The following is a 57,671-nucleotide window of genomic DNA, read 5'->3' as shown; positions in this document are numbered from 1 at the left end:
GCACCGCGCGGGATCCCGGCATAGTGCGGACACTGCGAGGTGCAGAGCTCCGTGAACGGTTGGAACACCGGCCAGTACGTCGACAACGGCGGGCCGCAGAACGAGTTCGTCATCCCCAAGGGATTCCTCACGGCACGTGGCGAGAACACCATCGCGCCGGCGATCACCCCGGAGCAGCCCGGCGTCGGACCGGACTCGGCGGAACTCGTGGCCCGGGGCTCAGTCCTTGGCGGCGTCCCGAGCCGGCAGAACGACTCACCCGGATACGAGGCCGTCTTCGGCACGGCCGACTCACGCAGGCGGTGAACTGCCCCTCTTGGGCCCGCCCCGCCTCGACCCGCGGAATGCCGGAGCGTACGCGCACGCACTGATCGTGCCGCACCCACCGATGTCGAGATGAAGGAGAACGCCATGCTCAGAAGAAGGCCGGCTGGCGCGGCCGGACGACAACAGGGAATCATCGGATTGATCTGCGCCATGCTCGGGACAGCGGCCGTCCTCCTCCCTCTGTCGCCCGCTGCCGCACAGGAACCACAGGCGGCCTCGGCCGATGCGGTCGCCCCGCAGGTGCTGCCCGCACTGCGGGACTGGGAGGCGGCGCCCGGCGAGTTCCGGCTCGGCGCAGGCGCGCGGATCGTGCTCGACGATGCCGACGCCCGGACGCGGACGGACGCCCGCAGGTTCGCCGGCGAACTGCGCGAGGTCACCGGAAGCGCACCCGCGGTGGTGAGCGCACGGGGCGACGGAAGACCGGGCGACATCGTGCTGCGTCAGGACACGTCCCGGAAGCAGGGACTGGGGGCCGAGGGATACCGCCTGGAGTCCGGTGACCGGCTCACCGTCACCGGTGCCACCTCCACCGGCGTCTTCTACGGCACCCGCACGATCCTGCAACTGCTCCGCGAAGGCCGCACCGCGCCCGCCGGCACCACCACCGACGTCCCCGAGTACCGCGAACGCGGGGTCGGCGTCTGCGCCTGCTACACCCACGTCTCCATGGAGTGGTTCGAGCGGCTGATGCGCGACATGGCGCACCAGAAGCTGAACCAGCTGTGGATCGAGGCGAAGGTCAAGAGCGACGTCGACCCGAAGTCGGCGTTCTGGGGCTACTACACCAAGGCGGAGGTGCGGCGGCTGACGAAGCTGGCGAAGCGTTACCACATCGAGCTGGTCCCGGAGATCAACTCTCCCGGCCACATGGACCCGTACCTCGAGAACCACCCCGAGCTGCAGCTGAAGGACAAGAACGGCAAGGCGTCCCCGCCGCGGCTCGACATCACCCGGCCGGAGGCGTTCGCGTACTACACGTCGCTCGTCGACGAGGCCCTGGAGGTCTGGGACACCCCGACCTGGCACATGGGCGCGGACGAGTACATGATCGGTTCCGCCTATCCGGACTTCCCGCAGCTCCAGGCGTACGCCACCGAGAAGTTCGGTGCCGAGGCCACCCCGGACGACGTGTTCGTCGACTTCATCAACCAGGTGAACGCGCACGTCCGCGAGGACGGCCGCACCCTCCGCGTCTGGAACGACGGGCTGGCCGGACACAACACGGTCGTCCCGCTCGACCGGGACATAGCCGTGGAGCACTGGCTGGGCGGCGGGAGCCTGCAGAAGCCGTCCTCCCTCCTGGCCGAGGGCCGTCCGGTGATGAACTCCGCCTACTCGCTCTACCTGGTGCGCGGCGGCTACACCATGAAGACGCAGCAGCTGTACGAGTCGGGCTGGACGCCGCTGCGCTTCGAGGGCGAGACGCTCGCCTCCCGGCCCGAGAACCTCACCGGCGCGAAGATCAGTCTGTGGCCGGACAGCGCCGCCGCCGAGACGGAGAACGAGGTCGAGGCCAAGACGTTCATGCCGCTGCGGTTCATCGCGCAGGCCACCTGGGGCGGACCGCGACCGAGCGCCACGTACGCGGGGTTCCAGGAGCTGGCGCAGAACATCGGACACGCCCCGGGATGGGCGAACACCGACCGCACGCCGCTCTCCGACGGCACGTACGCACTGGTCGCCCGAGGCGACAAGCGGCTCGCCCCCACGGCCCGGGAGGCCGGCGCCACCGTCGCCCTGACCTCGGCCGGGGACGCCACGTGGAGGGTGGCGTCCACCTCGGACGGCTACTACACGCTCCGGTCGGCCCAGACAGGCCTGTGCCTGGACGCCAACCGCGGCAAGCGGTACCTGGGCGCGCCGCTGGAGAGCGGAGCGCAGCTCTCACAGGAGACGTGCGTGGACGACAAGCGCACTCAGCGCTGGCAGGTGACGGCGGAGAAGGGAGCGGTGACGCTGGTGAACGCCATCTCCCAGCTGGGCCTGACGACGCGGGCCACGGACGGCACGGCGCGGCAGACGGCGCCGGACGTGACGGCGCCGACCCGGCTCCGGGCGGTCCCGCAGGGCTGATCCGGCCCACCGCTGCCGGGGCCCACAGTGCGTGCTGTGGGCCCCGGCAGACCGCAGCGGGCCCGCGCCACTCAGTGAGCGCCTGGTGCTGATGAACGTCCGCGCAGCGCTGCGCCGGCCGAGCCGACGCGCCGATGTTGACGCCCATGCCAGGGAGTACCGGCCGACGTCGATCAGGATGCCGCCGCCGGGTCGCCGCCCGGCACGGCGCGCGGCGCCCGACGTTGCGATGCCGATGCTCATGGACTACCCGGCGGGCGGGTCGTCGGCCTACATGGACGAGTACGACCTGGACGCGGTGTTGCGGGCGTCTCTGGACCGGTTGACGTTGCTCAACCAGATCGCGGGGGCCATGTCGAGCAGGCTGGACGCGGTCGAAAGGCTCGGGCGGGTGTGTCGCGTGCTGGTTCCGGCGCTGGCCGACTGGTGTGTCGCCGAACTGATGGAAGACGACGGTCACCTGGAGCGGGTCTGCGTCAGCCACCGCGACATGGAGCTGCTTCCGGCAGGTCTGACGGGGACCCTGCCGCCTTTGCCGGAAACCGAGTCCGCCCCGTTGGCACGGGTGATGAGGGGAACTGGTCGACTGCTGCTGTCAGCCGACCTGCTGAACACCGGGCGGGAGGCTTCCCCCGGCCCCGTGTACGCCATCAACCGAGAGCTGTTCGCCGTCTGGGAGGCCAGAGCGTGATCGCGGCCTCCGCTGCGCGCCCGACGCAGTGTGCTGGGTGGCCTGACTCTGGTCCGGGACTCGGGCCGGCGGTCGTTCGATGACGCGGACTTGGCGCTGGTGGAAGACCTGACCCACCGGATGGCACTGGCGGTGGACCACACGCGCCTGCACGCCGACGCCCACGCCATCGCCGAGCGGCTGCAACGCTCCCTCTTGCCCGAGCTGTCGGACGCGGGCGGACTGCGTGTCACCGCCCGCTACGCTCCGGCCACCGCCACCGCGGAGGTCGGTGGGGACTGGTACGACAGTTTCCTGCTGCCACAGGGCGACACCACGCTCATCACGATTCTGCGCCGTCTGCACATCGCCATGGAGGCCCTGTACCCCGACCGGACCGCCACGTGTGTGTACGGGCTGCTCAAAGGACCCCACGGTGGCCCCTACGACCTGGAATGGGCGCGGGCCGGGCACCCTCCGCCGCTGCTGGTCACCGCCGACGGTGACGCGAGCTACCTGCACGACGCCCAGGGCATGCTGCTCGGCGTCGACCCTCATGCCGAGCGCGCCGGCGCAGGCAGGCCCCTGCCGGCGGGCAGCACCCCGCTGCTCTACACCGACGGACTGATCGAACGCCGGGGTGAATCGCTGGGTCACGGCATGATCCGGTGGCGCCGGCACGCGGCTGCCCTGGTCACGAAAGGTCTTGATGGGATGTGCGACGAGATGATCAACCGACTCGCGGTGGAATCCGACGACGACGTTGCCCTGCTGGCGCTGCGCCTGCCGAGGTCCTGCGTCTGACCCGGGCCCATCCCTGAGCGGCCTGCGCCCCGATCGTTCGGCTCAGTGGTGATCGCCGGCGGCAGCCTGTCCCCCCTGCGGGGCGGTACTCCGCTTCGAGACCGACCGGACGACGAGCAGCGCGATGTCGTCCTCGGCCGGAACCGGGGCGAAGCGCCGGAAAATTCGGTCGCACAGCCGCCCCAGTGGCGCCCTTCGACCTGTGAGCAGCGCGGTCAGCTCGGCCAGCCGATCGTCCAGATCGAGGCCACGGACCTCGACGAGGCCGTCGGTGAACAGGGCGAGGGTGCTGCCGGGCGGGAACGGCACGTCAGTGGCCTCGTAGGGTATGCCTCCGATCCCGAGCGGGGGTCCGGCGGGCAGATCGAGCAGACGTGCGATGCCGTCGGGTGGGATCAAGACCGGTGGGGGGTGCCCGGCGCGTACCAGCCGGCAGGTACCGGCGGCCGGGTCGAGGACGCCGTACAGGCACGTGGCGATGACAGGGTCGTCCAGCTCCTGGAGGGTGCGGTCGAGATGGTGCAGAAGCTGGTCGGGCGGTAGGTGCAGATACGCCAGCGCGCGTACGGTCGTGCGCATCTGCCCCATCACCGCGGCGGCGGATATGCCGTGCCCCATCACGTCGCCGATGACGATGCTCGCCCTGCCCGCACCGAGATCGACCAGGTCGTACCAGTCTCCGCCCACCTCATTGACGTCCGAGGCGGGCTTGTAGCGGTGCGCGATCTCTATGCCCTCCGGGGGCTCAGGCCGCCGCAACATGCTCCGCTGCAGAGTGAGGGCGGTGTCGTGCTCACGGTGGTAGAGGCGGGCGTTGTCGATGCACAGGGCCGCATGGGAGGCCAGGTCGGTGACGACGTCGAGGTCACCGCTGTCGAACGGAGGGCTGTCGCCCTCGCGCAGCAGGGTGAGAGTACCGAAGACCAGGCCCCGGGCCACGAGAGGCACCATCAGCATGGAGTGCACGCCGTGTCGCAGGAGCCGCTCGGGGGTGGGCGTGTGCCGGGCCGCGGGAGCGATCGTGTCCGCGTCGATGAAGGGCAGCAGGAAGGGCCGCCGGTCGGTGAGCGCCTTCGCGTAGGGGGCGGCCGGGGGGAACCGGAGCAGGTGGCCCACCGGCGCCAGCAGGTCGGCGACCGCGGAGCCGTGGGCGGGGCTCTTGCCCAGCCGCACCATCTCGGACCCGCCGGCGAGCCCGTCGGCCGGCTCGCCCCCCTTGGTCACGTCGATCAGCACATCGACGGTAGCCGTCGAGGCGAGCCGGGGAACCACGATGGTGGTCAGTTCCTGACCCGTCCGTGCCACGTCGAGGGTCGTTCCGACCCGGATGGAGCTCTCGTTGAGCACCTCCAGCCGCTGTCGGCCCACCGCGGTGTCCGGAGCGCCGTTCTGGTGAGCGGTGACATCGATGATCGAGGCGCTGACCCCCAACGCGGTACCGGCGGGGTCGTCGATACGGAAGTAGGAGCAGAACCAGACCCGCTCCCGCTCCGAAGCCGGTGTGCGGCCGATCCGCCGAAAGTTGATCACTGGATGCCCGGTGACCAGCACTCGGCGCATCGCCGCCTCCATCTGGTCGCTGTTGACCCCGGGCAGCACCTCGCCCAGCCGCCGGCCCAGGTGTTCCTCCCGCGGAACACCGTTCATCGCCTCCAGAGCCGGATTCACCTGCTGGAAGCGCAGGTCGGCGTCGAACACCGCGAGCCCCACCGGGGAACCGGCGAAGAGTCCGTCCAGCAGCGCGTGCGCCCCTCGGACCTTCTGTGCCGCTCGCGCGTCCGCGGCGAGAAACAGCAGCCCCCGGCCGCCCTCGGCCTCGCCGAACATCGGGCACGCCCAGACCTCCAGCTCGACGAGCGAGCCGTTCTTGTGCCGGACCGGCACGGAGCCTGTCACACTGCGCCCCTCGGCTACCGCGCTGCGCAGGTCACGCCCGGCTTCCTGGTGCTCCGGCGCCACCAGCCCGATTCCGTCACGCCCCAGCACCTCGTCGGACGAGTACCCCAGCAGTGACTCGGCCGCCATGCCCCACTGCGTGATCCGTCCACCGTCGTCGGCAACGATCAGGGCGACGGACAGCGAGCCCCACCACGAGGCGGCGGAGAGGTCTGCCGCCACCCGCTGAGCACGCGTCTCCCGACCAGGCATCACTGTCATCCCATCCGGACGAGACAGCTTTGGTCTCAGTATCAACCTGCTAGTCGGATCCCGACAGCCCGCGCGGGGGAGATGTGTCGGCCTGTATGTCATTACATTCGCCGAAGGCAGGCCGGGCACCTCCCCCGTCCGACGCGCGAGTCGGCGTGTCATCGGACTGACCGCGACCCGGATGAAAGTGTCTCCGGATCTCGGCGCGGTGCTGGCACGACTGGAGGAGCGGGAACGCGAGATCACTGCGCAGGCCGAGACCACGCGGGAACAGATCACGCGGCTGACCGCACAACTCGACGAACTCGGCCGGGCCGCCGAAGGAGTCCGGATCACCCGCAAGACACTGCTGGGGCTGCCCGACCCGCAACCGCCCTCGCCGCCGGCACCGAGACTGCCGGACCATTCGGCCTACCAGCAGATCATGGCGGTGTTCACCGCGGCCGACCATCCGCTGCGTGCGCGGCAGGTGTGCGAGGCGATGGACGTGGCGGTCGCGCCCAACAACATCAACAACGTCCGCCTCAAGCTCAAGCGGCTGACCGGCCGCGGGATCCTGGCCGAGACCGAGCCAGGCTTGTTCACCCAGCCTCGGCCGTAGTCGACCGACGTCGCCACGACCTGCCCGCTTGCCCCGCACGAAACGAAGAATCGGGCATCAGGTCTCATACCGCCCTCTGACATGAACGTCTTTGACAAGGACTCCCGATAGGAGCTGAACATGCTCTTCATGAACAGTGCCTGGAATACCGTCCAGCCGAACAGGAACCCGAGACCGTACTCGCACAGGACGTCGGCCCACATCGGCAGGCCGATCCCCGAGGTGATCACCGCGGCGGCCAGGATGCCGATTCCGTCGCCGGCCACGCAGTGCATCGTGGAACCTACCACCTGCCGCCACTTCGCCGCGACGTAGAGCTCGTGGGTGCCCGGCAGTGGTTCCCGGCAACTGAGTACGTACAGCAACGCCCCGAACAGCCCGCTGAACGCGATGATGATTACGAAGCCCCACTTCATCACCGTGGCCTCCGGCGTCGTGCGGATGTCGATGGCCACGAACAGCACACCGAGCACGACTTGGATGAACCATAAGAGCATGACGCCTTCAAGCATCTTCGCCTCCCGACAGGCCGGTGCTCTCGATGCAGCGCCTCCCGACAGCACCTGACCCTGGCTGTCATCCAGCACCGACCTTGCCGCAGCAGAGCATGGGTCGGCGCAAAAGAGTGGACACCTGAAACACCCTCATTGAACGGCCTGGGTCGTGAGCGACGACTTCAAGCGTGAGGAAGCGCACGACTGACCGATGTCCACCTGCGGCGCCTCGGCGGGTTCGCTGTGCCGCACCGGGCAAGGGCCAGGTGGCCGCCAGTACCACTCGGTCCGCTTCCGCCAGGTGCCCAACTCTCCGCACCCGCGGCAAGACCATCGGCGGCGCCGGCGTCGCCGACCCCGACATGCTTGCCGTGGCCCTCCACTTGCGCGAGCACCACGAGCAGACGGCCGGAGTCTGCTCGCCGGCCACGCGCCGGATTCAGCCAATACTCCCAAGACCGACGCCGTGAGCACCGTGTATCTGGAGGGCCGGCCCATCGCTGTCCTGGCTCGCGAACACAGTGTCAGCCGCGGCGCCATCCGTACCGCCGTCGCCGACCTCATGCCCGAGCACACCGCCGCTGGCCGCTAAGACGCCCCGTCCCCGGAACTGCCGGTCACCCTCGACATGCCGGTTTATGTCGCCGAATTCCTGCGCACCACCGACGTAGAGCCCGCCGAGCGGGCCGCGCTCGACCAGGGCGTGATCGTATGGCGCGGCCAAGGCCATACCCTGCACGTCAGCGCCATCCCCTCCGTGCACCGTGGGCTCTTCGCCACTGCCAGTCCCTCGACGTCGCCCAAGGCGCTCCGATCGTCCCGGCGCAAGGCCTCACGCGAGTAACGAGAACCGCGTCAACGCCCTCGTGGCCGACACCCGGCACTGAAAGGCCGGGGGGCGGCCGGGCAGCGATCGCCGATCTTACTCATCGGGCGCCGCCGAGGCACTCTCCCGTCCGCCGGGCGCTGCGACACTCCGGACTACTCGACGAACAGCCTCCGCGCCGCCGCTTCCGCGTCAAACGCCTCAAGCCGGGACTGGGCGTCGGGCAGATGGTCACACATGGCCTCCAGGAGCACCCGGCCGAGCAGCATCGGGCCGCAGGCGGTGTCGAAGGCCAGCCCGGTACCCACGGCGGTCGGCAGCAGCACATCGCTGTGTACGGCTACCGGTGCGAAGGCGGAGTCGGCGACCGTAACGACGGTCAGCCCGCGCTTTCGGGCGTAGGCCAGCGCCTCCACCACCTCGCGCGGATGCCGCGGCAGCGCGAAGCACAGCAGCGCGCCCGCCCCGGCCCGTACCGCTCCGTCGATCCTGTCCATGAGCATCGAGCCGCCTTCGTCCAGGAGACGGACGTCGGGGTGCACCTTGGCGGCGAAGTAGCAGAAGCCGTATGCCTGGGAGGCGGCCGCCCGCAGGCCGAGGACCGGCAGCGGCGACGACGAGGCGAGCAGCCGCCCGGCCTCGGTCGCGGGCCCGGGGTCGGCCAGCGCCTCGGACAGGAGGCGCAGATTCTCCAGCTCGCCCGCCACCGCTTGCTGGTAAGCGTTGAACGTCCCCGACACCTCGTCCTCCTCGGCGGACGCCTCGCGCAGGTGGCGGCGCAGCGCCGGATAGCCTTCGAAGCCCAGCGCGGCGGCGAACCGGGTGACCGAGGGCTGACTCACCCCGGCCAGCTCGGCCAGCTCCACACTGGACATGAAGGGCACCGCGATGACGCTGCCCATCATGCTGTGGGCGATGCGCCGCTGGGTGGGGGTGAGCCGGTGGCCGTCGAGTAGTTCCCTCAGCCGCGCGGCCGCTGTGTCACTCATGCCCGTTCGTCCTCTTTCCTGCGGTCATCCCCACGCACCCGAAGCCCGGCCGGCCGGGCTTCGCACCCACCACGCCGTCATCCTGCCCGCCGGGGCACGCCGATGTCACCGGCGAGCTCCCGGAAGCCTCTGGAACCAGGAATTTACCCGAAGGTATTGAGAATCATTCACTCAAGGGTGACTCTGAATGGGCTTATGTAGCGCGACCGGAGCGAGCTGGGGTTCCGGTGCATACGTGCGCCCCCGGTCCGCTGGGCCGGTCGGGTCCTGGGGGAGCGGCCCCTCGCACTGCCCACGACCGGCCCTCGCGGCCGGTGCCACGCACAGGACGGAGAGATCCATGGCCGATTCCCTTGTCGAGCGGCGTTCCATCGACGTCGTACCGGACGAGGAGCGCCACGGCACGGCGTTCTCGCAGTTCACCCTCTGGCTGGGTGCCAACCTCCAGATCACCACGGTGGTCACCGGCGCCCTGGCCGTGGTCTTCGGCGGCGACGTGGTCTGGTCGCTGGTCGGTCTGCTCGCGGGCAATCTGCTCGGCGGCGCGGTGATGGCCCTGCACTCGGCGCAGGGCCCTCGGCTCGGTCTGCCGCAAATGATCTCGTCGAGAGCTCAGTTCGGGGTGCGCGGGGCGGTGGTGCCGCTGGTGCTGGTGGTCGTCATGTACATCGGCTTTTTCGCCAGCGGCTCGGTGTTGGCCGGGCAAGCGGTTGGCAAGCTCACCCACCTTGGACCGGTGCCGGGCATCCTGATCTTCGCGCTGGTCACCGGCGTGATGGCGATCATCGGCTATCGGGTCATCCATGCCTTGGGCCGGGTGGCGAGTGTGATCTGCGCGCTCGCCTTCATCTATCTCGGGATCCGGCTGCTGAACCGGATCGACCTCGGTGCGGTCCTGCAACAGCACAGCTTCGCACTGCCGATGTTCCTGCTGGCCATGTCGCTCTCGGCATCCTGGCAACTGGCGTTCGGACCGTACGTCGCCGACTACTCGCGTTACCTGCCGCGCACCACCTCGACGCGGGCCACGTTCTGGTGGACCCTGTCCGGTACCGCCCTGGGCGCGCAGTGGTCGATGAGCTTCGGTGTGCTGGTCGCCGCCACCGCCGGTACGGCCTTCACCGGTGACGAGGTGGGGTACGTGGTGGGACTCGGGGGCACCGGCCTCATCGCGTCGTTGCTGTACTTCGTCATCGCCCTGGGCAAGTTGACCATCAATGTGCTCAACACCTACGGCGGCTTCATGTCGATCGTGACGAGCATCACTGGATTCCGCGGCGGGAGGGACATCTCGCCCCGCGGCCGTACGGCGTACATCGCGGTGATCATGGTTGCCGGCACGGTCGTCGCGCTGGCGGGACGCAACTCCTTCCTGCACACGTTCGCCGACTTCCTGCTGTTCCTGCTGGCGTTCTTCACCCCGTGGTCGGCGATCAACCTGGTCGACTACTACCTGCTCTCCCGGGAGCGCTACGACCTGCCCGCCCTGAACGACCCGGATGGCCGCTACGGCGGCTGGCGCTGGGACGCGCTGACCGTCTACGGCGTGGCGCTGATCGCCCAGTTCCCCTTCCTCGCAACCAGCTTCTACACCGGTCCGCTGGTCGCTCCACTGGGCGGCGCAGACATCTCGTGGATCGTCGGTCTGGTGGTCCCGGCGGTGCTGTACGGCTTGCTGGGTTCGCGACGCCACCGTCCGGTGGTCGTCACGAGTGTCGGCGAGGACGCCGACGGTCGGGGGGACAGTAACGACACGGCGGATGCCGCGGAGACTTCGGACGCCCTCACGGGCAGGGGGTCGGCGAAGATCGCGCCGTAGCCCGAGGAGAGGGAAGGCAGACTGCCCTGAGCCGCAGCTCCGTCGGCAGTTCAGGACCTTGACCAATGGCCGGTCAGAGCCTGCCTGGCGGATCTTGTCACCGCCAGGCAGGCTCTAACCGGCCATGTTTCTCTACCCGGTTGGGAGTGTGCGCCTGGAGCACGGGTGTACGTCGCTCGCCGGGCCGGTGCCATGTCGCTCCGCCAACGTGTCAAGCCCCCCGCTGTCGTTGCGCACCGATGCTTCCATCGCCCTGATCGTGGCCGTCATGTTCCGCCGCAACTGGGCCAGCCGTTCCCGCAAGATGGCCTCGGCGCGGTCAGGTTCGGCGCGCTGCGCCATGCGTACGCCGCTGTCACCCGCCCCGTGCGTGAAGGACTGGCAGACCACGGTCGCATCCGGCCGGTCGGCCTCTCGCAAGTCGTAGCGCCAGTGGGCCAGGGGCGGGGAGGTCTCGGGATCCTCGCCGTACACGGCCCAGCCGAACGCGTACGGTGCCTCCGCTACGGTGACCAGACACAGCACCTCGGTGACGAGTCCGTTGGGGAACCGGTTACGGGCTTCGAACCACGCATCCGTTGCGGGTCCGGACGCACCACCCAGCCAGCCGGAGTAGACACACTCCGGACTCCACTCGAGTCGACCGTCCCGCGGCCGCCCGGGGCCTCAGGATGCCGGTGATGAGCCTGCTCCGGGCTTCCCCGGCTTCCGCGAGTTCTGAGACTTCCGCTCATCTGTCGGTTCGCCGCCCCGATTGGCCCAACACCACCGACCGTCCCGGCCCCGCCCGTGCCAGGCTCAGTTCCGTTGCGCCGTATCCGGTCGGTCCCCGGCCGATCGGCCCCGGACTGGGCGGAGGACAGGATGCTGCTGAGCCTTCAGGAGCGCGAGCGCCTGATGATTTACACGGCCGCCAAGCTCGCCGAGGAACGACGGGAACGCGGACTCAAGCTGAACCTCCCGGAGGCGACGGCGGTCATCTCCGCCTTCCTCCTCGAAGGGGCCCGCGACGGACGGACGAAGGCCGAACTCCAGGACGCGGGACGCGGTGTGCTGCGTCGCGAAGAGGTGATGGACGGCGTGGCCGACATGCTGGCCCAGGTGCAGGTCGAGGCCACCTTCCTCGACGGCACCAAGCTGATCGCCGTACAGGGACCGATCCAGTGAGCGAGCGGTAGCAGCGCCCCGGCAGTGGCAAGTCACTCGTGCCCGGCTCCGGCAAGGGCGACGCGACCGGTCTGGTACAGCCCGGGGCGGAGTCGGCCGATCTGCCCGGCGCCCCCGGCCAGATCATCTACGGCTCCGGTTCGGTCACCATCAACGCCGGCCGTCCCGTCACCAGGCTCTCGGTCGTCAACACGGCCGATCGCCCGGTCAGCGTCGGTTCGCACTACCACTTCGCCGAAGTCAACCCGGCGCTGCGCTTCGAGCGGGAGCGGGCCTGGGGGCATCGGCTGAACATCCTGGCGGGCGGCATGCAGCGCTTCGACCCCGGTGCCACCGTGGAGGTCGAACTCGTGCCCCTGGCCGGCCGGCGCGTCGTGCGCGGGCTGCGCGGTGAATGCGGAGGGCCGCTCGATGACTGAGATCGACCGTCGCAGCTACGTCGCCTCACTCGGTCCCACCAAGGGCGACCGCATCCGGCTCGCCGACACCGACATCCTCATCGAAGTGGAGGAGGACCGGTGCGTCGGCGGCGACGAAACCGTCTTCGGCGGCGGCAAGTCGGGGCGGGAGTCGCAGGGGCAGTCCCACGCCACCCGGGCCGACGGTACCCCGGACCTGGTGATCGGCGGCGTCGTGGTGCTGGACCACTGGGGTGTCGTCAAGACCGACGTCGGCATCCGTGACGGCAGGATCGTCGCGCTCGGTAAGTCCGGCAACCCCGACATCATGGACGGCGTCCACCCCGACCTCGTCATCGGACCCTCCACCGAGATGGTCAACGGCAGCGGACTGATCATGACCGCCGGCACGGTCGACACGCATGTGCACTTCGTCTCGCCCGACATGTCGATCGTGGCCCTGGAGGCCGGCACCACGACCCTCGTTGGCGGCGGCACCGGTCCGACCGACGGCTCAAAGGCGGCCCTGGCCACGCCGGGCGGCTGGTGGATGGACCGCATGCTGGAGGGGTTCGAGCCGTGGCCGGTCAACGTGCTGTTCCTGGGACGGGGCAGCACGGTCAACGAGGAGTCGCTCTGGGAGCAACTGCGCTCCGGGATGGGCGGCTTCAAGGTTCACGAGGACTGGGGCGCCACACCGGCCGTCATCGACACCGCGCTGCGCGTCGCGGACGCCGCCGGTGTGCAGGTGGCGATCCACAGCGACACCCTCAACGAGGCCGGCTTCGTCGAGGACATGTTGCGCGCGGTCAACGGCCGTACGTTTCACGCCTTCCACACCGAGGGCGCGGGCGGCGGCCACGCCCCGGACATCATCCGCATCGCGGGAGAGCCCTGCGTCCTGCCGTCCTCGACCACACCGACTCGTCCCTTCACGGTCAACACCGCCGACGAGCAGCTCGACATCTGCCTGATCGCGCATCACCTGAACCCGCATGTGCCGGCCGAACTCGCCTTCGCCGAGAGCCGTGTGCGGGCGTCCACCATGGCGGCGGAGGACATCCTCCAGGACATGGGCGCGATCTCCGCGATGACCTCCGACGCTCAGGCCATGGGGCGGCTCGGCGAGGTGGTGCGGCGGACCTGGCAGACCGCGCACGTCATGAAGAAGCTGCGCGGCTCGCTGCCGGGGGACGGCCCGGCCGACAATCACCGCGCCCGCCGCTACGTCGCCAAGTACACCATCGTGCCCGCGGTCATCCACGGCATCGAGCACGAGGTCGGCTCGGTCGAACCGGGCAAGCTCGCCGACCTCGTCCTGTGGGAGCCGGCGCTGTTCGGCGTGCGCCCCACGGCGGTCTACAAGTCGGGCATGGCCGCGATGGCGCTGCTCGGCGACCCCAACGCCGCGGTGCCCACCCCGCAGCCGGTGCTGCCCCGGCTGGGCTACAACGTGCACACCAGGGCGGCAGGGGCGACGAGCGTGGCGTTCGTCGCACCCGCCGCGATCGAGGACGGGCTGGCCGGCCGGCTGGAGCTCAACCGCAGGCTCGTCCCGGTGGAGAACATGCGGCACCGGACCAAAGCCGATCTGCCGGAGAACGACGCGCTGCCCACCATCGAGGTCGACCCCGACACGTTCACCGTACGCATCGACGGAGAGGTCGTCGACCACGAGCCGGCCACCGAACTGCCGATGAACCACCGGTACTTCCTGTTTTGACCAGACTCCACGCCCCTGCCACCGGGAACGCCGCTCTGCTGATGCTGGCGGACGGACGTTTCCCCGCGGGCAGCCACGCGCACTCCGGCGGCCTGGAGGCGGCCGTCGCGGCGGGCCGCGTCGCGGACATCGGCACACTGGAGGCGTTCCTCCGGGGACGGGTGGCCACCAGCGGAACCACCGCCGCCGCCTTCGCCGCCGCGGCCTGCGCGGCGTTCAGCGACGGACCGCCACAAGCCGGCGCCGACAGCCGGATCGCCGTACTCGACACGGAGTTCGAGGCACGCACGCCCTCGCCCGCACTGCGCGCCACCTCCCGGAAGCTCGGCCGCCAGTTGCTGCGCGCGGCCCGGACGATCCGGTCGAACCCCGAACTCGACGCGCTTGCCACCACCCTGCCCGGAGGACCGCACCAGCCCCTCGCCCTCGGCGCCGCGGCGTGGAGCCTGGGACTCGGTCCGCATGCCGCGGCGTCAGCCGCCCTGCACGACGCCGTCACCGGACCCGCCACGGCCACTGTCCGGCTGCTGGGGCTGGATCCCTTCGCCGTGCAAGCCGTCCTCGTCCGACTGGCCCCGGACCTGGACGGTCTCGCCGCCGCGGCCGCCGGCAACGCCCACGCGCCCGCCGACGACCTGCCGTCACACGGCGCCCCCCAGCTCGACATCTCCGCCGAACTCCACGCCACCTGGGAGGTGCGTCTCTTTGCGTCCTGACCGACACGACTCCGAAGAAGGGCCCACACACGGCCACCCGAATCCCGGCACGGGGAGACTCCACCGGACACCCGGACGGCCACTGCGGATCGGCCTCGGCGGGCCGGTGGGCTCCGGCAAGACCGCGCTGGTGGCGGCGCTGTGCCGGACCCTGGCCGACGAACTCCAACTGGCCGTGGTCACCAACGACATCTACACCACCGAGGACGCCGACTTCCTGCTCCGCAACGGCGTGCTGCCCGCGGAGCGCGTCCGTGCGGTCGAGACCGGCTGCTGCCCTCACACCGCCATCCGTGACGACATCTCCGCGAACCTCGAAGCCGTCGAAGACCTGGAACGGAGCCTGCCGCCGCTGGACCTGATCCTCATCGAGAGCGGCGGGGACAACCTCACGGCCACGTTCAGCCACGGGCTGATCCACCACCAGATCTTCGTCATCGACGTCTCCGGCGGCGACAAAGTACCCCGCAAGGGCGGACCCGGTGTCACCGCCTCCGACCTGCTGGTCATCAACAAGACGGACCTCGCCTCCCAGGTGGGCGCAGACCTGTCGGTGATGGCGCGCGACGCCAAGGACAAGCGCGGCGACCTCCCCGTCTGCTTCCTGTCCCTCGTCGAGGACCCCACGGCCCGCCAGGTCACGGCCTGGGTACGTGGGCGGCTGAGCGACGGCGGGTGAGGGGCGACCATGACCCAGGCGTCGGCCAGGCTCGCCACCGAACTTGCTCTGTCCGATGCCGGGCGGGCCCGTACCCGGATCTCCGTGCTCCGATCCGGCTGGCCGCTGATGCTGCGCACCACCGCACTCCTTGCCCCGACCCCCGTCACCGCCTGGGCATGCCGCACGGCTGACGCGGCCCGCGTACACGTGGCAGCAGGCGCCGCCGGGCCACTCGGCGGCGACCTGCTGCACCTGGACGTCAGCGTCGGGCCCGGCAGCGCCCTCGTTCTCGGCGAGATCGCTCCCACGCTTCTGCTGCCGGGAACCTACGACGACGAGTCACGCCTGGACGTGCGGATCCACGTGGGCACGGACGCGACCTTGGCCTGGCTCCCGGAACTGGTGATCGCCGCGCAGGGCTGCCGACACGTCACCGACGTCCGGGTCGTGCTCGAACGCGGTGCCCGGTTCGTACTGCGAGAGGAGGTGCTGTTCGGTCGGCACGGTGAGTCTCCGGGCCGCTACCGTCAGCGGGTACGCGTCGAGACAGAGCACGGTCCGGTCTACGACCAGGAACTCGGAGCGGGACCTACGGCACCCGGGTGGGACGGTCCCGCCATCACCTCGGGCCACCGAACCGCCGGCACACTGCTCGTCGCGGACCCGGCCCTGACATCCGGCGAGGTCGGGCACGCGTCACTGCGTGATCCCGACACCGCTGTCATGGCGCTGCCAGGTGCGGGCGGACTACTGGTCAGCGCCCTCGCCGCCGACACGACGACGCTGCGCCGGCGTCTCGACCGGGCTGCTGCCCATCTCCTCACCGGGACGGATCAGCAGTCTCCGACCGCCCAGGCGCCTGATGCGACCCGCGTCGGGCAGGACCAACCGAGGAGCGGGCCCGCTCGCCTGCCCTGACGTGCCCCGCTATCTCCCCCAGCGCACCGAGTTCCAGGCCGGGAAGAAGACCTCCACCCGGGGTGTCAACGGCAGTTGCCTCGTCCCGACGCCGCGTGCCGAACGAGGGGAGAAGGGGGGGCGTCGCGTCCTGGCCGCCGGAGTGAAAGATCGACCAAGCCTGCGAGGACCCTCTGCTACCAGCCGCATTCACACGGTGAGACCGAGCAGCACGTCGCCCGCGGCCTCGCGGTGGATGTTCATCGTCGCCGACAGGGAGTCACAGCGCCGCGACCTGCCGAACGACCATGGCAGGGACGACATCCCGCTCATCGTGCAGGACGCCCGCTTCGATTCCAGGGGCGCTGTCGTCCGGCCGCGTCTGCGTGGTCCGTATGAAGCCGGGTGACGACACGATGCCCCGCGGCTGCCCGACCGAGGGGCAGGACGTTCCAGATGCGGGACACCAGTATCAACGGCAGAAGAAGGGCCGGGTGCCGCAGCACCCGTCCGGCGTGCACTCTGCTAACGGGCCGCCGCGGCTCCGCCGAGCGTTTCGCGCAGCCGGGCCGCCTCCTGGTCGAGATGATGCAGCAGCGCTTGCAGAGCTGGCGTGCACGTGCGGTGGGCCGCCTCGGTGGTGCCCACCGTGCGGCCCACCGAGGGCAGGTCGGCCGGCAGCGCGGTGAGGCGCTCGTCGTCGCGCAGGACCAGCTCGGGCAGCAGCGCCACCATGTCCGTCTGCAGGAGCAGCGCCCGCATGGTGAGGATGGACGTGCATTCGACCCGGTCCGCGGGCAGGGCGAGACCCCGGTCTGCGAACAGGGTGCCGAGCTCCTGGCGCAGGGCGGTCTGCTCGACCGGCAGGATCCACGGGAACTCAAGGGCATCCGTGAGCGTCATCCCATCGGCACCCAGCAGGGGGTGCCCCGACCGGACGGCGAGCCTGATGGGCTCCCGGTACAGCATCCTCTGGCGCAGCCCGTCCCCCTCTTCGAGCGCCGGTCCCACCCGGCCGACGATGACGTCCAGCTCGCCTCCCAGCAGCGCCGGGTGGAGGACGTCCAGCGTCCCCTCCCGCACGACAACCGTGAGCCGCGGCCGTTCCCGCTTGAGCCGGGCGATCGCCCGGGGCAGCAGCACGTTGGAGCCGGCGAGCAGAGTGCCCACGGTCACCGTGCCCTCTTGGCCCTGCCGCAGCGAGGTGAGGTGCTCCCCGGCCCGTCGCACCTCGGCGACCACCGCGCGGGCGTGCTCTGCCAGTGCCTCGCCGTACACGGTCGGCCGCATGCCGCGCGGCACACGGACGAAGAGCGGCACGTCGGCGATCTTCTCCAGCTCGCGGAGGGTGCGGGTCGCGGCGGGCTGGGTGAGGTGAAGTGTCTCGGCTGCCCGCACCACGCTGCCGTGCTCGACGATCGCGACGTGCAGGGTCAGGTGCCGGAACTTCAGACGGCCGTCCAGGAGGTCCATGGGGGCGGGCTCCTTCCTGGGGCTGCGGGCGAACCGCAGCATACCCAGATCGATATATGAAGCGCATTAATCGGCATTGGATCGGCATAGCCAGATGGGCGCATGCTACCCGCACGCTCCGGGGCACAGATCCGAGTCCCCGGCCTGGCAACGGAGGTCTGCAAGGTGAGCTCACCCGTGCGGCACTACACAGGAGGCAGGTTCGACGCGTCCGGCGTGCCGTTCCCGCTGGTCGACCCGGTCTGCGGGGGCACCGTCGGCGAGGTGCCCGCGGCCCCCCGGGAGCTGGTCGACCGCGCGGTGCACGCCGCCCGGGGAGCACTGCGCGGGCCGTGGGGCTCCTGGAGCCCGGCGGAGCGGTCGCGGATGCTGTACCGGATCGCCGACGGCATCGAGCGGCGCTTCGAGGAGTTCGTCGCCGCCGAGTGCGCCGACACCGGCAAGCCCCGCGACCTCGCCTCGACCGTCGACATCCCGCGGGCGATCGCCAACTTCCGCTCGTACGCCGACCTCCCGGCCGGACGGAGCGAACAGTCCTGGCACACCGTCACCCCGGACGGCCGCGGCGCGCTGAACTACACCGTGCGCAAGCCGCTCGGCGTGGTGGCGGTGATCTCGCCGTGGAACCTGCCGCTGCTGCTGCTCACCTGGAAGGTGGCCCCCGCCCTCGCCATGGGCAACACGGTGGTCGCCAAGCCCTCCGAGCTCACGCCCAGCACCGCCTGTCTGCTGGCGGAGGTGATGGCCGAGGCGGAACTGCCGGCGGGGGTCTTCAACCTCGTCCACGGCGGCGGCGCGGACGCGGCCGGGCAGTGGCTCACCGAGCACCCCGGGGTGGACGCGATCGCCTTCACCGGGGAGTCGCGCACCGGCTCCGCGATCATGCGGGCCGCGGCGGCGCGGCTGGCCCCGGTCTCGTTCGAGCTGGGTGGCAAGAACGCCGGGCTGGTCTTCGCCGACGCGGATCTCGAGCAGGCGGTGGCAGGCACCCTCCGCTCGGCGTTCACCCACAGCGGGCAGGTGTGCCTGTGCACCGAGCGGGTGTACGTGCAGCGGCCGGTCTTCGACGCGTTCGCCGAGGCGCTGGCCAGTGGCGCGAAGGCGCTGAACGGCTACGGCCCGATGATCTCCGCCGCCCACCGCGACAAGGTGCTGGGCCACCTCGCCAAGGCCGCCGCCGACGGCGACGTACTGGCGGGCGGCCGGGCACCGCGCTTCTCGGACGAGCGGGACGGCGGCTTCTGGGTGTTGCCCACCGTGCTGGCCGGGCTGCCGGAGGACCATCCGGCCGTACGGGAGGAGATCTTCGGACCGGTCGTACATCTGGCGCCGTTCGACACCGAGGAGGAGGCGCTGGCCCTGGCCAACGGCAGTCCGTACGGCCTGGCCGCCACGGTGTGGACCGGTGACGTGAGCCGCGCGCACCGCGTCGCCCCCGCCCTTGACGTCGGCATCGCCTGGGTCAACACCTGGAACCTGCGCGACCTCCGTACGCCGTTCGGCGGCGTGAAGGCATCCGGGATCGGCCGCGAAGGCGGCGACCACTCCCTCGACTTCTTCTCCGAGCCGATGAATGTGTGCGTGAAGCTGTGAGTGCAGTCAACGAAGCCGTGGCGCAGGCCGCCGAGCGCATTGACGAGGCACGCCGTAGCGGGATCCCGTGCGATCCCGTCCGCGACCTCCTCCCGTCCGGCGACCTGGACGCCGCCTATGCCGTCCAGTCCGCCCTCACCGATCGCCGTCTCGCCGAGGGACGCCGGGTCACCGGCTGGAAGATCGGCCTGACCTCGGCGTCGGTGCAGGCGCAGCTCGGCGTCGACACCCCCGACTTCGGCGCGCTGATGGACGACACCGCAGTGCCGGACGGCGCCGAGATCGGCTGGGGTTCGGTGCTCCAGCCCAAGGCCGAGGCCGAGGTCGCCCTGGTGCTGGAGCACGATCTGATCCACGAGCGGCACACCGTGGCCGATGTGATCCGGGCGACCGCCTTCGTGCTGCCCGCCATCGAGGTGGTCGGCAGCCGGATCCGAGACTGGGACATCACGGCCGTCGACACCATCGCCGACAACGCCTCCAGCGGCGCGTACGTCCTGGGCACCCGTCCGGTAACCCTGCGGGAACTCGACCTGCGGACCGCCGGCATGGTCTTGGAGCGCCGCGGCGAGCCCGTCTCCACCGGCGTGGGCGCCGCCTGTCTCGGCAACCCGCTGCACGCCGCGGTCTGGCTGGCCGACACGCTCGTGCGGCTCGGCCGCCCGCTGCGGGCCGGGGACACCGTGCTCACCGGCGCGCTCGGGCCCATGACGGCCGTAGAGCCCGGCGACGTTGTCGAAGCCCGCCTCGACGGTCTTGGCTCGGTGCGCGCGGCCTTCGGGCGCACCGGACAGGAAGGGGATGCCCGATGAACATCACGGCACTGGCCGACTCCCTCGACGCCGCCGCGCGGGACGCACGCCCGCTCCCCGGCGGCGGCAGCGGGCTGAACGACCCCGACGAGGCATACGAGGTCCAGAACGCCCTGGTATCGCGGCGGGTGGCCCGAGGCGAGCGGCTCACCGGCTTCAAGCTGGGCTTCACCAGCCTCGCCAAGATGCGGCAGATGGGGGTGGCCGACCTGATCCACGGGCGGCTGACGGACCGGATGGAGATCCCCGACGGAGGACGGTACGACGCCTCCGGGCTGATCCATCCCCGCGTCGAACCCGAGGTGGCCTTCCTCCTCGGCGACACGCTGCGCCCGGGCGCCGACCCCGCGGCAGCGGTCGCGGCGGTGGCTCCCGCGCTGGAGGTCATCGACTCCCGCTACGACGGCTTCCGGTTCTCCCTCCCCGAGGTGATCGCCGACAACACCTCCGCCGCGGGCTACGCCGTGGGGCCATGGAGCGCCCCGGCCGATCTGGGCAACCTCGGCGTCCTGCTGGAACTCGACGGGCGCCTGGCGCAGGCCGGTTCCACGGCGGCGATCCTCGGGCACCCGCTGCGCGCCCTCGCCGCCGCGGCCCGGCTCGCCGGCTCACTGGAACCCGGCACCGTGATCCTCGCCGGCGCGGCGACGGCCGCCGTGCCGCTGGCGTCCGGCACGCATGTACGGGCCACGGTCGCGGGCCTCGGCACCGTCCAGTTCACCACCGAGGAGCCAGCGTGATCGTGCCCGGCGCCGCCCCGCCCCGCGGCCGGTTCCCCCACCTCAGGCGCGCGGGCGACCTGGTCTTCGTGTCCGGTACGAGCTCGCGCCGCCCGGACGGCAGCTTCGCCGGCGCGAGTGCGGACGCGATGGGCGTGACGGACCTCGACATCCGCGCCCAGACACGGGCCGTGCTCGACAACATCGCGAGCCTGCTGGCCGCGGCCGGCGGGAGCCTCGACGACCTGGTGTCCGTCACCGCGTACCTGATCAGCATGAACGACTTCGGCGGTTACAACGAGGTCTACGCCGAGTATTTCGACGAGACCGGCCCCAGCCGCACCACCGTCGCCGTCCACCAGCTTCCCCACCCCCACCTGCTGATCGAGATCAGCGCCGTAGCCCACCTGCCGCAGACCGAGGAGCCGCGCCGATGACCATGAACCCATTCAACCTGCAGTCCTGGATCGAGGAGCACCGCCACCTGCTCAAGCCGCCGGTCGGCAACGTCCAGATCTGGCAGGACGCCGATCTGATGGTGACCATCGTGGGCGGCCCCAACCGTCGTACCGACTTCCACGACGACCCGATCGAGGAGTTCTTCTACCAGCTCAAGGGCGACATGGTCCTGCGGGTCATGGAGGAGGACGGGCAGCCGCCGCGCGACATCCACATCCGCGAGGGTGACGTCTTCCTCGCCCCGTCGCACCTGCGGCACTCCCCGCAGCGGCCGGAGGAGGACAGCATCGGGCTGGTCGTCGAGTTCGCCCGGCCCGAGGGGCAGCGTGACGCCTTCGAGTGGTACTGCATGGAGTGCCACCACCTGGTGCATCGCAGCGAACTGCAGCTCACCTCGATCGTCGACGACCTGCCGCCGGTGTTCAGCGCGTTCTACGCCGACGAAGCCGCCCGCACCTGCGGAAACTGCGGTGCGGTGCACCCGGGTAAGGACTGGCCCGAGGAGCTGCGTCCACGTACCCGCCGCGACGAGGCGGGCGAGGCATGACCGTCGTCGACATCCACGCCCACGTCTTCCCGCAGATCGGCCGCGCCGAGTCCCGGGCTGTCACCGGCTCCGACGACGGCCCCTGGCTGCGCACCGGCGACGGCCCGGACACCGGGATGATGATGGCCGGGGCCGCCGAGTACCGGCCGGTGGGCCGTACCCTGTGGGACCCGGCGGAGCGTGTCGCCGACCTGGACCGGCTCGGCGTGGACATCCAGGTGCTCTCCAGCACCCCGCTGATGTTCGGCTACGGGCTGGAACCCGAGCGGGCCGCCGACTGGTGCCGGATGGTCAACTCCCGGCTCCTGCAGTACAGCTGGTACGCCCCCCACCGGCTGGCCCCGCTGTGCCAGGTGCCGCTCCAGGACACCGAGCTGGCCTGCGCCGCGCTCACCGAGGCGATGCGCCAGGGCTTCCACGGCGTCCACATCGGCAACCACCTCGGCGACCGCGACCTCGACCACGGCGCACTGCTGGAGTTCCTCACGCACTGCGCCGGCGAGAACGCGGCCGTCCTGGTCCACCCCTGGGACCTGCCCGCCGGCCCCCGCTTCTCGCGCTACATGCTGGCCTGGCTCGCGGGCATGGCCGGCGAGACCCACCTGACCATCCTGTCGCTGATCCTCTCCGGCGCCTTCGAGCGCCTGCCGGCGTCGCTGCGGCTGCTGTTCGCCCACGGCGGCGGCAGCTTCCCGTATCTGCTGGGCCGGGCCGAGAACGCCTGGCACCGCCGCGACATAGTGCGCGCCGACAGCCCGCACCCGCCCTCGCACTACACCGATCGCTTCTCCGTCGACTCCGCCGTCTTCGACCCGGGCGCGCTGCGGCTGCTGGTGGACGTGATGGGTGCCGAGCGGGTGCTGCTCGGCTCCGACCATCCCTTTCCTCTTGGCGAAGAGGAGATCGGCCGGCTGGTACAGGAGAGCACGCTCACCCCCGAGGAGCAGGCGGCCGTCCTCGGCGGCAACGCCGTCCGCTTCTTCAACCTTGCTCCGCTTGCGAAGGAGGCTGTTCGATGAAGGCAGCCGTGATCGGATCGGGCAACATCGGCACCGATCTGCTCATCAAGATCATCCGAGGCTCGGGGGACATCACCGCCGCCGCGATGATCGGCATCGACCCCGAGTCGGAGGGGCTCGCACGGGCCCGTCGGCTCGGGGTGCCCACCAGTGCGGACGGAGTGGCCGGGCTGCTGGCGCTCGACGGGTTCGACGACATCGACATCGTCTTCGACGCCACCTCCGCCGCCGCCCACCATCGCAACGCGGCCGCGCTCGCCCCGTACGGCAAGACGATCGTCGACCTCACCCCGGCGGCCATCGGCCCGTACGTCGTCCCGCCCGTCAACCTCGACGAGCATCTGGACGCCCGCAACGTCAACATGGTCACCTGCGGTGGCCAGGCCACCATCCCGGTCGTCGCCGCCGTCTCGGCGGTGGCACCGGTCCACTACGCGGAGATCGTCGCCTCGATCGCCTCGCGGTCGGCGGGACCGGGCACGCGGGCCAACATCGACGAGTTCACCGAGACCACCTCCCGCGCGCTGGAGCAGGTGGGCGGCGCCGCCCGCGGCAAGGCGATCATTGTGCTCAACCCGGCGGAGCCGCCGCTGCTGATGCGCGACACCGTGCACTGCGTCGTCGACGACTGCGACACGGAGCGGGTGGCCGCCTCCATCCACGCGATGGCCGCGTCCGTCGCCGCGTATGTGCCCGGTTACCGGCTCAAGCAGGAGCCGCAGTTCCGCAAGCCGGCCGCCGACGACCCGCTGGCGCGGCTCGCCGGGGGCGGCCGGCTGCTGGTCTCCGTCTACCTGGAGGTCGAGGGCGCCGCCCACTACCTCCCGGCCTACGCCGGAAACCTCGACATCATGACCTCCGCCGCGCTGCGCACCGCCGAGCGCCTGGCCGAACGGAGCCCGGTCCGATGACCCAGGTCTACGTCCAGGACGTCACCCTGCGCGACGGCATGCACGCCGTGTCGCACCGCTACACCGTCGATCAGGTCCGGGCGATCGCGGCCGCGCTGGAAGCCGCGGGCGTCGACGCCGTCGAAGTCGCCCACGGCGACGGCCTGTCCGGCTCGTCGGTCACCTACGGCCCCGGCGCGCACACCGACTGGGAGTGGCTGGAGGCGGCGGCCGACGTGCTCAGCCGGGCCAGGCTCACCACCCTGCTGCTGCCCGGCATCGGCACCGCCGATGACCTGCGCCGCGCCCATGCCCTCGGCGTCACGTCCGTCCGCGTCGCCACGCACTGCACCGAGGCGGACATCTCCGCCCAGCACATCGACCTGGCCCGCGAGCTGGGCATGGACGTGTCGGGTTTCCTGATGATGTCCCACCTGGCGCCGCCGGCCGAACTGGCCGCCCAGGCCCGCCTCATGGAGTCGTACGGTGCGCACTGCGTCTACGTCACCGACTCCGGCGGCCGGCTGACCATGGACGGCGTGCGGGAGAGGGTCCGCGCCTACCGCGACGCCCTCGACCCGGCCACCGAGATCGGCATCCACGCCCACCACAACCTCGGCCTCGGCGTGGCCAACAGCATCACGGCGGTGGAGGCGGGCGCCCACCGCGTGGACGCCTCGCTGGCCGGGCAGGGCGCGGGCGCCGGAAACGCGCCGCTGGAGCCGGTGGTGGCGGTGTTCGACCTGATGGGCTGGGAGCACGGCTGCGACCTGTTCCCGCTGATGGACGCAGCGGAGGAGCTCGTACGGCCGACGCAGGACCGGCCCGTGCGGGTGGACCGGGAGACGTTGACGCTCGGCTACGCCGGGGTGTACTCCAGCTTCCTGCGGCACGCCGAGACCACGGCCCTGCGCCACGGTCTCGACACACGCGACCTACTGGTCGAGGCGGGGGCCCGGCGGCTGGTCGGCGGGCAGGAAGACCTCCTCACGGACATAGCGCTCGATCTCGTCCAGGCCCGCGGCGCCGCCGGCCCCGCCCCCATCTCATCCACTGACGGAGTGCCCTCATGCTGACCGATCGCGCCGCCGCACTGGACGCCGCCGACCCGCTCGCGCACGTCCGCGACCGCTTCCTCCTCCCCGAGGGGACCGTGTATCTCGACGGCAACTCCCTCGGCGCCCTTCCCGCCGCCGTCCCACAGGCGCTCGAGGACGCCGTGCACCGCCAGTGGGGCACCGACCTGATCCGCTCCTGGAACGGCAACGGCTGGTGGGAGGCGCCGGTGCGCACGGGCGACGCCGTCGGCCGGCTGGTCGGCGCGGCCCCCGGTCAGGTGGTGGCCGGGGACTCCACCAGTGTCCAGCTGTTCAACACCTTGCTCGCCGCCGCCCGGCTGCGCCCCGGCCGCCGGCTGCTCCTGACCGACCCGGACCACTTCCCCACCGACCAGTACATCGCCGACTCGGTGGGCCGGCTGCTCGGGCTGGAGGTCCGCAGGGTGCCCGCGCGGGAGGCCGCCGCGGTGCTGGCCGCCGAGGGTGAGAACGTCGCGGTCGCCGCCTACGCCCCGGTGGACTACCGCACCGGGGAGCTGTACGACATGGCAGCGCTCACTGCCGCCGCGCACGCCGCCGGGGTCCTGATGCACTGGGACCTGTGCCACGCCGCGGGCGCCATGCCCATCGGACTCGACGCCATGCAAGCCGATTTCGCGGTCGGCTGCGGCTACAAGTACCTCTCCGGGGGCCCGGGCGCCCCGGCCTTCGCGTATATCGCGCGCCGCCACCAGCGGGACTTCGACCACCCCATCACCGGCTGGCACGGACACGCGGAGCCGTTCGCGATGTCCGGCACGTACACGCCCGCACCGGACATCACCCGGGCCAGGATCAGCACCCCGCCGCTGCTGTCGCTGCTGGGCCTGGAGGCCGCGCTCACGGCCTTCGACGGAGTGGAGATGGCGGCCGTACGGGACAAGAGCCTGTCCCTGACCGGATTCTTCCAGGAGTGCGCCGACACCCTCCTGGACGGCCTGGGCTTCACCATGGCCACCCCGCGCGACCCCGCGCGCCGCGGCAGCCAGGTCGCCCTGCGCCACCCGGAGGCGTACCCGCTGGTGGCCGCGCTCACCGCCCGCGGCGTGATCGGCGACATGCGCGCCCCCGACCTGCTCCGCTTCGGCTTCAACGCCCTGTACGTCACGCACGCCGACGTGCTGCACGCCGTGGGCGAACTGCACGACATCGCGGCCACCGGCGCCCACCGCGCCGCCGAGTTCCAGCAGCGGCCCACCGTCACCTGACCACCGCACACGGCACCACCGGCACCCGCCCCCTCCCCGACGCCGATCCCCGAAAGGCCCTTCAGATGCGATCCATCCACAGAAACGCCGCCCTGGCCGCGGCAGTGGCCGCCGCCGTAACCGCCACCGTCCTCCTCGTGCCCGGCGCCCCCGACGCCAGGGCGGCAGCCGATCCGGACATCCCCGATGTCTGCGCCGAGCGCCGCCCCGAGCCGGCCGACCCGGGCTCGTACGGCATGCAGCTGGACGGCAGCTTCCGGCACCCCGCCCGCACCCCGGTCGACGAAGGAGTCGAACACTCCTTCCCGGGCCGCAACAAGGAGTACGACACCCGCTCGTACATCAAGAACATGAAGGTCGAAGGCGCCTACGAGGGCGAGGCATTCACCCCCGACTACTGGCACACCTGGCAGAACATCGTCGACTTCGACGGCCGCCGCTACCTCTTCCAGTACGACCGCTCGGAGGGCCGTGTCTACGACATCACCGACGTCAAGAACGTCAAGGTGGTCGAGAAGCTCAGCCGCGAGGACGTGGACGGCGACGAGACCAAGGCGAACGGCGACTGGGCGGCGAACGACTACTGGGGCGCCTCCACCATCCAGTGGAGCAAGAAGCTGAACGCCTACGTCATGGTCCAGAGCTTCGAGAGCAAGCGCCAGATCGAGGAACTGCACGACGACCCGGCCAAGAACAAGTACAACAACCCGGAGGGCGTGAAGAAGCTGCGCGCCAAGCCGGGGCTCAAGGGCTTCAAGGTCTACCGCCTGGACGGCCCGCGCAAGAAGGACTGGAAGCTGCTGGCGACCGTCTCCACCGACTCCACCCAGTCCGACCCGCTGAACAGCGACCCCGCCAAGGCGCAGCAGGGCTCCGGCTCGATCGACGTGCCGCACTGGACCGGCGAGAAGTACATGTTCATCGCCACCGCGCCGGACGACACCTACTCCGGCACCGAGTACCCCACCAGCCTCCACTCGGCCGGCTACCAGTCCTGGGACATGTCCGACCCCGCCCACCCGAAGCTCCTCGACACCTGGCACCTGCCGGGCCAGCGCACCGGTGAGGACGAGGCGTACAAGAAGAACCCCCGCTGCGGGAACCGCACCAGCTGGATGGGCGCCCGGATGCCGCTCCTCATCCCCAAGCCCGTGGAACAGGGCGGGCGGTACGCCTTCGCCGCCATGGGCGGCTACGGCCTGACGGTGCTGGACATCTCCGACCCCTCGAACATGAAGACGGTGAGCCACCTGGACCTGCCGCCGTCCGTGGCGGGCACCGAGGGGGACAACATCGACGTCTCCCAGTACGAGAAGACCGGGATGATCTACTACTCCGGCTACCCGCTCACCGAGGACTGCTACGAGCCCTACAAGGACGTCTACCAGATCGACGCCAAGGACCCGAAGCACCCCCGCGTCGTCGGCACCCTCCCCCGTCCCACCCCGCCCAAGTCCGCCGACTTCACGGACTACTGCCAGCGCCGCGGCAGCTTCGGCCCCAAGCGCACCGGCTACTACACCAACCCGGGCCGGCACAGCCCCGGCGTCCTGGGCTACGGCTTCTACAACGCGGGAGTGCAGTTCTTCGACGTCTCCGACCCGCGCAAGCCGGAGATCGCCGCCTACTTCGTCCCCAAGGCGTACGGCGCCGACACCGCGGAGTACGCCTACGGGAACCAGACCCACGGCGTCTACGTGGAATGGGACCGCAACATCGCCTGGGCACTGACCAACCACGGCATCTACGCACTTTCCTCGAAGAAGGTGCTGGGCAAGCCGGACCTGGACCGGCCGGCGAAGCCGTTCCGCAACAGCCAGTTCTGACACCGCACGCGGGGGCGGCACTCGCCGCCCCCGCGTACCTCCCCGCTCCGCCTCTCCCACCCTTGCCGTCCCCAGCCCCCTTTCTGCTCAGAAGGGCACCACCGCCATGGCTGCATCAGAGAAGTCCGCACCGCCCCAGCCTGTCCTGCCCGCCGACACCGTCCGACCGGCGGGTGAAGGCGGAGGGCTGATCCGCTCACTCACGCACCGGCAGACCACCATGATCGGGCTCGGTTCCGCGCTCGGCACCGGCCTCTTCCTCGGCTCCGGATCGGCGATATCCGCCGCGGGTCCCGCCGTGATCATCTCGTACGTGGTCGGGGCGGTTCTGGTCGCCATCATCGCCGTGCTGCTCGGCGAGATGTCCGCCGCGCACCCGGTCCAGGGCTCGTTCGGCGCCATCGCGCACCGCTATCTCGGCCCGTGGGCCGGATTCCTCAGCCGCTGGCTGTACTGGTTCAGCGCGGTCGTGGTGATCGGCACGGAGGTGGTCGCCTCCGCGCTCTACATCCGCTGGTGGTGGCCGGAGGTACCGATGTCCGCTGCCATCCTGGCGGTCGCGGCGGTCGTGCTCGCGGTCAACATCATCAGCGTGAAGTCCTTCGGCACCACCGAGTTCTGGCTCTCCACCGTCAAGGTGGTCGCGTTGTGCGCGTTCATCCTGTGTGCCGCCCTGCTGGTCTTCTTCGGGCTGCCCGACACCGAGGCCACCGGCTTCGCCCACCTCACCGACGACGGCGGCTTCCTCCCGCACGGCGCCAAGTCCATCTGGCTGGCCATGTCCGTGGTGATGTTCGCGTACGCCGGCTTCGAGATCGTCGCCATCGCGGCGGCGGAGACCGCCGACCCGCAGCGCGCCATCCGCACCGCGATGCGCCAGCTCGCCTGGCGGCTCAGCGCCTTCTACATCCTGTCGATCGTCCTGGTGCTGGCGCTGATCCCGTGGCGGCGCATGGCGGCCGCCGACGGCAGTGTGGAGACGAGCCCGTTCGTACGGGTCTTCTCGGAGGTCGGCGTGCCCGCCGCGGCAACCCTCACCAACGCCGTCGTACTCATCGCCGCCATGTCGGCCGCCAACGCCCACCTCTACGGTGCCTCCCGGCTGCTGCACTCGCTCGGCGACGACGGCCTGGCCCCGGCACCGATGGCCAAGCTCAGTCGTCGCGGCGTCCCGGCAAACGCGCTGGCCGCGTCCACCCTGGGCATCGCGACCGCCGCGCTGCTCGCCTTCTATGACGTCAGCGGCCTCTTCACCATCCTGATGTCGATCGCCATCTTCGCCGTCCTGATGGTGTGGCTGCTGATCCTCGCCTCGTACCTCGCCTTCCGCCGCCACCGGACGGCGAATCCCACGGACTTCACCGGCTTCAGCATCCCGGGCGGCAGCAAGCTCGCAGTCGTGGCAGGGGCCGGGGTGCTCGCCGTCGCCGCCACCGCGGTCGAGGTCCCTGACATGCGCCAGGCGGCGGGCATCGGCCTCGCCTTCACCGTCGTACTCCTCGCCTGCTACGCACTGACCGGACGCCGCCGGGCACGACAGAAGTAGCGGCCGGACCGCTCCTCCTCGCCGCCACGGCCGTCTTCAACTGCCTGGTGATCGCCGGCAACCTGTCCGGCGGGCCCGAGTGCACCGTGTCCCGGCCGCTGCCGTACTGCCCCGCGACACCGTCAGGGCTCTATGTCGTCCCATTGGTCCAGCAGGATGTCGCCTGTGAGCTCACCGGGTTCCGCTGCTCCGTCGATCAGGGTCTGCTCGGTCCAGATGACCTTGCCGCGGGCCATGTAGCGGGTGCCCCAGCGCTGCGTGTACTGGGTGATGAGGAACAGGCCGCGGCCGCCCTCGTCGGTGGTGGCCGCCCGGCGCAGGTGCGGGGAGGTGCTGGAGCCGTCGGTGACCTCGCAGATCACGTGGTTGCGGTCGTGCAACAGGCGGAGTCGGATGGGCGGGGTGCCGTACCGGATGGCATTGGTGACAAGCTCGCTGACGACCAGCTCGGTGGTGAAGATGACCTGGTCCAGGTCCCAGTCCTCCAGCCGGCGGCTGACATCGGTGCGCACCTGTGAGACGGCGGCGGGTTCGGCAGGGATGTCCCACTCGGCCACCCGGCCGGGGTCCAGCAGCCGGGTGCGGGCGATGAGGAGGGCGATGTCGTCGGTGGGACGGGCCGGGCGCAACGCGTCGAAGACCGCCTGACAGTGCTGTTCGGGGCTCCGGTCGGGGTGGGCCAGTGCGTCCCGCAGGAGGTCCAGACCGGTGTCATGGTCGCGGTGGCCGTTCTCGACGAGTCCGTCGGTGTACAGAACGAGGCTGGAACCCTCCGGCAGCTGCAGTTCGGCGGTCTCGAACGGCAGGCCGCCGCCCACACCCAGTGGCGGGGAGGCGGGCACCTCGGGGAAGGTGACGGTGCCGTCGGGGCGGACCAGCGCGGGGCCGGGATGTCCGGCCCGGGCAAAGGTGCACACCCCGGCAACCGGGTCGTAGATCGCAAACAGGCAGGTGGCGCCGCTGATGCCTTCGCTCCCGCCTTCAGCGGCCTCGTCGGCGTCGATCCGGGCGACCAGTTCGTCCAGGTGGGCGAGAAGTTCGTCGGGCGGCAGGTCAAGGGTGGAGAAGTTGTGCACGGCGGTGCGCAGCCGGCCCATGGTGGCCGCGGCGTGCAGGCCGTGCCCGACCACATCGCCCACCACCAGGGCCACCCGGGCGCTGGGCAGCGGGATGACGTCGAACCAGTCGCCGCCCGCCCCGGCCTGGGCGGGCAGGTAGCGGTGGGCCACCTCGACGGCGGACTGCTCGGGCAGGGCGCGGGGCAGCAGGCTGCGCTGCAGGGTGACGGCCAGGGTGCGCTCGCGGGTGTAGCGGCGGGCGTTGTCGATGGCCCCTGCCGCCCGAGCGGCCAGTTCCTCGGCCAGGGACAGATCGTCCTGCTCGAAGGGGGGATGGTCCGAGCGCCAGAAGTTTGCCACCCCCAGTACCACCCCTCGGGCCCGCAGCGGCACCGAGATCAGCGAGTGGATGCCGTAGTCCACGGCTCTCTGCGCCTGTTCCGGATCCTGGGCGCGCCAGTCGTCGGAAGCGGCAAGGTCCGACTGCAGCACGGAGTGGCCGTCGGCCACTCCGGCGTCCAAGGGGTCGGCGGAGATCAAACGGATCGGCTCGCCCGAGTGGTAGAGGGGCGGGTCCTCGCGAATGCCCCGCATGGCGGCCCGGCACATCTCGGTGCTCGCGCCCGTCGGCTCCTCCCCGCGCAGGACCGGGGCCAGCAGCTCGACGGTGACGAAATCGGCGAACCTGGGCACCGCCACCTCCGCCAGCTCCTCGGCCGTGCGCACCACTTCCAGCGTGGTCCCGATCCGCACCCCCGCCTCGTACAGAAGCCGCAGGCGTTCCCGAGCCCCCTCCGCCCGCCCTGCCAGGGCTCTCAGCTCGGTGGTGTCGCGCAGCGTGGCCACGCTGCCCGCTGGGCTCCCGTGCTGGTCGACGGGCCGCACGTTGACGGCCAGCAGCCGGTCCCCGGCCAGATGCACCTCGTCGGTGGCCACCCGCCCCGAGGCCAGCAGCTCGGCGGCCAGCAGCTCGGCGGCCCCGGCCTCGAGGCCCAGGTCGGTGACGTGCCGCCCCTCCGCCTGCGCCGGCAGGTCCAGCAGCCGGCGGGCCTCGTCGTTGGCCAGCAGTAGCCGCCCGTCGCTGCCAGTGATCAACACGCCCTCGCGCACCGAGTGCAGCACCGCGTCGTGATGCTCGTACATCCGAGTCATCTCCACCGGGCCAAGACCTCGCGTTTGACGCCGCAGCCGTCTGCTCACGAGTGCCGTTCCGACTGTGGCGAGTACGAGCCCTGCGCCGGCACCGAGCAGGAGCGGCGGCAGTTGATGCCCCTGCAGTCCGGTAACGCGTTCGATGGTGAATCCCGTGGAGACCAGGCCCACGACCGAGCCCTTGTCATCGGTGACTGGGACGATGACCTGCTGTTGGTCGCCGACGGTCTCTACGACGACCTTTCCCTCAAGTGCCGGACCGATGTTGCCGACGAACTTCTTCCCGATCCGGTCCTGGAACGGATGGGTGTAGCGCACACCCTCCGTGCTCATCACGATGATGAATTCGCCGCCGGCGGCCTTTCGGGCAGCCTCGGCACGCGGCTGCAGCACTGCGGTCGGGTCCTCGGACCGCAGCGCCGCAACTATCCCCGGGGAGTTCGCGAAGGTCTGGGCGGCGGTGACAGACCGGTGGAGGGCCCCCCGCTCGTTGTCGCTCTGTGTCTGCACCACGAGCGAGATCGCCGCGCCGACGACGAGCAGCACCACAACCGTCACCTGCAGGACAAGCACCTGATTGGCGACACTGTGCACGCTCAGCAGAGAGCGCAAACGCCGCCTCCGCAACCGGTGCGTCTCCTTCGGCTCGCCCTCCGGTCGAGCTGACTGCCCGGACTCCGGCCGCGGCACCCCCCACCGACTTCGCGTGCGCCGACCAGCGGACAGTCGAGAGGGCGACGCTGAAAACCGGCGAAAAATGCTGACAAACCTCATCTAAGTATTGTCCCTCCGTATGGCTGACCAGGTCCTGGCCGAGCTGGAAGGGCTGTGGTCGCAACGGTTCGAAGCCGCGGCCGGTGAGGAAGCACCGCCGGTGACGCACCGGCGCACGGCTTCGACAGGGTCGTAATGGCCGGCCACTACCTGGGCGGCCGCCTCGCCCGGACAGCGCGCCTAGCCTGGGGCTCATGAGGCCCATGATCCGTGCCGCCAGTCTGCGTGGCTTCGTGTCACTTGTCCGCGAACTCGGTGGCGACCCCGATCGCTACCTGGAGCGGTTCGCGATCCCTGCCGAGGCGCTGCTGGCCGACGACGGCCTGATCCCCATCACCGAGCACGACCTGATGCTCGACACCGCCGCGACGGAGCTCGGCTGTCCTGATCTCGGCCTGCGCCTGGCCGTCTCGCAGGACCTCACGATCCTGGGTCCCATCGCGCTGGCCATCGAGTCGTCGTCGACTGTCGCGGAAGCCCTGCGGTGCGCGTCGCGGTTCATGTTCGTGCACAGCCCAGCCCTCAGCGTCGGAATCGAGACCGACCCGAGAGGACAACGCGGCGTGGTCGCCCTGAGCTACCGCAAGGATCTGCGCGAGTCGCCGTACTCGCCCCAGGCGATCGAGCTGGGCCTGGGCCTCTTCCATCGCGTCGCCGTTCGCCTGCTCGGCGCGCTCACGGGGCTGAGGTCGGTCGAGATCCCGCACAAACCGCTGTCGCCCGTCCGGTGCTACACGGACTACTTCGGTGTGGACGTGAAGTTCGGCTCGCCCGTTGCGGCCTTGCGTGTGGACCGGGGCATCCTGGACACCAGGTTCACCGGGGCCGACGAAGAGATCCGACGAGTGGCGGTGGACCACTTGGTCCGGCACTACCCCGACCCCACCACCCGGATCCCGGTGCGGGTACGAGGTGTGCTCGCCGAAGGGCTCGGCGTGTCACCCCCGTCCCTCGCTCAAACGGCGAGACTGCTCACGATGCACCCGAGGACCCTGCAACGCCGCTTGGCCGCGGAGGGCTCGTCGTTCGACAAGGTTCTCGACGACGTCCGCCGCGAAGCAGCGCACCGGTACATCACCACCACAGCTCTGCCACTCGGCCAGATCGCCGTGATGGTGGGCTTCAGCGAGCAGTCGGCCCTGACCCACGCCGTGCGCCGATGGTACGGCGACAGTCCGCGGGAGCTGCGCGCTCGGGCGTCGGTGCATCGCTGAGAGTTGTCGCGTCGGAGCAAGTCTTTCTGTGGAGCGCGGCACACCCTGAGACCCATGGCGACAGAGCAGCAGTCAGCGGAACAGAGGCTCAGTGGCATCGGGGCCCGCCCGATCCCGGAGTTCGACGGCGTCCACGACGTATGGCCGCGAGGGGCGCGCCTGCAGGCGGTGCGTGAGGCGGCGGCCGCGTACAAGGTGCGGTTCACGTCGCAGGGCAGCGTTCGCGCGGTGCGGTCGGTCGACATCGCCGCCGCGCCCTACCCGGTCAAGTACGCCTTCCACGACGCCGTCTCGGTGCCGGCGCTGCCTCTGATCTCGATGATCAACCGTATGATCGTCGTGCAGTACGACGACTGGAACGATGTGCCGCGCACGCTCGTGTTCGAGCCGACCGTGCCGGACGGTTCCGCCGAGGCACCCTTCTACCGCAACCTGCAGAAAGCCCTGGACAAGGTCCCCGGCGGCCACCTCCTGGAGAAGGTCGTCCTGCGGTACTACAACGAACCCGGCGATGTCCTCACCAAGCTCGGTCTGGCGGCCGACGACATCGACTTCTGCACCTTCGACCACCTGCACGTGCAGGACCCGCGGATGATCCTCGGCTCGACCGAGGTCATCGAAGGCGAGGCCCGCCCGCGGGAGCCCCTGTTCGGCAACGCGAAGATGCTGGTGCACAGCCGTGAACTCGCCACCCTGCAGTCCCTGCACCCGATGCAGTGGGCGTGGTACGTCGAGGGCGGACTGGGCGGCGTCGACCTGGACAAAGCCGTCACCTTCGACGGGGACATCGAACTCGGCCCCGGCATCGCGCTGCTGTGGACACCCGGGCACACCGACGGCAACCACTCTCTGGTGATCAACACGCCGGACGGTGTCTGGGTGTCCTCGGAGAACGGCATCTCCCTCGACAACTGGCAGCCCGAGCTGTCGAAGATCCCGGGCGTGCGCAAGTACCACAAGCAATTCGGCCGGGAGATCTGCCCCAACGCCAACACCCTCGAGGACTCACTGGACCAGTACGACTCCATGGTCAAGGAGAAGACGCTTGCGGACCGGTGCAAGCGCGATCCGCGCTGGCTGCAGATCCTGCCCTCGACCGAACTCGCCCCGTGGAGACGGTTCTGGCCCGTCGTGCCCACCTACGCGCACGGCGGCATCTCGTACGGCGAGATCAAGGGGAGCCTGCGATGAGCACGTCCGTCCCCGCCGGCGCGGTTGTCACCGGCGCGGGCCGGGGCCTGGGCAAGGAGATCGCCAGGCTGCTCGTGGAGCGAGGCCATCTGGTCCTCGTGACCGACGTCGACCAGGCGGCGGCCGAGGCCGCGGCGGCCGAACTGGGTGACCGGGCCGTCGCCCGCGCCGTCGACGTCCGCGACCATGTCCAGGTCGAGGCCGCCCGCGACGACATCGTGGCTCGTGCGGGCAGGCTCGACACGTGGGTCAACAACGCGGGGGTGCTCTTCACCGGCCCGGCCTGGGAGCAGAGCGCGGACGCGAGACGGCTCATGGTCGAGGTCAACACACTGGGCATGATCAACGGCACGGTGGCTGCCATCCGGGCCATGAGCACATCGAAGGGGGGTCACGTGGTCAACATCGTGTCGCTCGCCGGCCTGACCGCGGTCCCGGGCGAGGCGGTCTACGCGGGCTCCAAGCACGCGGCGATCGGGTTCAGCACAAGCACGATGGCCGACCTGCGGGCCGCCGGAGTCAAGCACGTCGACATCTCCTGCGTCTGCCCCGACGGCATCTGGACCCCCATGCTCCACGACAAGCTCGACGACCCGGGCTCCGCGATGTCCTTCTCCGGCAAGCTGCTGCAGCCGGCGGAGGTGGTCGAGGCGGTGCGTGGCGTGCTCGACAAGCCGCGTCTGATCACCGCGATCCCTGGCTGGCGCGGGATTGTCGCGCGCCTGTCCGGGGCCGTGCCCGGGTTCGGCCTGAAGGCCATGCCGTTGATCGCGGCTCAGGGCCGTCGGGTCCAGCGCAAGCTGCTCTCCTCGGGCGGACCGCCTGGACGCTGACCGAACCCGCGCTACCGCCGCTCGCTGCCGGAGGAGGTGTGGTGGCTTCTCCGGCGCCAAGCATGGTCTACGGGGCCGGGACCCGTGAGAGGTGCCCCTTGACTGATCCGATGCACCGATGAGGTCGTACCCTCACCTCAACCCCGAAGCGGTGACAAGTCGTCCCGGGGGTGAGCGTGTGCTCGGTGGGCGCGGGCCACGCCACCACGTCCAAGCAGTTCCCGGTGGTACGGGCAGCGGATGCCGGCCGAGTGGAACAGCACGGACTCGCCATGGTGGTGGCCGCGTCTCAGGACTCTGAGGTCCGGCGGCGAGCAGGTCGACCAGTTGCATGGCCATGTCATGCGCGGTCTGCACGCTCGCGAAAGCGTTGCGGGTGCGTTCGAGGCAGGCGGACAAGGCCGGGGCATACGGTCTGGCCTTGTCCGGCACGTTGTCCGCGAGGCCCGCACAGCTGAAGAACTCGCCATCCGCCGCGTCCGGTTGGACGGCACTCACGACGAGCGCGGCGGCCCGGCCGGGGAGAAAAGGTCGGCGCCCGACCGGACACGGCGCACGGCTGTGCGGCCGGCACGAGCCGTCCAGTCACGCCAGAGCGGCTCCCAAGCAGCTAGCAATTGCTTCGGATCAGTGATCTGACGACGGAAGCCCCCGGCTTCCGGGGGCGGAGACCAGGGGGCCTGCCATGACAGGGCGGTCACCAGGGCGAACCCGGCGCCCCAATGCCAGCAAGTGTCGAGAGCAAGTCGCCCAGAGACCGCCCGGCACTGATGTGCGCGTGCCATTCGCATCAACGTGCATCACCGATCACGGTCACGCTCTCGTCAACGACTCACGTCAACAACGGCCGCGCGCCGTCGCGCAGCCGCGGTCCGCAAGACCCAGAGTCCGTTGCTCACGCTCCGAGCAGCGGCACGACGTCGGGGGAGAGGTCGGACCGTGCGCGATGGAGGCGCAGGGGGTGGCAGCCACCGGCCGGCGGGCTTACGGGCGACATCCACGTCGGCCTCCACCACCAGTTGTGGGCGCACGACAATGACGTCCAAGACGTCCCGGCTGCTCCACCCGGTGGTGAACGTGCGCTCCTGCCCACGGTCGTTTCGTTTGCCGCTGGCGTCAGTGCCTCCGAGCCTCCGAGAGCGGGCATCACGGTGTGGGCGAGAGGGTGTGGTGCGGCCGGTGTTACGCAGGGAGCCGGTGTGGTCGTGGCGCCCCAGCAGGAGCGTGCGGGGCGCACTGGGTGGGCCGGTGCCTCTCCGCGAACAAGGCGCCCCGACGCTGACGCGCGGTCTGCGCGCACCAATGCGCTCGCCGACGTAGGACTTACCGCTGAGCGGGGCACCGTGAGCGATGCCCCGCGGGCCTGGCGGCGTCAGCCGGTCAGCGCAGCTGTTCCTTTCTCTGGCCTGAGCCGTGGTGCCGCGGCACCCGTGGGGGCGACGATCAGCATGAAGGGAACCACGGCCGGCAGCACGATGGCGGGGGGTCCGCCGAGCTGACCGGCAGGCTGATGCTGCCGGCGGCCTGCACCTCAAACGCCGGCACGGTGGCCAGGGGGATGGCGAGGAAGTCTCCGCCGGCCCGGGCAGGGGCCGTGGACCGGAGCGGGTGCCCTATGGTGGCCGTGACTCCGAGCGGACACAGGAGCAGCAATGAAGCGAGCAGCAGCACACGGGCCGGCGCATGTCGGCTTTCGTGGTGTGCTGGCTCTGCTCGTGGCCGTGGTGGCGCTGCTGTGCGTCTTTGGGCACGTAGAGCGTGGCGGGCCGGGCACGCACCCGTCCGTCGCGCAGCATGTGCATGCACCGACCGCCTCTGAGGGGTCAGGCGGGGCGGCGGCGCCGTGCGGCAAGAAGGTGATCACCGATCACAGCGCGCAGCGGGCCGAGAGTGTGTCGCCGACGGCTTCGTGCCCGGGTCCCGCGGCCCCTCACGCCGCCCCCGCGTCGTCCCTGTCACAGCACTCCGGGATGCTGTCGGGCGGCCCGGCTCCGCCGCCGCCAACGACACTCCACTCCGTTCTGCGGATTTAGACCGGCCTGTTGGTCGTGTCCCTGAATCCTTGGAAACGGAGCTGTTCAGATGTCCTCATCCCGGCGCTCATGGAGTCGGGCGGGTGCCGCACTGCGTGCTTGGCGAACCCGTCAATGGACTGTGGCGGGCCTCGGCGCCCTGGCCACAGCGATCCTGGTCGGCGCACCCACCGACGTCGTGCCCAATCCGCTGTTCGGCCGGTCGGTACCCGTGCAGTGGTGGAACTACCCGGCCCTCGCCGTCACGGCCGTACTGGCCGGCATCGTCCTGAGCACCTATGTGCGCCAGCCCTCTGTCCCTTCGGGGCCCAAGACTCACAACGGCGGCCGTCTGGGAGCGGCCGGCGGCGCACTGTCCTTCTTCGCCGTCGGCTGCCCGGTCTGCAACAAGCTCGTCCTTCTGCTCCTCGGTGCTACCGGAGCCTTGAGCTACTGGGCTCCCCTGCAGCCGCTGCTGGCTGTCGTGTCGGCGGGGCTGCTGGCGGAAGCCGCGCTGCGCCGCCTGTCCTCCCAGACCGCGTGCCCGGTCACGGCGTCTGCCTGACCTGCGGCCCGGTTCTGCCCCTTCTCCCTCAAATCTGAGGTGTTCCATGACTGCGTCCAAACCCTCTTCGTCTCACCGCACCCGCAGGCGCACCATCGCGGCCGCCGCGGTCCTCGCCGCCGCCGCGGTGACCGGAGCCTTCGCCCTCACGATGGACGAATCCGAGAACCGCAACGAGGCCCCAGGCGAGTCCGCGGTTGTCACCGAGCCCGCCGCTCCCACGCCCGCCGACGAGAGCCTGCTCGCCCTTGCCCGCCGCGATCCCTCCGACGCCCTGGCCGTCGGACGGACGGACGCCCCGGTGGTGATGATCGAGTACTCCGACTTCCAGTGCCCGTTCTGCGGCCAGTTCGCCCGCAAGACCGAGCCGGAACTGCTGCGCTCGTACGTGGACAAGGGCGTCCTGCGTATCGAATGGCGCAACTTCCCCGTCTTCGGCGAGGAGTCCGAGCAGGCCGCGCTGGCCGGCTGGGCGGCCGGACGGCAGGACAAGTTCTGGGAGTTCCACGATGTTGCCTACAGCAAGCCGCGTGAGCGTAACGCCGGTGAGTTCAGCGCTGAGAGCCTCATCGCCATGGCCCGTGAGGCCGGAATCACCGACATCGAGCAGTTCCAGGCGGATATGGCATCGGGTACGGCCCGCAGCGCCGTGCAGAAGGACCAAGAGGAGGGCTACAAGCTTGGTGTGACCAGTACTCCGGCGTTTCTGATCAACAGCCGGCCGATCCTGGGGGCTCAGCCCACGGCCACCTTCAATGAAGCCGTCGAGGCGGCGGCGAAGGCGGCCGGTCGATGAGCGAGGCCGGACTGGCCGTGGCCTTCCTCGGCGGTCTACTGGCTCTGCTCAGTCCGTGCAGCGCGCTGTTGCTGCCGGCCTTCTTCGCCTACTCCTTCACCAGCCGCACCCGGCTGGTGGCGCGCACCGGCCTGTTCTACATCGGCTTGTGCACGACGCTCGTGCCGCTCGGCGTGGCCGGTTCCTTCGCCAGCCGGCTCTTCTACGGCCATCGGGACACACTGGTGGCGGTCGGAGGATGGACGGTCATCGCACTGGGCGTGGCCCAGATCGCCGGAATGGGGTTCGGTTCGCGGCGGATGGCGCAGGCCGCGGGCGGGCGCCGTTCCGCCTCTGGGCTTTCGGTGTTCGCGCTGGGCGCGGTGTACGGGCTGGCAGGTTTCTGTGCGGGGCCGATCCTCGGCGGCATCCTGACCGTGGCGGCCGTGGACGGTGATCCCCTGCACGGCGGGGTGCTGCTCGCCGTCTACGCCCTGGGGATGGCGGTTCCGATGTTCGTGCTGGCGTTGTTGTGGGACCGCTTCGATCTGGGCCGCAAACGCTGGTTGCGGGGCCGGGTCTTCCGGGTGGGTCCGGTGGCCCTGCACAGCACCTCGGTCGTCGGCGGCGTGTTGTTCATCGCGCTCGGTGTGGCCTTCCTTGCCTTCGACGGCACGTCCGCGCTGCCGTCGGTGTTGAGCACCGACTCCGAGTTCGCCCTGGAAGAACGGTTGTCCGACCTCGGCGCAGCGGTGTCCGACCGGCTGGTTGTGCTGGTCCTGGCCGCTGTGGCGGCGCTGGCCGCACTGCTGGTGCTGTTGAGGCCGATGAGAAGGCGGGATCCGCAGCCGTCGCCGGAAGAGGAGCCGTCTACGCACGGGTAGCGGGCCTTTGGCCGCATGCCCTGGCCGGCGAAACGGGAGGGATCCGGAGCCGGACCCCTCCCGTTTCTCGCGTGGCTCAGCAGTTGCGCAGTGCGGCCAGCGTGTTGGCGAGGTCGGCGGCGCGGGGACGGTTGTGGGGCAGCTTGGCGAGCATGGCGGCCATGCCGCAGGTGTTGGTCAGGGCGGAGAAGACCAGGCCGCCCGCGATGCCGGCGGAGACGAGCTGCAAGGCGGGGTGGACGACGAGCCCGAGCAGCAGGCCGAGCAGCACGATCACTCCTGCGGTGAGCCTCACCTGCCGTTCCATGCCCCAAGGGGCCCGCGAGGTGCCCTGGGGGTGGTACAGCTCGTGGCCGTCGGCCGCCCAGGCGCCGGTGCCTCCCGACAGGGTGGCGGCGGTGACGCCGTGCTCCGCGAAGATCCTGCAGGCGTTCTCGGAGCGGGCGCCCGAGGCGCATACGATCAGGACGTCACAGCGGTCAGCGGCGTGTTGGATGTCGGGCAGCGCGCGCCGGATCTGGTCGAGGGGGATGTTGAGCGCGCCGGGGAGATGGCCGCCGGCGTATTCGCCCGGGGTGCGCACGTCGATGATGATCAGCTCGTGCAGGCGGGTGCGCACCTCGTGGGTGGCGAGGGCCGCGGGTGTGGTCATGGCAGATGTCCTTGCGTGTCGGAGTGGTGGTGGAGCTTGCCCTGACGTGAGCCGAACTGGAGCGGTCCGGAACGGCTGCGCCGGGCACAGGGCAGACCCGAAGTGAGGTCCCCCCATGTTGGTGAGCACCGTGACGAGACGCGCGGCCGACTGGAGAAGCTCTCCCTGTCCCTGTCCCTGTCCCTGGCCTTGGCCGTTGCCGGTCCTCGGGTTCAGACGATCACGTCAACGAGCATGAAGGCCGCCACCGCCAGCAGTACGCCGGCGAAGATTCTCTGAAGGGTGGTGCCGGAGATCTTCGTCGCGAGCCGTTGGCCGTCCCAGGCGCCGAGGATCGCGGCTCCGGTGAAGGGGCCGATGATCTCCCAGTGGAGCCCGCTACCGGCGCCGGTGCGAGCGGCGAGCGCGGCCAGCGCGTTCACCGTGATGACGAGCAGGCTGGTGCCTACCGCCCGCCGCATAGCCAGTCCCAGGACGCTCACCAGGGCGGGCACGGCGAGGAATCCCCCACCGACCCCCCAGAAAGCCCGTCACGGCGCCAAGTCCGGCACCGGCACCGGCCGCCTTGCCAGGACGGATCCGGTCCGGCGGCTCGGACGCGGACGGACGCAGCATACGCAGGGCCGCCTGCACGGCGATGAGCGCGAACGCCGCTGTCAGCACCGCTTCGGGCAGGCGCCCGGCGACGGCCCCGGCGAGGAAGGCGGGGACGATGCCCGCCGCAGCGAACAGCACTCCTGTCTTCCATGCCACGTTCCCGTCGCGGGTGTGGGCATACAGGGCGGTGGCGGAGGTGGCGGAAACGATGAGCAGGCTGGCCGTGGTGGCGGCGTCGGCGAAACGGGCGCGGGGGAAGGAGGCGAGCCGCTCGCCCTCACGGACCCAGCCGGCCGGATCACCGGTGACGGCTGCGGCCGGGCGGTCGATACCCACCCGCGCCAGTTCCCGCTGCGCGTCGGTGATCTGCTCCGGGGCGTCGGCGAGCAGGGTGACGGGCTTGCCCCACGGGATCAGCCAGGCCAGGTAGGTGGCGAGTTTGCCCTCGCCCTCGAAGTTGAACGATCCGGCCACGTGTCCCTCGGCGAAGGCCACGCGGCTGCGCAGGTCCACCACCCACTCACCCGCGGCCAGCCGGGAGGCGATCTCCTCGGCATCCGCGCGCCTAGGTGGGGTGAGGTCGACCGATGCGGGGCCCGCGGCGTTGGCCGGACCCATGTGCGCGTAGTAGGCCGGGACGTCGTCGAGCCCGGCGAGCATCTGGGCGATGAAGGTGTCCACGTCCAGGGTCAGCGCGTCGTTTGTCGCGCGCTCCTGGCCGATCGTGGTCGCGTTCCCCTCGGCCTGGGATGAGGAGCAGAAGCTGCCGAATCCATGGGTGGGCAGCACCGGCACCTCGTCGTCCAGCTCGTAGGCCAGGCGGTGGGCGGAGGCGTGCTGGGCGCGGGCCAGCTGCTCGGTCAGCCGTGGCTCGACCAGGTCCGGGCGGCCCACGGTGCCGATCAGCAGCGAGCCGCCGGTGAACGCCGCCACACCGCGACCGTCTTCGGTAAGGGCGTAGGAGGTGTGGTGCGGGTGTGGCCCGGGGTGGCGATAGCGCGCAGCACCAGGCCCTCGTCCACCGTCACGGTGTCGCCGTCGGCGACAGGGGTGCGGTCGAAGGACACGTGTGCCCCGGCCGGCACCAGGTACTGGGCGCCGGTGACGCGGGCCGGCTCCAGGCCGCCGGTGATGTAGTCGTTGTGCACATGAGTCTCGGCCACGCAAGCGATGCGCACCCCGCGGCGGGCCGCTGCGGCTATGACCTGGTCGATGTCGCGCGGTGGGTCGATGGCCACCGCGGCATTGGGTCCGCCGGAGAGTTCCCCGTGACGGCGAGACCACGCTCATCCAGGCCCTCGACCCGGGCACCATGGTCACCCTCACCGGCCTGCCCGCCCTGGAACCAGTTGCCACCGACGCCACGGTCCGGCTGGACGCAGCCCTGGGCTCACCCGACTGACCCACCCACGCCCGGCCGGCGGCCAGCGGGCCCGATGCGCAGACCCGAATGCTCCCAGTGGTCCAGGCGGTGTACCTATGCCGAGAACTGGTGATTTCATGGTCCTGGTGACGGGCAGGAGGGTCGAGCCGGACCGGAGCGCCGATGACGCGCACCTCGCGGGGCAGCGTGGTGTCGTTGAGACAGCGGCGTAGCTGCCGGTTGTACCCGTCGGCCGTCTGCACTGGGGTGCTGCACCGAGCGCAGCGCTCCGCCGATCGGCGCAAGAGGCAGGCGCGCATGGTCATCGCGACGTAGCGTGAGGTCAAGCGGCTCGTGCTGATCTCTCTGCGTCAGGCCGCCGTCGTGCCCGGCCGGGCGGTGATCGCCTCTTCTCCCGGTCGGGCCCGCCGCCCCCAGCCTCGCGCTACCGCGTCTACGGGCCCACGCGGCGCCCAAGGACACGGCATCGACTTCACCTTCTTCCCTCACGCCTCCGAACACGTCTGACATCTGGGCCTCTGCGCCGATGGTGGAGGGCCAACAGCCGCAGTCTGGATCGTGCAACGAGTCAGTATGCGGAAACGAGCTGAGCGGCGGCAGGCGCCCATCCTCTTGAGCGTGGGCCACGCATCCTGCCGCTCCTGGCGAGCGCCGAGATCAGAGTGCCACATGCACACGCGGCAGCACGCGAACGAGGCAAGCAGAATCGCATGACACAGACGTTTCGGCACCGGAACGCGCGCGGTCTCGCGTACGGCGTGAGCGGGATCCCTCCCCCGGGGCCCGGGTCCGGGCCTTTGGTATCCGGCGACGGGCCGAACGGGTGCATAAGTCCCGTGCTGACGGGGGCCGAGTACCGCGCCGTCTACCGCCGGATGAGGCCGAGTTCAGTGGCAGCGGCGACGGCGGCGGTGCGGGAGTCGACGTCGAGCTTGGTGTAGATGCGGGCCAGGTGAGACTTGACGGTTCCCTCGGTGAGGTGGAGGCGGACGCCGACGGCCAGGTTGGACAGCCCCTCGGCGACCAGGGCCAGTACTTCGGTCTCGCGCCGGGTCAGTGCGGTACCCGGCGTGCGCAGTCGGTTCATCAGCCGGTCCGCGACGGCCGGTGCCAGGGTGGTGCGGCCGGCCGCGGCGGTGCGTACGGCTGCCGCCAGGTCCTCGGGAGGGGCGTCCTTGAGCAGGTAGCCGGTGGCCCCGGCCTCGATGGCGGGCAGCGTGTCCGCGTCGGTGTCGTAGGTCGTGACGATCAGTACACGGGGAGCCGCAGGGCGGGCCGTGATGACAGCGGTGGCCTCGGCGCCGTTCATGCCCTTGCCGAACTGGAGGTCCATCAGCACGACGTCGATGTCGCCCTGGGCGGCGCGGGCGACCGCGTCCTCGGCGGTGGCGGCCTCGGCCACCACGTCGATGCCCTCCTCGGTCTCCAGCACGGCGCGCAGTCCGGCCCGGACGACGGGGTGGTCGTCGGCCAGGAGCAGACGGATCGGGGTCTCGGTCACAGGTGAGCCTCGGTTGTGGGGGACAGGGGCAGCCGGGCGGCCAGTGCGGTGCCGCGGCCGGGAGTGGATTCGAGAGTGAGGGTGCCGTCGAGAGCATGGACCCGGGCACGCATGGCCGGCACTCCGAACCCACCGGTCTCCGGGTCGGGGACAGGCAGACGGCCGGGGTCGAAGCCGCGTCCGTCGTCTACGACGTCCACGGCGACATGGTCACCGAGGTAGCTGAGGGTGACCTCGACGACGGTCGCCTCGGCGTGGCGGATGGTGTTGGCGAGGGCGGACTGGGCGACACGCAGCACGGCGACCTCGTGCGCGGTCGGCAGTGGTACAGCGTCCCCGGTGAGGTGGAAGCGTGCGGTGATCCGGTGGCGGGTACTGGTGGTGGCGCAGAGGCGTTCCAGGGCGCCGGCCAGGGTGGAGCCTTCCAGGGCGGGCGGGGCGAGGGCGGCGACGAAGCGGCGTGCCTCGGAGAGGTTGTCGACGGCGGTCTGCCGGGCCTGGTCGACGTAGCGGGCGGCGTTCTCAGGGGTGGTCGGCAGGGAGCGTTCGGCGGCGCGCAGCAGCAGTTGGATGCTTGACAGGCCCTGGGCGAGCGTGTCGTGGATCTCGCGGGCCAGGCGCTCGCGCTCGGCCAGCACACCGGCGGTGTGCTGCGCCTCGGCCAGGTCCGCTCGGGTGGCGGTGAGCTCCTCGATCAGGCGCCTGCGGTCTTCGCTCTCCCGGAAGAGGGCCTGATATCCCCACACCACTGCCACAGCAACGGCGGCGCCGAGGGCCGGCCCGATCGCCATCGCAGCGCTGAAGGCGCCCTGGTGCGTGGCGAAGCCGGCGATGGCCGCTGCCGCCGTGGCCACCACCGCGGCCAGGCCGGCGCGGCGGGACAGCAGGTGGAGCTGGAGGAAGTACAGCGGGAACGCCACCCACACTGCGTCGGCCGACAGCGTCAGCAACACCAGCCAAGCGGCGCCCACGGAGGCCAGCCACAGTGCGGCGGCCCGCCGCGAGCGGCCCACGCGGGGCAGCAGCGGACCAGCCGCGTAGACCAGGCCGCAGGCCGCCGCCGCGGCGACGATCCATCCTGCGGCCGCGTGGTTGTCGGCCACGGCCCGGACGGCGGCCAGGGCGAGCAGGCCCACGACCAGCAGGTGCAGGCACCAGGTCAGGGCCCGGGTGGTGGGAGTCGGGGTGGGAGCGGAGTTGTTCACAGTCCTTCCAGCCTAAGGAGAATCCTCTGGGCGCAGCCTCCATCGAAAGTTACAACCCGGGTGCCGTCCTTCGACGCGGCCAGTGCTGTCCGGGGCGAGATGCCTGTTCAGGCATGCGGCAGCGATGGTGGAGACATTCCGTTTCCACTCATGAAAGGGCAGGTCCGAGCCGTGTTCGTAGCCTGGAGAGACCTCAGGTTCGCCAAGGGGCGCTTTGCCCTGATGGGCACAGTCATCGTGCTGATCACCCTGCTGGTCGGGTTGCTGTCCGGGCTGACGGCGGGGCTGGGTCAGCAGAACATCTCCGCGATCACGTCCCTGCCCGCGGACAGGATCGCGTTCAACGCGCCCGGCAGCGGCGAAGACGTGTCGTACGCCAATTCCACCGTCACCGAGGAGCAGTGGCAGCGCTGGGCCCGTACGCCCGGCGTGAACAGCGCCGAGCCGTTGGGTATCACCACCACCAAGGCGACGGCCGGCAGCAAGAGCGTCGGGGTGTCCGCCTTCGGCGTGCAGCCCGGCTCCGGGCTCGCCCCCGACAGCGACAGGATCCACGGTCGCGCGGTGGTCCTGTCGGCCACCGCCTCCGACGACCTCGGTGTGGTGGCGGGCGACACCTTCACTCTGGCCGGGCAGGAGGTGAGCGTGGCGGCGGTGAGCGGGGACGCCTCCTTCAGCCACACCCCGGTCGTCTGGACCAGTCTCGGCACCTGGCAGAAGGCCGCACCCCCAACGAGCGGGTCCGACGGGCCGACCGCCAGTGTCATCGCCCTGGACACCACATCCGGCGCCGACATCAAGGCCGCCGATCAGGCCATGGGCACGAAGACGGTCTCCAAGGACGACTCACTGTCAGCGATCGGTTCCTACACCTCCGAAAACGGCTCCCTGCAGCTGATGCGCGGCTTCCTGTTCGCCATCTCCGCACTGGTCATCGGTGCCTTCTTCACCGTGTGGACCATCCAGCGCAGCGGCGACGTCGCCGTGCTGAAGGCCCTGGGCGCCTCCACAGCGGGCCTCCTCAAGGACGCTCTCGGCCAGGCCGTCGTGCTCCTGGCGGGCGGCACCCTGATCGGCACCGGCATTGCCGCCGGCCTCGGAGCCCTCGTCGCGGGCAGCGCCGTGCCGTTCCTCCTCACACCCGCCACCGTCCTGATCCCGGCCGCGGTAATGATCGCGCTCGGCGTGCTCGGGGCCGCCCTGTCCATCCGCCGCATCACTTCCGTCGACCCGCTGACCGCCCTGGGGAGCGCCCGATGAGCCTCAACCTGACCGACATCACCCTCACCTACCCCGACGGCGACTCCCGCCTGACCGCCCTGGACCATGTCACCCTCGACGTCCCCAAGGGCACCCTGGCCGCCGTGGTCGGCCCGTCCGGCTCCGGCAAGTCCAGCCTCCTCGCTGTCGCCGCCACCCTCATCACCCCCGATTCCGGCACCGTCACCCTCGACGGCACCGCCACCACCGGGCTGACCCGCGGCCAACTCACCGACCTGCGCCGCCACAAGATCGGCATCGTCTTCCAGCAGCCCAACCTGCTGCCCTCCCTCACCGCGGCCGAGCAGCTCCAGGTCATGGCACAAATCGACGGCCGCAAGCCGTGCAGTGCCCGCCGCCGCGCCCTTGAACTGCTCGACTCCGTCGGCTTGGCCGACCAGGCGAACCGGAGGCCGCACCAGCTCTCCGGCGGCCAGCGCCAGCGCATCAACATCGCCCGCGCCCTCATGAACGACCCCACCGTCCTCCTGGTCGACGAACCCACCAGTGCACTCGACCACGAACGCGGCGCCGCCGTCGTCGATCTCATCACCAGCCTCACCCACCAGCAGGCCACGGCGACCGTCCTGGTCACCCACGACCGCACCCACCTCACCGCCGTCGACCAGATCACGGAGGTCCATGACGGCCGAGTCCGCCACATCGCCCACACCTGACTCACCGGTACGGCACTCAAGAACCGCGTTCGGGATCACCGTGGCACCTGCCGTGACCGGGTGGCACGGAGGTATTGCAGCAGCCGTGGGTAGGGGTCGTGAGGCTCTGCGGTTCGTGGTCGAGGGTGGTGGCCGGGTGCGCCCATGTCCCTCGGCCGTGTCATGGACGGCTCCGAGGTGAGCTACGCCGTTCTTTCGAGCTCGATCCATGGCGGTGGCGACCACGACACCGGGGAGTTCATCGCCGGTCTCCCGGGAAGTGACCCTCTGACGCGTGGCGGTGAAAGCTTCGCAGCACCCCGGGTGCCGCCTCGATCATCGCGCTCTCGTGCATACCGATGGAAGTGGGCACGGGCTTCCCCCGCGTCCAGGTGGCGCCGCCGTCGTCGCTGACGACAGCGACCGCCTCGACCCCGGAACTCATCTCCGTTAGATGGGCACCACGATCCGACCGGTGTGCTCGCCTCCGCGCATCTGGATCGCGCGCCCCGGGGCGAGCAGGGCGTAGCGCGAGTCGGGTGCGCGGAACTCGTGGGTGACGAGCCGCCCCTTCTGCCAGGTGGCGCCGTCGTCGTCCGAGTACGCCTGCACGATATGGCTGGATGCTGACTGGTCTCGGGTGTGGTGGTGTTGTCGCGCCCCGGCAGAGTGGGTGCCCCCGGGAACTCAGGCACCGATGCAGGACTGGCGGATACGGTCGGCGTGCCCGAGGACCCCTGGCGGGCCGGCCGCCGGCCAACGACTGGCGGTGATGATCGGCAAGCTGCGGGCTCGACGTCGCGGCGTCGTCTACCAGCACTGTCGCGTGTGGGTAGAGATGTGTCATGGTGTCGGGCCACATGGCCGGAGTCGCCCCTGATCACCGGGATCCGCGAGTCCACGTCGCCCGCGTGAGTGGAGGCTGGTCAGCCTCGTGACTGCGTCGGGCCGCGAGCACGGCCGCTCGGCAGGATCTGTCACAGCCGCCGTCAGGTGGCCTCCTCGTGCGCTGACGCCTGTCCGAGCAGCACGCACGGGGACTGCGACGTAGCCACGGTGGTGCTCGCCGTTCATGCCTCCGTCACGCCGAGCGCCCGGCCGATGGGGTCGTAGTGAGCCGTGACCGCCGTGTGAAACGCGGCGACGTCCCCCGCCTCGGCCGCGTCCAGCATGAGCCCGTGCGCTCGCGCCGTCTGATCCATGTCGGCTGCGACGGAGAGTCCCAGTGTGGGCACCACCACGGTGTGCACTTCCCAGAACGCGCTGACGAGCTGTCCGACCAGCTTGTTGTCGAGCCGTGCCAACAGCCCTGTGTGGAACGCCCGGTCCTGCTGTGGGAAGGTGCGGCCCTCCGCGGCTACGGAGACCATCTCGTCCACCAGCGCGTGCAGATCAGGGTTGGATGTGCCCGCCAGACTTGCCACGATGCGCTCGGCCATCCCGTGGTCGAGTACCTGGCGGATCTCGACCACGTCACGCAGTGCACGCAGGTCGTCGCCAGGACTCAGCACCCCACGGAAGACGAGCATCTCGACGAGAGCGTCCAGCGACATGGAGCCCACGTACGTGCCGTGGCCGTGCCGGACATCGACGATGCCGAGCGTCGACAGGGTGCGAATCGCTTCCCGCACGCTGGAGCGGGAGACACCGAGACGCTCGCAGAGCTCGGCCTCGGTGGGCAGGAGGTCCCCGGGGCCCAGGCCCTCGACCAGAATGAAGTCTTTGATCCGGCCCGTGGTGGTTGCCCGCCGCGAGGTGTCCGCCTCGCGCGACGCCCCGGGCGCGAGCGTCCTGAAGCTCCGCCGTCCTGCGGCCATTTTTGACCCCTTCGATTCGCGGTCCTAGGGTAATCTTACCTAAGATCAGACATCAGATGTTCGGGCTTGGTGCTCAGTGTCGAGCAGCGCCGACATGCGGCGCCCTCGGCACTTTCACGCTGGGGACACCGTAGCGCGCATGCCAAACACCGACCTTGGATCGAGAACCGGAGCGTTAACGTGGCCACGCCCACCTTCCGCGGCATTGTGCCGCCCGTCCTCACTCCCCTCACCCCCGAAGGTGAGGTCGACGTCGCATCGTTGGAGCGCCTCGTGCGCCACCTGGTGGACGCCGGGGTCCACGGACTGTTCGTGCTGGGCTCGACGGGAGAGGTCGCCTACCTCACCGACGCCCAGCGCGACCTCGTGGCGCGCACCGCGGTGCGCGCGGCGGACGGTCGGGTACCCGTGATCGGTGGAGCGATCGACCTCACCACCGCCCGCGTCGTCGCTCAGGCGAAGGCGCTCGCCGGTGCCGGGGTCGACGCCGTCGCGACTACCGCGCCCGTGTACGCGATCAACGACATGACCGAGATCGAGCGGCACCTGCGAGCGGTCGCGGCGGCCGTCGAGGTGCCGCTGTTCGCCTACGACATCCCCGTGCGGGTGCACCGCAAGCTGCCGGCGGACCTGCTGGTGCGCCTCGGTACCGAGGGCGTGCTCGCCGGCGTCAAGGACTCCTCTGGCGACGACGTGGCGTTCCGCCGCCTCGTCGCGGTGAACGCGACCGCCGGGTCTCCTCTCGCCCTGTTCACCGGGCACGAGGCCGTGGTGGACGGGATGCTCCTGCTGGGCGCGGATGGCGTGGTGCCGGGGCTGGCGAACGTCGATGCCGCAGGCTACGTCCGGCTGTGGGACCTCGCCCAGGCCGGGAAGTGGGACGACGCGCGGATCGAGCAGGACCGGCTGGCGGCCCTCTTCGAGATCGTCTTCCAGGCTCGCGGCCGCTCGGGGGACGCCGCGGGAGTCGGTTCGTTCAAGGTCTCGGCACACCGGCAGGGCCTGATCGACTCGGTGACGATGGCCTTCCCCGTCGAAGCGCTCGACGGCGCGGTCGCCGACCGCATCGCGGAGATCACGCGTACCGCGGGGCTCCTGGGTGTCTGAGACGAACCTGTACGCCGCGGGCGCCGGTGTCGTCGTCGGCGTCGACCTCGGCGGCACCAAGATCGCCGCGGCGACGGTGGACGCAGACGGCACGCTCGGTCGAGTGCACACCACGCCGACACCGGCCACGGACGGGCCCGCCGCCGTGCTCGACGCGGTCGCGTCGCTCGTACGCGGCGTCCTCGCCGCGGCCGGCACAGGGCTGCGGGCGCTGGGCGTCGGGGCGGCGGGGGTGATCGACTCGGGACGTGGCGTCGTCGTGTCCGCGACCGAAACCTTTCCCGGTTGGCCCGGCACCGACATCGCCGGGGGACTGCGGGAACGGCTGGCCCCCCTCGCGGCCGAGGACGGGTTCGTCGTGGTGGTGGAGAACGACGTCGACGCGCACGCGGCGGGCGAGACGTGGCGCGGTGCCGCGGCCGGCGCCCGTAGTGTCCTGCTCGTCGCCGTAGGCACCGGCGTCGGTGCCGCTGTCGTGCTCGACGGTCGCTTGCTGCGCGGCGCGCACCACCTCGCCGGCGAGGCGGGCCATCTGCCCGTTCCCGGCGCCGAGGGCCTGCGCTGTCCATGCGGCCGCACCGGCCACCTGGAGGCCGTCGGAGCCGGCCCCTCGATCCACCGGCGCTACCTCGCGCTCGGTGGCGACCCCGCAGCCCCGGACGCGCGGGACGTGGTCGCGCGAGCCGTGGGCGGCGACGACCTCGCCGCGCGAGTGGTACGCGCGGCCGGGGAGGCGGTCGGGCGCGCGATCGCCGGAATCGTCACCGTCCTCGATCCAGAGGTCGTCGTCGTCGGTGGCGGAGTCGCCGAGGCCGGCGGGCTGTGGTGGTCGGCACTTGAGGGAGCACTGCGTTCGGAGGTGGTCGACGTACTGGCAGACCTGCCGGTAGTGCCCGCGGCGCTGGCCGGCGAGGCGGCAATCGTCGGTGCGGCGCACTGCGCCTGGACCATGACAACGTCGAGTGACGAGGAACAGTGACCATGACGGACAAGCGACCGAACCAAGTGCCCCGCCAGGGTGTGCTCGACACGATGCGAGGACGCCTCACGGTGTCCTGCCAGGCGTACCCGGGCGAGCCACTGCGCGACCCACGCACGACGGCCCAGATGGCACAGGCCGTCGTTGACGGCGGCGCCGCAGCCATCCGGGCACAGGGCATCGAGGACGTGAAGGCGGTCGTCGCGGCCGTCGACGTGCCCGTCGTCGGGCTGTGGAAGGACGGCACCTCCGGGGTGTTCATCACCCCGACGCTGGAACACGCGCTCGCCGTCGCCCGCGCCGGGGCCCACGTAGTGGCGCTCGACGGCACACGCCGACCGCGCCCGGACGGGCGAACCCTCGCGCAGACCGTCGCACTCCTGCGGGCCGAGACCGACGTCCTGGTCATGGCGGACTGTGGCTCCGTCGACGATGCCCGGGCCGCCGAGGACGCCGGCGTCGACCTGCTCGGGACCACGCTCGCCGGCTACACCGGGGAGCGCCCGAAGACCGACGGGCCCGACCTCGAGTTGCTCGACGCGCTGCTGGAGCGGAGCAGCCTTCCGGTCGTCGTCGAGGGACGTGTCCACACGCCTTCCCAGGCTGCCGCGGCGATCGAGCGCGGAGCGTTCAGCGTCTGTGTGGGCACGGCCATCACCCACCCCACGACTATCACCAACTGGTTCGCCGGCGCGCTGTGACGCATTGCTGGGCGAGCAGCTCACATGCGAAGCCACGGCAACCGCGGTATCAAGTAACGCAGTTGTCGTGCGGCCGGCAGTGTGTCGCGGTCGTGTGGTCGACCATGCGCACGGGCAAGAATCTCACGCATCGCACGTTCCACGCACTGATGCGATGAATGGGTCCGTAATGAACCGTGGCGACGACGCGGGGGCGTGACCGAAGCGAGGGGGTCGGTCACGGGGGACCGGAGGTGGCGTTCTGGGGCCTCAACTTTGCTTTGTCGGGGACTGCTCCCGCCGCTGCAGCGCCCATAGGACCTGCTCCCCTCACATCGGGGACGGACAAGAGTTTCTCCGCCTCACGTCGACGGCTACCTCGCGGGGGCTCGTGACGTTGCCATTTTCCTACAGAGGATCGGTCGGGCTCCGGCCGACTTGGCGGCTGGACCGGAGACGATCGACATGACGTGACGATCGACCTGCTTCTGGATGGCCGGGCCGTAGCCCTGGAGCCGTGGCCATCTCTTCAGACATCTCCGAAACCAGCTTCAGTAGGCCGCGGGCAGCGGTCGCGTACGAGCCCCTTCATACCAAGCATGGCCGCGATCGCGGGGGCGACCCCGCCTCTGTGAGCATGCTGGCCAGGTCGGGACGCCACACGCATTCCTGGGAGGCAGAGAATAAATGATGCCGGTCAGTGGCCACTTGGTCGCCGACTCGGGGCATCACCTCCCGGGGCGGTCAGCACTTGGATCGGGTGACCGTCGCCGTCGCCGTGCTGCAGCGGTCTGCACTGGCTGGCCCGGCATTCTGTCGTGGTGTCACGACCCCGTCGATCAACTGCTGACCTGTGCAGCGGGAGAATCGAGGCCCGATCGCGGGAAACGGTGCTCCCACCCAGCGGCATATCCCCTGACCAGGGCTGGGGATACTTGCGGGCCAGGGCTTCCAGCTGAACGGCCTGCTGGACATCAGTCCGCTGGACGGGGGCGGGCTTGTGGCGTGCGGGACATCCGACCACACTGCCGACGTGGCAAGGGGGTGCGCCGGCCAGCAGCTCAGAACGGGTGGGGATCGCGGTGTGCGTCCGCTGCGGCCGGAGCCGGGGCGGACGCTGCTGCTGTGGGCGGGGCGGCGCGGTAGCTCTTGGTGACCTGGGCGGTGCCGTACGTGAGGGAAACCGCGACGTCTTCGGCGTCGATTTCGACGGTGGTGCGGCGGTGCGGCGCTGGCCTTCCATATCGACTTCGACCGCCGGCAGGTCACTTGCCCGGCGGGCGAGACCTGCCGGGGATGGCACGGCCCCTGTCCGACCTCCTCACCCACCCCGGCACCTCTGATCGTGGCACGGTTCACCAAGAGCCAGTGCCGCCCGTGCCCGGTCCGCACCCGCTGCACGACCACCACCGACAGCGCCCCAGCCGTGGGCTTTCCCCCGCGAGAACTCCGTGACCTGCAACTCCGAGTCCGCGCCGAGCAACAGACACCCGAACCGCAGGCTCGCTATGCGGTCCGCTCCGGAGTGGAAGGCGCCATCAACGAGTTCGCTCACGGACAGGGCATGCGCCGCTGCCGCCACCGGGGACAGCAGAAAGCCCACCTGCAGCACGTGTTCACAGCCATCGCCGCAAACATCGAGCGCCTCAGCCGACGGCCGCCGACCGGAGAAGCACCCCCGTCCCGGCCACCGACTGCCTTCCAGAACTTCCTGGACCAGCACGGGATCCCCCGGCCGAGGTCTTGGTGGTCCGCCAGAGACTGAACAGGCGACACCAAGATCCCCGACAGAGTCAAGCTACTCAGAGGGTCATGCCATCCGGTACCGAGATGCCGAAGTCGGCGGTCAGCACACGCGCGATCTCGTCGTGACCCGACAGTTCCCGCTCCTTGCGGGAGCCGTCCGAGCCGGTCTCGACGAGGTGGTGGCCGGTGAGTGCGAGACGGGCGTCCGGCGTCGTGCGTGTGATGAAGAGGAGGTGGGAGAACGGGGAGCGGGGGTTGGTCGCGATGTGCCAGTTGATGACCTCGAAGTCCGGGGCCTCGTACGGCTCCAGGGTGAACGCGTACTGATCGGTCCACGCGTCGTCCTCGTACGCCTGGAGCACCCACAGCTCCAGCGGCCCGTGGTGCGGCTCGTGGACCAGGCGGTGCCGGCGGGTCGCGTCCCGGAACTCGGTGTCCGCGACCAGTGGGACCGCTTCGAGCAGCCCTCCGGCGCTGCCGAAGCCGACGTCCGCCACGTACGGGTGCGGCTCGCCCGGTACGTCGACGAGCAGCAGCATGTGCGTACGCGGCCGGATCGCGCCGCGGGCGCCCAGCGCGACGCGGGCGGCCAGGCGGGTGACGCCGAAACCGAATGCCTCCAGTACGGCGGCCAGCAGTGTGTTGTGCTCGTAGCAGTACCCGCCCCGGCCTCCGCGGACCATCTTCGCCTCCAGGTCCGGCAGGGCGAGGGAAGGGGCCGAACCGCCGATCGTGTCCAGGTTCTCGAACGGAATGCCGTACATGTGGGCGCGATGCAGCGACCGGAGCGTCGCGGCGTCCGCGCGTCGCTCCCCGGTCCAGCCGGTGCGGGCGAGATAGGCGTCGAGGTCCAGCTGAGGGGCGGATTCCTGCGGGGTTTCGTCGTTATTCGTCACGCTCCCGACCCTACGCAGCCTGGCGCGACGCGGGCCTCGGGCTGCGTGCGGTGCTTGTCCTGGTTCCTTTGACCTAGGACCAATACCGGTGACTTTGTGTTGTATGGGGCGTGGGGTATGGCGTGCCACGGCCTGGACAGGTGGACTCGTCGTCGAGTGATCGGCTGTGCTGTTCGGCGGGTCAGGTCGTGCAGAGTGTTTCCTTGCCGATGGCCCGGTACACGCAGTCGGCGTTGCCGAGGAGTTTCAGCACCGCTCCGCGGTTCATGGCGGTCTCCGGTCCGATGGCCTCGTCCGGCGGGTAGTGGCCGTTGTCGGGGCCGGACGGGTACAGCTCGATGGCGAACGCGAAGATCTTCTGGTCGCCCCACAGCCAGTCGGCGATCGATCCGTCCGAGGTGTACAGGGCGCTCAGCTTCTGCGGGGTGTAGCCGTTGCCGGCGGCCATCTCGTCGCCGATGGCCGCGTAGGCGTCGGCGTCGTCCTGGGTCATGCCGTCGGTGGTCGCATCCTGGGTCCAGCCCCAGGGCCACATCACCAGCCGGCCCGCCGTGTGGAAGTCGATCGCCGCCGTGATCTGCTGCCTGCCGCCGACCACCCGGGACCGGACGAAGTCGGCGAGGGCTTGGGTCTCAGGAGCGGACTCGGCCGCGGGCCCGCGGTAGGTGCCGTAGTACGGCTGGTCCCCCGAACCGCTGCAGCAGCCCCACTTGAAGGCCCAGTTGCGGTTCAGGTCGGTGCCGACGTACGAGGTGCCCGGGGTGGGCTGCCGGTTCTTGCGCCACCAGCGGTACTGGCCGCCGCTGATGTCGTACGCGCCGCCGTCGGGATTGGCGTCCGGGACGATCCAGATCTCACGGCCGTCCACGGCCGTGGTGACCTGCTGGTCGCTGCCGTACTTCGAGGAGAACTCGTCGATCAGGTAGAGCGCCATCTCGACGGTCATGTGCTCGCTTGCGTGCTGGTGGTGGGTGAACAGCACCTCCGGCTCGTCCTCGTCGGCCGAGACGTTGTCGCTGATCTTCACCGCGATCAGGTCCCGGCCCTCGTAGGACGTGCCGATGACTCGCTTGCTGACGATGTCCGGGTGTGCGGTGATCGCCTGGTCGACCGCGGTCGTCATCTCGGCGTACGTGTGGTAGCCGGTGTCCCCGGCGGGGAAGTCCCCGGCCTGGGGCTTGCCCTTGCGGGCCGGCGCGGCCAGCGGGGCGACCCGGTAGCCGCGAGCACGGACGGTGTCGAGCACGCGGGCGTCGGCGGTGATCACCACCGAGTCGTCGCCGACGGTCTCGATGCTCGCGCCGGTGCGCACAAGTGCCGTGCGCTCGGCGGCCGTCCGCACGCCGGTGACCTCGTACGCGTCGGCCGTGACGCTCTTCTGCGCGCGGCCGGACGGCGATGCGGTGTCGCTCTCGGTGGCCTCAGCGGCGAATGGCGCGGTCAGCGCCACCACCAGCAGGGCGCCGGCGACGGTGGTGGTCCGCCGGCCGCGTGTGGGCAGTCGCATGATTCTCCTGTGGGGGTGCGTTGCGACAAGACATGGATGCGCCAAACGGATCTTGTCAGGTCCATGGCCCTTGAGTGGCGCCATCTTTGGGATCGCCGACGCCGGGTGTCAAGGCCCGTACCGCAGCCGCGCACCCGGCAACCCGGCTCTACGCAGGGTGACTTCGCGCCCTGATTCGCCCAGGAAACGTGGGACGGGTGATGACGCGAAGTCACCAGTTCCGGACTTCCCGCGCGTTGCCGCCCCCGGATCGCCGTGGTGAGCGGAGCGTGTCCGGTTCCCGCCAACGTCAGATCACGTCACGCCGAACCCTGGCCCGGCACAGGCCGGACGTGAGTCAGTAGGGCAGCCGCCGAAGCGGGCGGTCATCGACCATCACCAGGAGTAGCGCATGACCAAGAAGACCCTGGCCGCCGTTGGCGCCGGACTCGCCCTCGCCGCGGTCCTGTCGGTCCCCACGATGGCCCAGGCCGCCCCCGCCCCCGTCACCCCCGCCGCGGTCAGCGCGGCCACGAACGATGCCACCGACCCTCGGGCCCAGCTCGAGGCCTTCCTGGCCCAGACGAACCTCGACCCGGCGCTCCAGGAGAAGCTCCGCGCCGCCGTCGCGAAGCTGCCCGCCGACTGGCAGCAGCGCCAGGCCGCGCTCGCCGAGCGGTTCGGCCTCGACCACAGCGCGTACCGCGAGATCACCCAGAGCGTCATCAACCCGGACGACCACCAGTGCGCGCCCACCCCGATGCGGGACTGGGCCTCCAAGTCCTACGCCGCCGCGTGGAAGCCGCTGTTCCTCCTGACCCTCTTCGGGGCAGCCGACATCCCGACCTACGACGCGCTCATCTTCGGGCACGAGGCCAAGACGAACACGTTCGGGGTCGACGGCGGCATCACGCAGGAGATGAACCGCACCATGACGAGCCTGCGGCGCTTCTGGGACATCCCCAAAGACGTCGAGCTCATGCCCATGCACGGCCGCGTGCTGTCGGACCCGGCCCGTGTGGTGCGTGCTTACGAGGTCGTGTACGGCATGTCACGCGAGGACGCCGAACTCTACGCCGGCACCGTCGCCGAGATCCTCGCCAAGTACCCCGAGGCCAACGGCGGAGACCACCCCTACCTGACCTTCAACGCGTTCGCCTACGACCCGCAGGACGACCCGTGGGCGACGGAACTGGGCATCACCAAGCGCATCGTCATGGGTGACGGCATCGTGCAGGCTCAGGAAGGCATCGGCCTGCCCGCGGCCGAGGCCTCACGCGGCATCCTGGCGCACGAGTACGGCCACCAGGTGCAGTACGCCAAGGGCCTCTTCGCCAGCCCGCTCACCGGTCCGGAGGCGACCCGCCGCACCGAGCTGATGGCCGATGCGATGAGCACCTACGCGCTCGTCCACTCGCGCGGAGCGGCGCTGAACGCCAAGCGCACGCTGGACGTCCAGAAGTCATTCTTCAACGTCGGCGACTGCGGATTCTCCAGCCCCGGCCACCATGGCACACCCAACCAGCGCATCCGCTCGACCGAGTGGGCCGCGCAGGTCGTGGACTCCGCCCCGAACCAGGGCCACAAGCTCACCGGGCATGACTTCGCGGCCAAGTTCGACGCCCAGCTGCCGGTGATCGTGGCGCCCGACGCGCGCTGACCCGGACCACGCCACCGCGGTGTCACCGGGGACGGTCGGCGCGGGGGTGGGGGCGGGGCGGCCGGGGCGGTAGTTGAAAACA

Annotated in this window: 50 protein-coding genes and 3 pseudogenes (1 of these 53 running past the window's edge); 37 read left to right on the top strand and 16 right to left on the bottom strand. The window is 70.5% G+C overall.

Features of this window, described 5'->3' with window-relative positions:
• The 5 genes from ACFWR9_RS29275 to ACFWR9_RS29255 form a co-directional block, all read left to right on the top strand.
• On the top strand, positions 1–24 hold the 3' end of the coding sequence (locus ACFWR9_RS29275; RefSeq protein WP_383847052.1) for a glycoside hydrolase family 20 protein. It extends 1,440 nt beyond the left edge of the window; only the last 24 of its 1,464 coding nucleotides appear in the window; its start codon lies beyond the left edge, outside the window; it ends in the stop codon at positions 22–24.
• Between the two features lie 27 nt (positions 25–51).
• Entirely contained in the window at positions 52–306 is a 255-nt protein-coding gene (locus ACFWR9_RS29270; RefSeq protein WP_383847050.1) for a beta galactosidase jelly roll domain-containing protein, read from the top strand.
• Between the two features lie 171 nt (positions 307–477).
• Positions 478–2,403, top strand: coding sequence for a family 20 glycosylhydrolase (locus ACFWR9_RS29265; protein ID WP_383847048.1), 1,926 nt, complete (start codon positions 478–480; stop codon positions 2,401–2,403).
• 85 nt (positions 2,404–2,488) lie between these two features.
• Positions 2,489–3,094 (top strand): hypothetical protein, encoded by a 606-nt coding sequence (locus ACFWR9_RS29260; RefSeq protein ID WP_383847046.1) that lies wholly within the window; start codon positions 2,489–2,491, stop codon positions 3,092–3,094.
• 99 nt (positions 3,095–3,193) lie between these two features.
• Positions 3,194–3,877 carry a PP2C family protein-serine/threonine phosphatase gene (locus tag ACFWR9_RS29255; protein ID WP_383847062.1) on the top strand — a complete coding sequence of 228 codons (684 nt, stop codon included), beginning with the start codon at positions 3,194–3,196 and terminating at the stop codon, positions 3,875–3,877.
• 42 nt (positions 3,878–3,919) lie between these two features.
• On the opposite strand, the gene ACFWR9_RS29250 is transcribed toward ACFWR9_RS29255, so the two are convergent.
• The 4 genes from ACFWR9_RS29250 to ACFWR9_RS29235 form a co-directional block, all read right to left on the bottom strand.
• Positions 3,920–6,025, bottom strand: a complete 2,106-nt coding sequence (locus tag ACFWR9_RS29250) for a SpoIIE family protein phosphatase (protein WP_383847044.1) — start codon at positions 6,023–6,025, stop codon at positions 3,920–3,922.
• Between the two features lie 411 nt (positions 6,026–6,436).
• Entirely contained in the window at positions 6,437–7,213 is a 777-nt protein-coding gene (locus ACFWR9_RS29245; RefSeq protein WP_383847042.1) for a DUF4396 domain-containing protein, read from the bottom strand.
• Between the two features lie 346 nt (positions 7,214–7,559).
• Entirely contained in the window at positions 7,560–7,850 is a 291-nt protein-coding gene (locus ACFWR9_RS29240; RefSeq protein ID WP_383847041.1) for a hypothetical protein, read from the bottom strand.
• Positions 7,851–8,101: 251 nt separating this feature from the next.
• On the bottom strand, positions 8,102–8,935 hold the full coding sequence (locus ACFWR9_RS29235; protein ID WP_383847039.1) for a MurR/RpiR family transcriptional regulator: 834 nt from the start codon (positions 8,933–8,935) through the stop codon (positions 8,102–8,104).
• A 340-nt stretch (positions 8,936–9,275) separates the two neighbouring features.
• Between ACFWR9_RS29235 and ACFWR9_RS29230 the strand changes: the two genes are divergently transcribed.
• Complete coding sequence (locus ACFWR9_RS29230) at positions 9,276–10,754, top strand: purine-cytosine permease family protein (protein WP_383847038.1); 1,479 nt, start codon at positions 9,276–9,278, stop codon at positions 10,752–10,754.
• A 132-nt stretch (positions 10,755–10,886) separates the two neighbouring features.
• On the opposite strand, the gene ACFWR9_RS29225 is transcribed toward ACFWR9_RS29230, so the two are convergent.
• Complete coding sequence (locus ACFWR9_RS29225; RefSeq protein WP_383847036.1) at positions 10,887–11,279, bottom strand: hypothetical protein; 393 nt, start codon at positions 11,277–11,279, stop codon at positions 10,887–10,889.
• Positions 11,280–11,618: 339 nt separating this feature from the next.
• Here ACFWR9_RS29225 and ACFWR9_RS29220 point away from each other — a divergent pair, with 339 nt between their 5' ends.
• From ACFWR9_RS29220 to ACFWR9_RS29195, 6 genes are all read left to right on the top strand, one after another.
• Positions 11,619–11,921, top strand: a complete 303-nt coding sequence (locus ACFWR9_RS29220) for an urease subunit gamma (RefSeq protein WP_383847034.1) — start codon at positions 11,619–11,621, stop codon at positions 11,919–11,921.
• 101 nt (positions 11,922–12,022) lie between these two features.
• Positions 12,023–12,340: an urease subunit beta gene (locus tag ACFWR9_RS29215; RefSeq protein ID WP_383847060.1), complete on the top strand. Its 318-nt coding sequence runs from the start codon at positions 12,023–12,025 to the stop codon at positions 12,338–12,340.
• A complete protein-coding gene (locus ACFWR9_RS29210) occupies positions 12,333–14,042 on the top strand; it encodes an urease subunit alpha (RefSeq protein ID WP_383847032.1) in 1,710 nt (569 codons plus the stop codon). The genes ACFWR9_RS29215 and ACFWR9_RS29210 overlap by 8 nt, the downstream gene beginning before the upstream one ends.
• Before the next feature lie 41 nt (positions 14,043–14,083).
• The gene (locus ACFWR9_RS29205) at positions 14,084–14,758 is read left to right on the top strand and encodes an urease accessory protein UreF (RefSeq protein ID WP_383847058.1); all 675 of its coding nucleotides are present in this window, start codon (positions 14,084–14,086) and stop codon (positions 14,756–14,758) included.
• Entirely contained in the window at positions 14,748–15,437 is a 690-nt protein-coding gene (gene ureG / locus ACFWR9_RS29200; protein WP_383847030.1) for an urease accessory protein UreG, read from the top strand. The genes ACFWR9_RS29205 and ureG overlap by 11 nt, the downstream gene beginning before the upstream one ends.
• A 9-nt stretch (positions 15,438–15,446) precedes the next feature.
• Positions 15,447–16,337, top strand: a complete 891-nt coding sequence (locus ACFWR9_RS29195; protein WP_383847029.1) for an urease accessory protein UreD — start codon at positions 15,447–15,449, stop codon at positions 16,335–16,337.
• A 504-nt stretch (positions 16,338–16,841) separates the two neighbouring features.
• On the opposite strand, the gene ACFWR9_RS29190 is transcribed toward ACFWR9_RS29195, so the two are convergent.
• Positions 16,842–17,789, bottom strand: coding sequence for a LysR substrate-binding domain-containing protein (locus ACFWR9_RS29190; RefSeq protein WP_383847027.1), 948 nt, complete (start codon positions 17,787–17,789; stop codon positions 16,842–16,844).
• 165 nt (positions 17,790–17,954) lie between these two features.
• On the opposite strand from ACFWR9_RS29190, the gene ACFWR9_RS29185 reads away from it, so the two are divergent.
• The 11 genes from ACFWR9_RS29185 to ACFWR9_RS29135 all read left to right on the top strand — a co-directional run bounded on the left by ACFWR9_RS29185 (position 17,955) and on the right by ACFWR9_RS29135 (position 29,505).
• Complete coding sequence (locus ACFWR9_RS29185; RefSeq protein WP_383847025.1) at positions 17,955–19,382, top strand: 2-hydroxymuconic semialdehyde dehydrogenase; 1,428 nt, start codon at positions 17,955–17,957, stop codon at positions 19,380–19,382.
• A complete protein-coding gene (locus ACFWR9_RS29180) occupies positions 19,379–20,194 on the top strand; it encodes a 2-keto-4-pentenoate hydratase (protein WP_383847023.1) in 816 nt (271 codons plus the stop codon). Before ACFWR9_RS29185 ends, ACFWR9_RS29180 begins: the two co-directional genes overlap by 4 nt.
• Entirely contained in the window at positions 20,191–20,934 is a 744-nt protein-coding gene (locus ACFWR9_RS29175) for a 2-keto-4-pentenoate hydratase (RefSeq protein ID WP_383847021.1), read from the top strand. Before ACFWR9_RS29180 ends, ACFWR9_RS29175 begins: the two co-directional genes overlap by 4 nt.
• The gene (locus ACFWR9_RS29170; RefSeq protein ID WP_383847019.1) at positions 20,931–21,350 is read left to right on the top strand and encodes a RidA family protein; all 420 of its coding nucleotides are present in this window, start codon (positions 20,931–20,933) and stop codon (positions 21,348–21,350) included. The genes ACFWR9_RS29175 and ACFWR9_RS29170 overlap by 4 nt, the downstream gene beginning before the upstream one ends.
• Positions 21,347–21,919 carry a 3-hydroxyanthranilate 3,4-dioxygenase gene (locus tag ACFWR9_RS29165; RefSeq protein ID WP_383847017.1) on the top strand — a complete coding sequence of 191 codons (573 nt, stop codon included), beginning with the start codon at positions 21,347–21,349 and terminating at the stop codon, positions 21,917–21,919. The genes ACFWR9_RS29170 and ACFWR9_RS29165 overlap by 4 nt, the downstream gene beginning before the upstream one ends.
• Positions 21,916–22,938 (top strand): amidohydrolase family protein, encoded by a 1,023-nt coding sequence (locus ACFWR9_RS29160; RefSeq protein ID WP_383847015.1) that lies wholly within the window; start codon positions 21,916–21,918, stop codon positions 22,936–22,938. Before ACFWR9_RS29165 ends, ACFWR9_RS29160 begins: the two co-directional genes overlap by 4 nt.
• Entirely contained in the window at positions 22,935–23,849 is a 915-nt protein-coding gene (locus ACFWR9_RS29155) for an acetaldehyde dehydrogenase (acetylating) (protein WP_383847013.1), read from the top strand. Before ACFWR9_RS29160 ends, ACFWR9_RS29155 begins: the two co-directional genes overlap by 4 nt.
• Positions 23,846–24,904 (top strand): 4-hydroxy-2-oxovalerate aldolase, encoded by a 1,059-nt coding sequence (dmpG, locus tag ACFWR9_RS29150; RefSeq protein ID WP_383847011.1) that lies wholly within the window; start codon positions 23,846–23,848, stop codon positions 24,902–24,904. Before ACFWR9_RS29155 ends, dmpG begins: the two co-directional genes overlap by 4 nt.
• Positions 24,898–26,133: a kynureninase gene (kynU, locus tag ACFWR9_RS29145; RefSeq protein WP_383847010.1), complete on the top strand. Its 1,236-nt coding sequence runs from the start codon at positions 24,898–24,900 to the stop codon at positions 26,131–26,133. Before dmpG ends, kynU begins: the two co-directional genes overlap by 7 nt.
• A 65-nt stretch (positions 26,134–26,198) precedes the next feature.
• The gene (locus ACFWR9_RS29140; protein WP_383847008.1) at positions 26,199–27,959 is read left to right on the top strand and encodes an LVIVD repeat-containing protein; all 1,761 of its coding nucleotides are present in this window, start codon (positions 26,199–26,201) and stop codon (positions 27,957–27,959) included.
• Between the two features lie 106 nt (positions 27,960–28,065).
• On the top strand, positions 28,066–29,505 hold the full coding sequence (locus ACFWR9_RS29135) for an amino acid permease (protein ID WP_383847006.1): 1,440 nt from the start codon (positions 28,066–28,068) through the stop codon (positions 29,503–29,505).
• Positions 29,506–29,627: 122 nt separating this feature from the next.
• Here the strand turns inward: ACFWR9_RS29135 and ACFWR9_RS29130 are convergent, their stop codons facing one another.
• Complete coding sequence (locus ACFWR9_RS29130) at positions 29,628–32,318, bottom strand: SpoIIE family protein phosphatase (protein WP_383847056.1); 2,691 nt, start codon at positions 32,316–32,318, stop codon at positions 29,628–29,630.
• A 365-nt stretch (positions 32,319–32,683) separates the two neighbouring features.
• On the opposite strand from ACFWR9_RS29130, the gene ACFWR9_RS29125 reads away from it, so the two are divergent.
• The 6 genes from ACFWR9_RS29125 to ACFWR9_RS29100 all read left to right on the top strand — a co-directional run bounded on the left by ACFWR9_RS29125 (position 32,684) and on the right by ACFWR9_RS29100 (position 39,963).
• A complete protein-coding gene (locus tag ACFWR9_RS29125) occupies positions 32,684–33,703 on the top strand; it encodes an AraC family transcriptional regulator (RefSeq protein ID WP_383847004.1) in 1,020 nt (339 codons plus the stop codon).
• A 54-nt stretch (positions 33,704–33,757) separates the two neighbouring features.
• Positions 33,758–34,894: a hypothetical protein gene (locus ACFWR9_RS29120; protein WP_383847003.1), complete on the top strand. Its 1,137-nt coding sequence runs from the start codon at positions 33,758–33,760 to the stop codon at positions 34,892–34,894.
• Positions 34,891–35,727, top strand: a complete 837-nt coding sequence (locus ACFWR9_RS29115; protein WP_383847001.1) for an SDR family oxidoreductase — start codon at positions 34,891–34,893, stop codon at positions 35,725–35,727. Before ACFWR9_RS29120 ends, ACFWR9_RS29115 begins: the two co-directional genes overlap by 4 nt.
• Before the next feature lie 2,082 nt (positions 35,728–37,809).
• Complete coding sequence (locus ACFWR9_RS29110; protein WP_383847000.1) at positions 37,810–38,304, top strand: hypothetical protein; 495 nt, start codon at positions 37,810–37,812, stop codon at positions 38,302–38,304.
• A 46-nt stretch (positions 38,305–38,350) separates the two neighbouring features.
• Positions 38,351–39,100, top strand: a complete 750-nt coding sequence (locus ACFWR9_RS29105; RefSeq protein WP_383846998.1) for a DsbA family protein — start codon at positions 38,351–38,353, stop codon at positions 39,098–39,100.
• On the top strand, positions 39,097–39,963 hold the full coding sequence (locus tag ACFWR9_RS29100) for a cytochrome c biogenesis CcdA family protein (protein WP_383846996.1): 867 nt from the start codon (positions 39,097–39,099) through the stop codon (positions 39,961–39,963). Before ACFWR9_RS29105 ends, ACFWR9_RS29100 begins: the two co-directional genes overlap by 4 nt.
• A gap of 76 nt (positions 39,964–40,039) precedes the next feature.
• Here the strand turns inward: ACFWR9_RS29100 and ACFWR9_RS29095 are convergent, their stop codons facing one another.
• The 3 genes and pseudogenes from ACFWR9_RS29095 to ACFWR9_RS29085 form a co-directional block, all read right to left on the bottom strand.
• Positions 40,040–40,615, bottom strand: a complete 576-nt coding sequence (locus ACFWR9_RS29095) for a rhodanese-like domain-containing protein (protein ID WP_383846994.1) — start codon at positions 40,613–40,615, stop codon at positions 40,040–40,042.
• 212 nt (positions 40,616–40,827) lie between these two features.
• Positions 40,828–41,446, bottom strand: a pseudogene (locus ACFWR9_RS29090) (sulfite exporter TauE/SafE family protein); the annotation flags it as partial.
• Positions 41,441–42,474: pseudogene (locus ACFWR9_RS29085) on the bottom strand (MBL fold metallo-hydrolase); the annotation flags it as partial. The pseudogenes ACFWR9_RS29090 and ACFWR9_RS29085, both read right to left, overlap by 6 nt.
• Between ACFWR9_RS29085 and ACFWR9_RS29080 the strand changes: the two are divergent.
• A pseudogene (locus ACFWR9_RS29080) lies at positions 42,474–42,614 on the top strand (DUF302 domain-containing protein); the annotation flags it as partial. The pseudogenes ACFWR9_RS29085 and ACFWR9_RS29080 sit on opposite strands and share 1 nt — an antisense overlap.
• 847 nt (positions 42,615–43,461) lie before the next feature.
• Here ACFWR9_RS29080 and ACFWR9_RS29075 read toward each other — a convergent pair.
• Both ACFWR9_RS29075 and ACFWR9_RS29070 read right to left on the bottom strand, forming a co-directional pair.
• A complete protein-coding gene (locus tag ACFWR9_RS29075; RefSeq protein WP_383846992.1) occupies positions 43,462–44,097 on the bottom strand; it encodes a response regulator in 636 nt (211 codons plus the stop codon).
• On the bottom strand, positions 44,094–45,302 hold the full coding sequence (locus tag ACFWR9_RS29070; protein WP_383846991.1) for a sensor histidine kinase: 1,209 nt from the start codon (positions 45,300–45,302) through the stop codon (positions 44,094–44,096). The genes ACFWR9_RS29075 and ACFWR9_RS29070 overlap by 4 nt, the downstream gene beginning before the upstream one ends.
• 171 nt (positions 45,303–45,473) lie before the next feature.
• Here ACFWR9_RS29070 and ACFWR9_RS29065 point away from each other — a divergent pair, with 171 nt between their 5' ends.
• Entirely contained in the window at positions 45,474–46,562 is a 1,089-nt protein-coding gene (locus tag ACFWR9_RS29065; RefSeq protein WP_383846990.1) for an ABC transporter permease, read from the top strand.
• Entirely contained in the window at positions 46,559–47,239 is a 681-nt protein-coding gene (locus ACFWR9_RS29060; RefSeq protein ID WP_383846988.1) for an ABC transporter ATP-binding protein, read from the top strand. The genes ACFWR9_RS29065 and ACFWR9_RS29060 overlap by 4 nt, the downstream gene beginning before the upstream one ends.
• Before the next feature lie 429 nt (positions 47,240–47,668).
• Here ACFWR9_RS29060 and ACFWR9_RS29055 read toward each other — a convergent pair whose 3' ends face one another.
• Both ACFWR9_RS29055 and ACFWR9_RS29050 read right to left on the bottom strand, forming a co-directional pair.
• Positions 47,669–47,830, bottom strand: coding sequence for a hypothetical protein (locus ACFWR9_RS29055; protein WP_383846986.1), 162 nt, complete (start codon positions 47,828–47,830; stop codon positions 47,669–47,671).
• A gap of 458 nt (positions 47,831–48,288) precedes the next feature.
• A complete protein-coding gene (locus ACFWR9_RS29050; RefSeq protein WP_383846984.1) occupies positions 48,289–49,035 on the bottom strand; it encodes a FadR/GntR family transcriptional regulator in 747 nt (248 codons plus the stop codon).
• 180 nt (positions 49,036–49,215) lie between these two features.
• Between ACFWR9_RS29050 and ACFWR9_RS29045 the strand changes: the two genes are divergently transcribed.
• From ACFWR9_RS29045 to ACFWR9_RS29030, 4 genes are all read left to right on the top strand, one after another.
• Positions 49,216–50,142, top strand: a complete 927-nt coding sequence (locus ACFWR9_RS29045; RefSeq protein ID WP_383846982.1) for a dihydrodipicolinate synthase family protein — start codon at positions 49,216–49,218, stop codon at positions 50,140–50,142.
• Complete coding sequence (locus tag ACFWR9_RS29040) at positions 50,135–51,121, top strand: ROK family protein (RefSeq protein ID WP_383846980.1); 987 nt, start codon at positions 50,135–50,137, stop codon at positions 51,119–51,121. The genes ACFWR9_RS29045 and ACFWR9_RS29040 overlap by 8 nt, the downstream gene beginning before the upstream one ends.
• A gap of 2 nt (positions 51,122–51,123) precedes the next feature.
• Entirely contained in the window at positions 51,124–51,822 is a 699-nt protein-coding gene (locus ACFWR9_RS29035) for an N-acetylmannosamine-6-phosphate 2-epimerase (protein WP_383846978.1), read from the top strand.
• A 1,210-nt stretch (positions 51,823–53,032) separates the two neighbouring features.
• The gene (locus ACFWR9_RS29030) at positions 53,033–53,566 is read left to right on the top strand and encodes a transposase (protein WP_383847054.1); all 534 of its coding nucleotides are present in this window, start codon (positions 53,033–53,035) and stop codon (positions 53,564–53,566) included.
• Between the two features lie 37 nt (positions 53,567–53,603).
• Here ACFWR9_RS29030 and ACFWR9_RS29025 read toward each other — a convergent pair whose 3' ends face one another.
• A complete protein-coding gene (locus ACFWR9_RS29025) occupies positions 53,604–54,443 on the bottom strand; it encodes an arylamine N-acetyltransferase (RefSeq protein WP_383846976.1) in 840 nt (279 codons plus the stop codon).
• Positions 54,444–54,624: 181 nt separating this feature from the next.
• Positions 54,625–55,950 carry a M14 family metallopeptidase gene (locus tag ACFWR9_RS29020; protein ID WP_383846974.1) on the bottom strand — a complete coding sequence of 442 codons (1,326 nt, stop codon included), beginning with the start codon at positions 55,948–55,950 and terminating at the stop codon, positions 54,625–54,627.
• Positions 55,951–56,341: 391 nt separating this feature from the next.
• Between ACFWR9_RS29020 and ACFWR9_RS29015 the strand changes: the two genes are divergently transcribed.
• Complete coding sequence (locus ACFWR9_RS29015; RefSeq protein WP_383846973.1) at positions 56,342–57,589, top strand: hypothetical protein; 1,248 nt, start codon at positions 56,342–56,344, stop codon at positions 57,587–57,589.
• Positions 57,590–57,671 lie beyond the last annotated feature (82 nt).

It is taken from the genome of Streptomyces sp. NPDC058534 (assembly GCF_042717365.1).
GTDB lineage: Bacteria > Actinomycetota > Actinomycetes > Streptomycetales > Streptomycetaceae > Streptomyces.
The sequence above is the reverse complement of the archived record's forward strand: the minus strand, read 5'-3'. Positions and strand labels throughout refer to the sequence as shown.

Excerpts from the sequence above, each read along its gene's own strand:
- ACFWR9_RS29165 (WP_383847017.1), top strand. The coding sequence starts at position 21,347 with ATGACCATGAACCCATTCAACCTGCAGTCCTGGATCGAGGAGCACCGC.
- ACFWR9_RS29095 (WP_383846994.1), bottom strand. The coding sequence starts at position 40,615 with ATGACCACACCCGCGGCCCTCGCCACCCACGAGGTGCGCACCCGCCTG.
- ACFWR9_RS29240 (WP_383847041.1), bottom strand. The coding sequence starts at position 7,850 with ATGGCCTTGGCCGCGCCATACGATCACGCCCTGGTCGAGCGCGGCCCG.
- ACFWR9_RS29020 (WP_383846974.1), bottom strand. The coding sequence starts at position 55,950 with ATGCGACTGCCCACACGCGGCCGGCGGACCACCACCGTCGCCGGCGCC.
- ACFWR9_RS29135 (WP_383847006.1), top strand. The coding sequence starts at position 28,066 with ATGGCTGCATCAGAGAAGTCCGCACCGCCCCAGCCTGTCCTGCCCGCC.
- ACFWR9_RS29110 (WP_383847000.1), top strand. The coding sequence starts at position 37,810 with ATGTCCTCATCCCGGCGCTCATGGAGTCGGGCGGGTGCCGCACTGCGT.
- kynU (WP_383847010.1), top strand. The coding sequence starts at position 24,898 with ATGCTGACCGATCGCGCCGCCGCACTGGACGCCGCCGACCCGCTCGCG.
- ACFWR9_RS29120 (WP_383847003.1), top strand. The coding sequence starts at position 33,758 with ATGGCGACAGAGCAGCAGTCAGCGGAACAGAGGCTCAGTGGCATCGGG.
- ACFWR9_RS29115 (WP_383847001.1), top strand. The coding sequence starts at position 34,891 with ATGAGCACGTCCGTCCCCGCCGGCGCGGTTGTCACCGGCGCGGGCCGG.
- ACFWR9_RS29160 (WP_383847015.1), top strand. The coding sequence starts at position 21,916 with ATGACCGTCGTCGACATCCACGCCCACGTCTTCCCGCAGATCGGCCGC.
- ACFWR9_RS29210 (WP_383847032.1), top strand. The coding sequence starts at position 12,333 with ATGACTGAGATCGACCGTCGCAGCTACGTCGCCTCACTCGGTCCCACC.
- ACFWR9_RS29100 (WP_383846996.1), top strand. The coding sequence starts at position 39,097 with ATGAGCGAGGCCGGACTGGCCGTGGCCTTCCTCGGCGGTCTACTGGCT.
- ACFWR9_RS29190 (WP_383847027.1), bottom strand. The coding sequence starts at position 17,789 with ATGGACCTCCTGGACGGCCGTCTGAAGTTCCGGCACCTGACCCTGCAC.
- ACFWR9_RS29060 (WP_383846988.1), top strand. The coding sequence starts at position 46,559 with ATGAGCCTCAACCTGACCGACATCACCCTCACCTACCCCGACGGCGAC.
- dmpG (WP_383847011.1), top strand. The coding sequence starts at position 23,846 with ATGACCCAGGTCTACGTCCAGGACGTCACCCTGCGCGACGGCATGCAC.
- ACFWR9_RS29050 (WP_383846984.1), bottom strand. The coding sequence starts at position 49,035 with ATGGCCGCAGGACGGCGGAGCTTCAGGACGCTCGCGCCCGGGGCGTCG.
- ACFWR9_RS29105 (WP_383846998.1), top strand. The coding sequence starts at position 38,351 with ATGACTGCGTCCAAACCCTCTTCGTCTCACCGCACCCGCAGGCGCACC.
- ACFWR9_RS29175 (WP_383847021.1), top strand. The coding sequence starts at position 20,191 with ATGAACATCACGGCACTGGCCGACTCCCTCGACGCCGCCGCGCGGGAC.
- ACFWR9_RS29230 (WP_383847038.1), top strand. The coding sequence starts at position 9,276 with ATGGCCGATTCCCTTGTCGAGCGGCGTTCCATCGACGTCGTACCGGAC.
- ACFWR9_RS29235 (WP_383847039.1), bottom strand. The coding sequence starts at position 8,935 with ATGAGTGACACAGCGGCCGCGCGGCTGAGGGAACTACTCGACGGCCAC.
- ACFWR9_RS29220 (WP_383847034.1), top strand. The coding sequence starts at position 11,619 with ATGCTGCTGAGCCTTCAGGAGCGCGAGCGCCTGATGATTTACACGGCC.
- ACFWR9_RS29140 (WP_383847008.1), top strand. The coding sequence starts at position 26,199 with ATGCGATCCATCCACAGAAACGCCGCCCTGGCCGCGGCAGTGGCCGCC.
- ACFWR9_RS29155 (WP_383847013.1), top strand. The coding sequence starts at position 22,935 with ATGAAGGCAGCCGTGATCGGATCGGGCAACATCGGCACCGATCTGCTC.
- ACFWR9_RS29035 (WP_383846978.1), top strand. The coding sequence starts at position 51,124 with ATGACGGACAAGCGACCGAACCAAGTGCCCCGCCAGGGTGTGCTCGAC.
- ACFWR9_RS29265 (WP_383847048.1), top strand. The coding sequence starts at position 478 with ATGCTCGGGACAGCGGCCGTCCTCCTCCCTCTGTCGCCCGCTGCCGCA.
- ACFWR9_RS29125 (WP_383847004.1), top strand. The coding sequence starts at position 32,684 with ATGAGGCCCATGATCCGTGCCGCCAGTCTGCGTGGCTTCGTGTCACTT.
- ACFWR9_RS29015 (WP_383846973.1), top strand. The coding sequence starts at position 56,342 with ATGACCAAGAAGACCCTGGCCGCCGTTGGCGCCGGACTCGCCCTCGCC.
- ACFWR9_RS29195 (WP_383847029.1), top strand. The coding sequence starts at position 15,447 with ATGACCCAGGCGTCGGCCAGGCTCGCCACCGAACTTGCTCTGTCCGAT.
- ACFWR9_RS29250 (WP_383847044.1), bottom strand. The coding sequence starts at position 6,025 with ATGCCTGGTCGGGAGACGCGTGCTCAGCGGGTGGCGGCAGACCTCTCC.
- ACFWR9_RS29205 (WP_383847058.1), top strand. The coding sequence starts at position 14,084 with ATGCTGGCGGACGGACGTTTCCCCGCGGGCAGCCACGCGCACTCCGGC.